Annotated in this window: 33 protein-coding genes and 1 riboswitch; of the genes, 30 read left to right on the forward strand and 3 right to left on the reverse strand. The window is 36.2% G+C overall.

All coding sequences use genetic code 11. From position 1 onward, the window contains the following. Window positions 1-240 precede the first annotated feature (240 nt). The 13 genes from ACH0B5_RS09410 (at window position 241) to ACH0B5_RS09470 (ending at window position 19,380) form a co-directional block, all read left to right on the forward strand. Window positions 241-1,446: an acyl-CoA dehydrogenase family protein gene (locus ACH0B5_RS09410; RefSeq protein ID WP_341361767.1), complete on the forward strand. Its 1,206-nt coding sequence runs from the start codon at window positions 241-243 to the stop codon at window positions 1,444-1,446. 79 nt (window positions 1,447-1,525) lie between these two features. After that, window positions 1,526-1,715, forward strand: a riboswitch (cobalamin riboswitch). A gap of 181 nt (window positions 1,716-1,896) precedes the next feature. Then, a complete protein-coding gene (locus tag ACH0B5_RS09415) occupies window positions 1,897-2,880 on the forward strand; it encodes a FecCD family ABC transporter permease (RefSeq protein ID WP_122971486.1) in 984 nt (327 codons plus the stop codon). Window positions 2,881-2,884: 4 nt separating this feature from the next. Continuing rightward, window positions 2,885-4,351: an adenosylcobinamide amidohydrolase gene (locus tag ACH0B5_RS09420; protein ID WP_122971421.1), complete on the forward strand. Its 1,467-nt coding sequence runs from the start codon at window positions 2,885-2,887 to the stop codon at window positions 4,349-4,351. Then, the gene (locus ACH0B5_RS09425) at window positions 4,348-4,908 is read left to right on the forward strand and encodes a cob(I)yrinic acid a,c-diamide adenosyltransferase (protein WP_122971422.1); all 561 of its coding nucleotides are present in this window, start codon (window positions 4,348-4,350) and stop codon (window positions 4,906-4,908) included. Before ACH0B5_RS09420 ends, ACH0B5_RS09425 begins: the two co-directional genes overlap by 4 nt. A gap of 262 nt (window positions 4,909-5,170) precedes the next feature. Next, window positions 5,171-7,330: a (Fe-S)-binding protein gene (locus tag ACH0B5_RS09430; RefSeq protein WP_341361770.1), complete on the forward strand. Its 2,160-nt coding sequence runs from the start codon at window positions 5,171-5,173 to the stop codon at window positions 7,328-7,330. A gap of 333 nt (window positions 7,331-7,663) precedes the next feature. Then, window positions 7,664-8,857, forward strand: coding sequence for an acetyl-CoA C-acetyltransferase (locus tag ACH0B5_RS09435; RefSeq protein ID WP_341361771.1), 1,194 nt, complete (start codon window positions 7,664-7,666; stop codon window positions 8,855-8,857). Window positions 8,858-8,910: 53 nt separating this feature from the next. Beyond that, the gene (locus tag ACH0B5_RS09440) at window positions 8,911-9,765 is read left to right on the forward strand and encodes a 3-hydroxybutyryl-CoA dehydrogenase (RefSeq protein WP_122971425.1); all 855 of its coding nucleotides are present in this window, start codon (window positions 8,911-8,913) and stop codon (window positions 9,763-9,765) included. 10 nt (window positions 9,766-9,775) lie between these two features. Beyond that, the gene (locus ACH0B5_RS09445) at window positions 9,776-10,906 is read left to right on the forward strand and encodes an acyl-CoA dehydrogenase (protein WP_122971426.1); all 1,131 of its coding nucleotides are present in this window, start codon (window positions 9,776-9,778) and stop codon (window positions 10,904-10,906) included. A 65-nt stretch (window positions 10,907-10,971) separates the two neighbouring features. Further along, window positions 10,972-12,111 carry an acyl-CoA dehydrogenase gene (locus ACH0B5_RS09450; protein ID WP_122971427.1) on the forward strand — a complete coding sequence of 380 codons (1,140 nt, stop codon included), beginning with the start codon at window positions 10,972-10,974 and terminating at the stop codon, window positions 12,109-12,111. Between the two features lie 3 nt (window positions 12,112-12,114). Further along, entirely contained in the window at window positions 12,115-12,759 is a 645-nt protein-coding gene (locus ACH0B5_RS09455) for a TetR/AcrR family transcriptional regulator (RefSeq protein ID WP_122971428.1), read from the forward strand. Window positions 12,760-12,890: 131 nt separating this feature from the next. After that, window positions 12,891-16,166, forward strand: coding sequence for a fused isobutyryl-CoA mutase/GTPase IcmF (icmF, locus tag ACH0B5_RS09460; RefSeq protein ID WP_341361772.1), 3,276 nt, complete (start codon window positions 12,891-12,893; stop codon window positions 16,164-16,166). 684 nt (window positions 16,167-16,850) lie between these two features. Then, window positions 16,851-17,420, forward strand: coding sequence for a DNA-directed RNA polymerase subunit delta (gene rpoE / locus ACH0B5_RS09465; protein ID WP_174232659.1), 570 nt, complete (start codon window positions 16,851-16,853; stop codon window positions 17,418-17,420). 361 nt (window positions 17,421-17,781) lie between these two features. After that, a complete protein-coding gene (locus tag ACH0B5_RS09470; protein ID WP_122971430.1) occupies window positions 17,782-19,380 on the forward strand; it encodes a CTP synthase in 1,599 nt (532 codons plus the stop codon). 163 nt (window positions 19,381-19,543) lie between these two features. Here ACH0B5_RS09470 and ACH0B5_RS09475 read toward each other — a convergent pair whose 3' ends face one another. Next, a complete protein-coding gene (locus ACH0B5_RS09475) occupies window positions 19,544-20,320 on the reverse strand; it encodes an alpha/beta hydrolase (protein ID WP_122971431.1) in 777 nt (258 codons plus the stop codon). A gap of 317 nt (window positions 20,321-20,637) precedes the next feature. Between ACH0B5_RS09475 and ACH0B5_RS09480 the strand changes: the two genes are divergently transcribed. The 16 genes from ACH0B5_RS09480 to ACH0B5_RS09555 all read left to right on the forward strand — a co-directional run bounded on the left by ACH0B5_RS09480 (window position 20,638) and on the right by ACH0B5_RS09555 (window position 42,049). Further along, complete coding sequence (locus ACH0B5_RS09480) at window positions 20,638-21,948, forward strand: Gfo/Idh/MocA family protein (RefSeq protein WP_341361773.1); 1,311 nt, start codon at window positions 20,638-20,640, stop codon at window positions 21,946-21,948. A 189-nt stretch (window positions 21,949-22,137) separates the two neighbouring features. Then, complete coding sequence (locus ACH0B5_RS09485) at window positions 22,138-23,079, forward strand: carbohydrate ABC transporter permease (RefSeq protein WP_406927765.1); 942 nt, start codon at window positions 22,138-22,140, stop codon at window positions 23,077-23,079. Window positions 23,080-23,087: 8 nt separating this feature from the next. Then, the gene (locus ACH0B5_RS09490; protein WP_341361774.1) at window positions 23,088-23,924 is read left to right on the forward strand and encodes a carbohydrate ABC transporter permease; all 837 of its coding nucleotides are present in this window, start codon (window positions 23,088-23,090) and stop codon (window positions 23,922-23,924) included. Window positions 23,925-23,969: 45 nt separating this feature from the next. After that, on the forward strand, window positions 23,970-25,316 hold the full coding sequence (locus ACH0B5_RS09495; protein ID WP_241559285.1) for an ABC transporter substrate-binding protein: 1,347 nt from the start codon (window positions 23,970-23,972) through the stop codon (window positions 25,314-25,316). Between the two features lie 178 nt (window positions 25,317-25,494). After that, entirely contained in the window at window positions 25,495-26,604 is a 1,110-nt protein-coding gene (locus ACH0B5_RS09500; RefSeq protein WP_122971435.1) for a glycoside hydrolase family 88/105 protein, read from the forward strand. Window positions 26,605-27,079: 475 nt separating this feature from the next. Further along, window positions 27,080-28,879 (forward strand): sensor histidine kinase, encoded by a 1,800-nt coding sequence (locus tag ACH0B5_RS09505; RefSeq protein WP_122971436.1) that lies wholly within the window; start codon window positions 27,080-27,082, stop codon window positions 28,877-28,879. Continuing rightward, the gene (locus tag ACH0B5_RS09510) at window positions 28,872-30,419 is read left to right on the forward strand and encodes a response regulator (RefSeq protein WP_341361777.1); all 1,548 of its coding nucleotides are present in this window, start codon (window positions 28,872-28,874) and stop codon (window positions 30,417-30,419) included. The genes ACH0B5_RS09505 and ACH0B5_RS09510 overlap by 8 nt, the downstream gene beginning before the upstream one ends. Before the next feature lie 638 nt (window positions 30,420-31,057). Continuing rightward, entirely contained in the window at window positions 31,058-32,071 is a 1,014-nt protein-coding gene (locus tag ACH0B5_RS09515) for a sugar kinase (protein ID WP_122971439.1), read from the forward strand. Between the two features lie 315 nt (window positions 32,072-32,386). Further along, window positions 32,387-33,232 (forward strand): sugar phosphate isomerase/epimerase family protein, encoded by an 846-nt coding sequence (locus tag ACH0B5_RS09520; protein WP_122971440.1) that lies wholly within the window; start codon window positions 32,387-32,389, stop codon window positions 33,230-33,232. A 48-nt stretch (window positions 33,233-33,280) separates the two neighbouring features. Continuing rightward, window positions 33,281-34,684, forward strand: a complete 1,404-nt coding sequence (gene uxaC / locus ACH0B5_RS09525; RefSeq protein WP_341361778.1) for a glucuronate isomerase — start codon at window positions 33,281-33,283, stop codon at window positions 34,682-34,684. Window positions 34,685-34,843: 159 nt separating this feature from the next. After that, window positions 34,844-36,313 carry a tagaturonate reductase gene (locus ACH0B5_RS09530; RefSeq protein ID WP_341361779.1) on the forward strand — a complete coding sequence of 490 codons (1,470 nt, stop codon included), beginning with the start codon at window positions 34,844-34,846 and terminating at the stop codon, window positions 36,311-36,313. Between the two features lie 15 nt (window positions 36,314-36,328). Continuing rightward, on the forward strand, window positions 36,329-37,816 hold the full coding sequence (locus ACH0B5_RS09535; RefSeq protein WP_341361780.1) for a UxaA family hydrolase: 1,488 nt from the start codon (window positions 36,329-36,331) through the stop codon (window positions 37,814-37,816). A 76-nt stretch (window positions 37,817-37,892) separates the two neighbouring features. Beyond that, window positions 37,893-39,056 carry an oligogalacturonate lyase family protein gene (locus ACH0B5_RS09540; RefSeq protein WP_341361781.1) on the forward strand — a complete coding sequence of 388 codons (1,164 nt, stop codon included), beginning with the start codon at window positions 37,893-37,895 and terminating at the stop codon, window positions 39,054-39,056. A gap of 14 nt (window positions 39,057-39,070) precedes the next feature. Continuing rightward, the gene (locus ACH0B5_RS09545; protein ID WP_122971445.1) at window positions 39,071-39,400 is read left to right on the forward strand and encodes a cupin domain-containing protein; all 330 of its coding nucleotides are present in this window, start codon (window positions 39,071-39,073) and stop codon (window positions 39,398-39,400) included. Window positions 39,401-39,422: 22 nt separating this feature from the next. After that, window positions 39,423-40,751: a pectate lyase family protein gene (locus tag ACH0B5_RS09550; RefSeq protein ID WP_341361782.1), complete on the forward strand. Its 1,329-nt coding sequence runs from the start codon at window positions 39,423-39,425 to the stop codon at window positions 40,749-40,751. Window positions 40,752-40,951: 200 nt separating this feature from the next. After that, a complete protein-coding gene (locus ACH0B5_RS09555; RefSeq protein WP_406927766.1) occupies window positions 40,952-42,049 on the forward strand; it encodes an ABC transporter ATP-binding protein in 1,098 nt (365 codons plus the stop codon). 363 nt (window positions 42,050-42,412) lie between these two features. Here the strand turns inward: ACH0B5_RS09555 and ACH0B5_RS09560 are convergent, their stop codons facing one another. Continuing rightward, entirely contained in the window at window positions 42,413-42,943 is a 531-nt protein-coding gene (locus ACH0B5_RS09560) for a DUF2529 family protein (RefSeq protein ID WP_341361783.1), read from the reverse strand. A 191-nt stretch (window positions 42,944-43,134) separates the two neighbouring features. On the opposite strand from ACH0B5_RS09560, the gene ACH0B5_RS09565 reads away from it, so the two are divergent. Then, on the forward strand, window positions 43,135-43,494 hold the full coding sequence (locus ACH0B5_RS09565; RefSeq protein ID WP_406927767.1) for a response regulator: 360 nt from the start codon (window positions 43,135-43,137) through the stop codon (window positions 43,492-43,494). Window positions 43,495-43,669: 175 nt separating this feature from the next. On the opposite strand, the gene ACH0B5_RS09570 is transcribed toward ACH0B5_RS09565, so the two are convergent. Further along, window positions 43,670-43,910 (reverse strand): hypothetical protein (locus ACH0B5_RS09570; protein WP_406927768.1); only part of this gene is annotated, 241 nt, incomplete at its 5' end.

Below are 43,910 nucleotides of genomic sequence, written 5' to 3' on the forward strand. Positions count from 1 at the left end.
TAAGCCCGGTAGAATACCGAACAAAGGTCTTGGAAGCCGCCTAACAAAATATGTCTAACTTTTTTGGGTCAGTTCAAAAGGGACTGGTTTTTTATTTGCATTGGTAGAAATAAATCGAAAAGGTGAAATATTGATTTAATTCATATCGGAGCACTATGAATTGACGTAGGGAAAACTTAAAAAGTAAAATGATTTTATTGAAAGGTACGGATAACATAAATTTTTTAGGAGATGGGTCATTTGAAACAATTGTTTGTAAAAACAGAACCGCAACGTTTTTGGATAGAAAAGTTGGCAACGTTAGAGGAACCATTTAAAAAGGCTGCTCAACAAATCGACGAACAATCGCAATTTCCCCTTGAACATATTCATCAATTACGTCAAATCGGCTATACAAAATTAACTTTACCGAAACAGTTAGGGGGAGAAGGTTTTAATGTTTATGATTCGATTCTCCTCCAAGAAACATTAGGGAGTTATGATGGTAGTACCGCTTTAGCTATAGGCTGGACTCTATTAACTGTAGGAGAGTTATATGAAAATCAATATTGGGAGCCATCAAAATTATCAGCTTTTGCAAAAGAAGTAGAAAAAGGAGCTATTATTAATCGGGCAGTAAGCGAAATTGCAACAGGTAGTCCTATTCGAGGGGGAAGACCGGGCACATCGGCTAAAAGGGAAGGGAATCATTGGGTAATTAACGGGCGCAAAAGCTATACAACGGGATCCTTTGCCCTTGATTATTTCTTAACTTCCGCATGGATTGAAGAAAAAGAACAAATTGGCTTCTTTTTAATTCATAAAGATAACTCCGGTGTTTCGATTGAAGAAACGTGGGATGTGATGGCGATGCGAGGTACAGCTAGTCACGATTTAGTCCTTGAAAATGTCCATGTTGATCAATCAGACTTAGTTGAGTTACCGAATAATAGTGCTAGTTTTAAGTTGAACGGTTGGTTACTTCTTATTCCTGCAACCTATTTAGGAATAGCTCAAGCGGCGCAGGATTATGCCCTTCAGTTTGCCAATACCCATTCTCCAAACAGTATAAAAGGAACGATTGCTTCTTTACCTAACGTTCAATCCTTACTAGGTGAAATCGAATTAGAATTAGCGAAGGCACGTTTTACATTATATGGAGCTGCCCAAAGTTATGTAGAATTCAAAGGGAAAGAAAAAGAAGGTAAAAGAGTAACGGAAGAGGAAAAAATAACGATCATGAATGCTGTAAACGTCGCAAAACATGTCGTAACGAATGGGGCAATCCAAGTAGTAGATAAGGCTATGCGAGTAGTTGGGGCAAAAAGTTTGCAACGGACAAATCCTCTTCAACGGTTTTATCGAGATGTTCGTGCAGGTCTACATAATCCGCCTATGGATGATATAACGATTAAAAAGTTAGCCGAATCAGCTTTGCAAGAGACGGCAAAAAATAATTCTTTATAGGAGAGTTATTTAATTACCTTTTTCTATTAAAATCTTTCTATACAATTGTTTTTTATAAGTTATAATGTGGAAGAACAACTTCATAATGACACATAAAGGTTCTTATAGCGATTTTGTTATAAGAGTAAAAGGGAAGTCGGTGAAATTCCGACGCTGTCCCGCAACTGTAAATGGGAGCGTGCCTTACAGTCCACTGTTACAAAAGTAATGGGAAGGGAAGGTTTGCGATGAACATGAGCCAGGAGACCTGCCTTTATGGTTAGGAATAGCACCTTACGAGGATAAGGGAGGCAGTAAAGATGGAGTGTTTATTTTTCGATTTTTCAAAGTCTCTCGTAAACTGAGAGACTTTTTATTTTGCCTTTTGGGAGGTATTGAAACAATGACAATATTATTTATGATAAATAGATTACTAGAAAATAGGAATGAGGGAACAGTGTGAAAAGAAAAATGTTCTTCGCCTATAGTTCCTCTATCGGAATATTATTAATTAGCATTTGGTTAGGTGTCTCCATAGGAACAGCAGAAGTACCCTTTTCAACATTGTGGGATAAAGAAACGAATGAAAGTGCCTACAACATTTTATGGAGTATACGTATGCCCCGGGTTGTTTTAGCTGGTTTAGTAGGCGCCGCATTAGCGATTGCGGGAGCTGCGTTTCAAGGCTTATTGAAAAATCCACTGGCGGACCCTTATACATTAGGTATTTCTTCGGGGGCATCTGTTGGAGCGGTAGCAACAATTTTCTTTGGACTTTCCCTTCCTATAATAGGTTCATATTCGTTACCTTTTGTAGGGATGATATGTGCCTTTTTGACAATGGTTCTTGTTTTAACCTTTGCTCGACTCGTGGATCGAACGATGAAAATGGAAACGCTCATTTTAACCGGGGTCATTTTTAGTTCCTTTTTAGGTTCTTGTATTTCTTTAATGATTGCCCTAACAGGAGAACAATTACGTGAAATTATGGGTTGGCTTTTAGGTAGTGTTTCCATGCGCGGATGGCCGTACGTTCAAATGATTGTACCCTTTATTATTATTGGAACAATTATTATATGGCTCAACCGAAGAGAGTTGAATGCCATGATGTATGGAGACGAACGGGCCCAATCGTTAGGGGTAAATGTAAAGAAAAGTAAGTATGCAATACTAGCTGGAGGTTCCATGTTAACAGGGGCAGCCGTTGCTGTTTCGGGTACAATCGGATTTGTTGGTTTAGTTGTGCCTCATATGACAAGAATGCTATGGGGAGCAGACCACCGTCATCTATTGGTTTTGTCCTTTTTTAACGGAGCTAGTCTATTAATTATTTGTGATTTAGTTTCCCGAACGATTATTTCCCCTTCAGAACTACCGATAGGTGTAATTACAGCCTTTATAGGGGCACCTGTTTTTTCATTTATATTTTATAAACAAAGAAAAAGTAGGGGGTGAGGTTATGTTAAAGGTCCAAAATATTTCTGGAGGTTATGGTTCAACTCCAATACTTTCGAACATTTCCTTTGAAGTGGAAAAAGGGAAAATGTTAGGTATTCTTGGTCCAAATGGTTGTGGGAAATCCACTTTATTAAAAGTGATTAGCGGCATTATGAAACCATCAACGGGAACTGTTTATGTTGATGGTAAAGAAATTAAAGATTACTCTCCGAAACAATTAGCAAAAAAAATGACGGTTTTACCACAGCTACATGCAACAGCTTTTTCGAATACGGTTCGAGATACCGTTTCCCTAGGACGTTATCCTCACCAGTCTGGATTTTTTTCCAGTTGGAAAACAGAAGATGAAAAAGCAGTTGTTAATGCAATGGAACAAACAGGCGTAAGGAAATTTGAAAAAGCTCAATTGGAATATTTATCGGGAGGAGAGCAACAGCGGGTTTTTATAGCTCAAGCTTTAGCCCAATGTTCTAGTTTACTTTTACTTGATGAACCGACAAACCATTTAGATATTGCCCATCAAAAGCAAATATTAGATATGATTCGCAAGGAAGTAACGAATCACGACTTAACGGTTGTTTCTGTTTTTCATGATATTAATTTAGCTTCACTATATTGTGATGAAATTTTATTAATGGAGGATGGAAAAGTAAGGGCAAAGGGTGTTCCCCATGAAGTATTAATCGATGATCAAATAATGGATGTATATAAAGCAAGAATTTCAATGCAAGCCCATCCGGAGCAACCAAAACCTCAAATGACAATATTACCTGATTTAAACGAGCTTGCAAAGGAAAAGGTAATTACAGTAGAGAATATAAAAATAACAGATGAATACGTTGAATGTAAATCTGCTTTTCCTTTACGGGTTTTATCTTCAGCAGTTCATAATGCTGGATTAGGTTGGTATTCAAATTTTATTAATCGAACTGTTCAACAAGATTATAATATTTATCAAGTGAAAGAAGAGTTTTTACAATATTTAATCGAAGAAGGGTTTTCCCCTACGAATACGGTCGGCATGATGACGGCAGTTCATACGAAAAACGCTATTGTAAAACAATATGAAGCTCCTTTTGGAAGCGTTATCGTTATGGTCACAGCAGGAATTGGAAACGCAATAGATGTATCCCGTTCATATGATAGGGATAATAAGAATCATGTTGGAACGATTAATACGTGGGTAATTGTTAACGGAAAATTATCTGATGAAGCATTTGTTCAAGGCATGATGACTGCAACAGAAGCGAAAACGAAAGCATTACATCATGAAAAGGTGTATGATACCATTTCTAATACGATGGCAACAGGTACACCGACCGATAGCTTACTTATTGCGGCGACTCAGCAGGGAGAATATATGCAATATGGTGGGCCTATTACAGAAGTTGGTAAAGTAATAGGGAGGGGCGTTTTTGAAGCGACAGTGGAAGCAATTCAAATTTATCGAAGAGGGGCGTTACAATGAAACTGTACACGAAAACAGGGGATAAAGGAAAAACGAGCTTAATGGGCGGACGTGTCAATAAGGACGATTTACGTGTAGAAGCTTATGGCACTATTGATGAATTAAATTCTTTTATTGGTAAAGCGATAACGGAATTAGACTCAACGATTTTTCAAGATTTAATTGAAGACTTACAAACGATTCAGCATGAATTATTTGACTGTGGCGGAGATTTGGCCAATGTAATGAAGGAACGACAATATACTCTACAAGAATCATCCATTGAGGTGCTAGAAAAACGTATTGATACTTTATCTGATGAAGCACCTCCATTAAAAAGATTTATTTTGCCAGGCGGAACATCGGCAGCTGCAACTCTTCACATTGCTCGTACTGTTACACGTCGTGCAGAGCGGAGAGTAGTGACGTTAATGAACGAAAAAGAAGATGTTCCTACCGTTGTACAAAAGTATTTAAATCGATTATCGGATTATTTCTTTGCAGCGGCCCGTGTTGTCAATTTCCGTTTACAAGTAAGTGATGTGGAATATATTCGAGGCGGAGATGTATTTAAATAATGTAATTAAAACAATCCTACATAAATAGGATTGTTTTTTATTTTGAAAAGAAGGTATAAATAGAAAAAAGACGAATAAAGAAAGAAAATTTTAATATAATTAGAAATTTCCGAACAATACATTGACTGAATGCTCATTCATATTTTACAATAAAAACAGAATAATAAGAGATTTCTAATCAATGCTAATCATAATTATAGGTTGATAGGAATAATCAATAGAAACAGAAACAAAGGGGAAAAAGAGATAAGGGGGAGAAGAAATGAATGCATTATTAATTGCAAACTGGGTGTTGTTTATTGCGGTCGTGCTATACGCAGTAGGATTGTTTGTTTATCTGTTAAAAACACGATATGAGTTTGTAAAGCTTGGGAAGAAAGAAGAATTTAATGACAATGTTATGATGCGACTCGAAAAAATTTGGGTCAATGTTTTTGGACAATCTAAATTATTAAAAGATAAAAAAAGCGGATTTATCCATGTTTTATTTTTCTATGGATTTCTTCTCGTTCAATTAGGGGCTATAGATTTTATCTGGAAAGGATTAGCTCCAGGATCACACCTTCCATTAGGACAACTATATCAAGTATTTACGTTATTTGAGGAAATTGTAGCTGCGGTCATTTTAGTTGCCGTTTTTGGAGCTTTTTATCGTCGGTATATTGAAAAGCTCGTTCGTCTAAAACGAGGTTGGAAAAATGGACTAGTATTAATTTTTATTGGTGGATTAATGGTTTCCACATTAGTTGGAAACGGCATGGGAATTATTTGGCATAATCATGGCTTAACTGGTAGTGAGCCGATTGCCTCAGGAATTGCTGCTATATTTAGTTTCTTACCAGCTGAAGCTGCTGCAGTAGGATTTTATATTATGTGGTGGGTACACTTACTGATTTTATTAACATTCTTAGTGTATGTTCCGCAATCAAAGCATTTCCATCTTATCTCTGGCCCTGTAAACGTTTACTTCCACAGATTAGACCGTGCTGGTACGCTTCGCCCAATTAATTTCGATGCGATGGAAGAGGCGGAAGATGAAGAAGAAATGCCTTCCTTTGGTGTTGGTAAAATTACAGACTTTACTCAAAAACAATTAATCGATTTATACGCATGTGTAGAATGCGGCCGTTGTACGAATATGTGCCCTGCAACGGGAACAGGTAAAATGCTGTCCCCGATGGATTTAATCGTTAAGTTACGTGATCATTTAACTTTTACAGGTGCTGTTACAACGAAACAAAAGCCTTGGGTTCCTGCTTTTGCCTTTAACAATTCAAAGGGCAATCAACTTGCAATGGCTGCAGGGGCAGAAGGGGCAATCGTTGAGGATATTTATAGTCCATCATTAATCGGAGACGTTATTACAGAAGAGGAAATTTGGGCTTGTACAACATGCCGAAACTGTGAAGACCAATGTCCTGTTATGAATGAACATGTAGATAAAATCATTGATCTTCGCCGTTATTTAACGATGACAGAAGGAAAAGTAAATTCCGATGCTCAACGGGCTATGAACAATATCGAACGTCAAGGAAATCCTTGGGGTCTTAACCGTAAAGAAAAGGAGAACTGGCGAGACCTTGATTCATCTATTCATATTCCGACTGTAAAAGAAGCGAAAAAATCAGGAGAAGGTTTTGACTATTTATTCTGGGTCGGCTCGATGGGATCCTTTGATAGTCGTTCACAAAAAATCGCTCTGTCCTTTGCTCGATTAATGAATGAAGCAGGCGTGAAATTTGCTATTTTAGGGAATAAAGAGAAAAACTCCGGTGATACACCTCGCCGATTAGGAAATGAATTTTTATTCCAAGAGCTTGCAACAGCTAATATTGAAGAGTTTGAGAAAAATGAAGTGAAGAAAATTGTAACGATTGATCCTCATGCCTATAACATTTTCAAAAATGAATATAAAGATTTCGGATGGGAAGGGGAAGTCTATCACCATACGGAACTATTATATGAGCTAGTAGAGCAAGGGAAATTAACATTAAACCATCGAGTTGATGAAACAATTGTATTCCATGATTCATGTTATTTAGGTCGTTACAATGACGTATATGATGCACCACGGGAAATTTTAAAAGCGATTCCTGGTGTAAACCTAGTTGAAATGGAACGAAATCGTGAAACGGCTATGTGTTGTGGAGCAGGTGGAGGTTTAATGTGGATGGAGGAACATGTTGGTAACCGAATTAATGTTGCTCGAACAGAACAAGCATTAGCTACAAGTGCTTCCATTATTTCATCAGGCTGTCCATATTGCTTAACAATGCTGTCGGATGGTACAAAGGCGAAGGAAGTGGAAGAAACAGTCGGTACTTATGATATCGCCGAACTTTTAGAACGCTCTGTATTTGGTGATAAAAGTTTTGAAATCTCCGTAGAAAATCAGGAGGAACTAGAGACAGTTAGCAAGTAATTGCAAGTGACTAAGAAATAAATAGATAGAAACTAATTGGGAATCGACTTCTTTTGATAAGATGGAACAAAATTATTGTTTTTTTCAACATTTTTATGCAGAAATTAAGCGAAAATGTAAAATTTAGAAAAGTTGAAATTGAATAATTTATCAGTATTCTGTAAAATGAAGTTAAAGATGAAAAGGGGAGTTCTAAATGACTCCCTTTTTTATTAAAAATAAATTGAGCGAGCGTTCAGTCGATTGGATAATCTTAATCTATCAAATTGATTAAAGGAAAATGAAGCTCAGAAGCATAACAATTTTTATTCAAAAACAAAGGGGATGGGGATTTTGAGTAAATCAGTTATTTTAGAAGGGGCTAGAACACCATTTGGTAAATTTGGAGGTTCTCTTGCATCTCTTTCAGCGAGTGATCTTGGAGGAAATGCCATTCAATCCGCCTTACAAAAAGCAAATATTCAACCAGAGGAAGTACAAGAAGTGATTATAGGAACAGTTTTACAAGGGGGCCAAGGGCAAATTCCTTCTAGGCAAGCAGCAACAAAAGCTGGCATTCCTTACACAGTTAAAACAGAAACGATCAATAAAGTATGTGCTTCTGGGATGCGGAGTGTCACACTAGCAGATCAACTCATTCGGTTGGGAGAGGAAGAGGTGATTGTTGCCGGTGGTATGGAGTCTATGTCCAACGCACCTTACTATTTACCAAAAGGACGCTGGGGTCTTCGGATGGGAGATGCGAAGTTAGTAGATGGAATGGTATATGATGGACTATCTTGTGCCTTTCATCCAAATAATGTTCATATGGGCACTTACGGAAATGAAACAGCGAGTAGTTTTGATATTTCACGGGATGTGCAAGACGAATGGGCAGTTCGCAGTCATCAATTAGCTATCAAAGCAATAGAAGAAGGAAAATTTGCTGAAGAGATTGTTCCAATTGAAATAAAGGGTCGTAAAGGTGATGTTACGACAATTCAAGAAGATGAAGCACCTCGAAAAGACACAACAATGGAAGCGTTATCAAAATTGAAACCAGCCTTCGACAAGGATGGAACAATTACAGCAGGTAATGCACCAGGGGTAAATGATGGGGCATGCGCCCTTGTGTTAATGAGCGAAGAACGGGCGGAGCGTGAAGGACGTAAGCCACTTGCTTATGTATTAGGACATGCGGAAGTTGGAGTGGAACCAAAGGATTTCCCTCAAACACCGGGTATTGTCATTAAAGAATTATTAAAGAAAACACAAAAATCTGTGGATGATATAGATTTAATTGAAATAAACGAGGCGTTTGCTGCTGTAGCATTAGTGAGCAATCAAATTGCAGGATTGGATCCAGAAAAAGTTAATGTGAATGGGGGAGCAGTAGCTTTAGGACATCCAATTGGAGCATCAGGCGCGAGAATTATTTTAACTTTAGCTTATGAATTAAGACGCCGGGGTGGAGGTATTGGTATTGCAGCCATCTGTTCAGGTGGTGGTCAAGGAGATGCCATCATGATTGAAGTACCAAAACAATAACAAAATTGTTTCAACTAGGTAAAAAACGTTCGAACATAATGGGGGATTGAAATATGACGATTCAAAAGGTGATGGTTGTTGGAGCAGGACAAATGGGATCAGGAATAGCCCAAGTGATTGCTCAAGCAGGGTTTGAAGTGAAACTTAATGATATGAAACAAGAGTTTTTTGAACGGGGACTTCATGTTATTACGAAAAATTTATCGAGGGATGTTGAAAAGGGAAGAAAAACAGAAGCAGAAAAGGAAGCAATTTTAAATCGAATTACTATGTCATTAGATTTAAAGGATGCCTTTGATGCTGATTTGATAATCGAAGCAGCAACAGAAAATATGGATATTAAACAAACTATTTTTAAGGAACTTGATGCAATAGCACCTAAGCATGCTATTTTAGCGACAAATACATCTTCTTTACCAATTACAGAAATTGCTGCTGTAACTGAAAGACCGGAAAAAGTAATCGGCATGCATTTTATGAATCCTGTTCCTGTAATGAAACTTGTAGAAATAATCCGTGGTCTTGCAACAGCAGACGAAGTATATAAAACCGTTGAGGAAATGACTCATCAACTTGGAAAAACACCGGTAGAAGTAAATGATTTCCCAGGTTTCATTTCTAACCGTATATTGCTACCGATGATAAATGAGGCGATTTTTGCCCTTTATGAAGGGGTTGCCACAAAAGAGGCAATCGATGATGTGATGAAGCTAGGAATGAATCATCCAATGGGTCCACTCACGTTAGCGGATTTCATTGGCTTAGATACATGTCTATATATTATGGAAATTTTACACGAAGGATTGGGAGATAGTAAATATCGCCCTTGTCCACTGCTTCGTAAATATGTAGCAGCAGGTTGGTTAGGGAGAAAGACGGGCCGCGGCTTCTATGTTTATGAAGATTAAGGAGGACATCATGAATCTTAACTTTAATGAAGAACAAATTATGTTGCGCGATATGGTTCGTCAATTTGCGGAAACTGAAATTGCACCATTCGTAGAACAAATGGAGCAGGGAGAATTTCCGAGGGAGATTCTAAAAAAAATGGGGGAGTTAGGTTTAATGGGGATAACTGTACCAAATAAATATGGTGGTGCAGGGATGGACTTTACTTCCTACATTCTAGCAATCAACGAAATTTCGAAAATTAGTGCTGTTGTAGGGGTAATTCTTTCGGTACACACATCAGTAGGAACGAACCCGATTCTCTACTTTGGAACGGAAGAGCAAAAGAATAAATATGTTTCAAAATTAGCAACGGGAGAATATTTAGGTGCTTTTTGTTTAACCGAACCGGAAGCTGGTTCAGATGCAGGTGCCTTAAAAACAAAGGCTGTAAAACAGGGTGATCATTATGTTTTAAATGGATCCAAAGTTTTTATTACAAATGGTGGAGAAGCGGACGTCTATATTGTATTCGCATCGACGAATCCAGAAAAAGGCTCTCGAGGTATTTCAGCTTTTATTGTTGAAAAGGATACACCTGGTTTTATTGTAGGAAAAAATGAGAAGAAGATGGGGCTTCATGGTTCAAAAACAGTCCCATTAACCTTTGAAAATATGAAAGTACCTGTAGAAAACCTATTAGGGATGGAAAACGAAGGGTTTAAAATTGCCATCGCAAATTTAAATGCAGGAAGGATCGGTATTGCTGCTCAAAGTTTAGGGATTGCAGAAGCCGCATTAGATGCTGCCACAAATTATGCAAAAGAACGCATACAATTTGGGAAGCCAATTGTTTCAAATCAAGGGGTTAGTTTTAAATTAGCGGATATGGCAACTGCGGTAGAAGCGGCGAAATTATTAATCTTCAAAGCAGCAAACCTTCATTCGTTAAGTTTACCTTGTGGTAAAGAAGCTTCTATGGCGAAATTGTTTGCATCTAGAACTGCTGTTCAAGTTGCAACCGAAGCTGTGCAAATATTTGGAGGTTATGGTTTTACGAAAGATTACCCAGTTGAAAGATATTTTAGAGATGCGAAAGTAACTGAAATTTATGAAGGTACAAGTGAAATACAAAAAATCGTCATTAGTAAACAGTTATAAAATACAAAGGGATATATATTGATTTTTTTTTTAACCAATGAAAAGTTGATGGGGGATATGACAAGATGAACTTTCAATTATCAGAAGAACATGAACAATTGAGACAAATGATACGGGAATTTGCTATAAACGAAGTTGCACCATCTGCTGCAGAACGGGATGAGGAAGAACGTTTTGATCGGGAAATTTGGGATAAGATGGCTGAACTCGGTTTAACGGGTATTCCATGGCCAGAACAATACGGTGGAGCCGGCTTCGATTATTTAGCTTATTGTATTGCTGTTGAGGAATTATCCAGAGTTTGTGCATCGACGGGTGTCACGTTATCAGCCCATACGTCATTAGCTGGATGGCCTATTTTTAAATTCGGTAATGAAGAACAAAAACAAAAATATCTTCGACCAATGGCGGAAGGAAAAAAGATTGGAGCTTATTGTTTAACTGAACCAGGCTCTGGTAGTGATGCAGGTGGTATGAAAACAACTGCAAAACGAGAAGGCGACGAGTACGTATTAAACGGTTCCAAAATATTTATTACAAATGGTGGAATCGCTGATACTTATGTTGTGTTTGCGGTAACCGATCCTGAATCTAAGCATAAAGGAACAAGTGCATTTATTGTAGAATCGAGTTTCCCTGGATTTACTGTTGGGAAAAAAGAAAAGAAATTGGGAATTCGTTCATCACCTACAACGGAAATTGTTTTTGATCAATGTCGAGTACCAAAGGAAAACTTGCTCGGTCAAGAAGGAGAAGGCTTTATCATCGCAATGAAAACGTTAGATGGTGGACGGAATGGAATTGCAGCACAAGCTGTCGGAATTGCACAAGGGGCATTAGATGCGGCGACAGAATATGCGAAAGAACGTGTCCAATTCGGAAAGCCAATTGCAGCCAATCAAGGCGTCTCGTTTAAATTAGCAGATATGGCAACAGCAGTAGAAGCATCAAGGTTATTAACGTACCAGGCGGCATGGTTAGAATCGAACAATCTTCCTTATGGTAAAGCATCGGCAATGGCAAAATTAATGGCAGGCGATACTGCGATGTCTGTCACAACTGATGCCGTACAAATTTTTGGAGGCTATGGTTATACAAAAGAATATCCGGTAGAGCGATATATGCGCGATGCGAAAATTACGCAAATTTATGAAGGGACACAAGAGATTCAACGATTAGTAATCTCTCGTATGCTTACGAAATAATCGATGACAGAAAAGAGTGAGAAAATTTTAGTCAAGTCATCAGTTAAAGATGAAAGTTTAATTGAAATGCGTCGAAGGCAAATTGTAAATGCTGCCCTCAAATTATTTAAAGAAAAAGGCTTTCATCGGGCGACCACAAGGGAAATTGCTAAAGCTGCCGGATTTAGCATAGGGACATTGTACGAATATATACGTACAAAAGAGGACGTTCTCTATTTAGTATGTGATGATATTTATAATCAAGTGACGAAAAGACTATCACAAATTTCTACAAGCTCTGGAACGATTGAAGAACTGAAAGAGGCAATCAAACAGTATTTTTTACTAATTGATAGTATGGTAGATGAATTTACCATAATGTATCAAGAGACAAAGACATTACCGAAAAATGCACAAGTTTACGTACTCAATAAAGAATTCGAAATGGTGGCGCTGTTTGAGAGAATTTTAAAAAAATGTGTGCAATCTGGAAAGATGGCATTAACCGATAATGATATCTATTTAGCAGCAAATCATATTGTAGTTCAAGGGCAGGCATGGGCCTTTCGTAAATGGGCTTTACAGAAACATTTTACTATTAATGACTATACGATTGCCCAAACGAAAATGTGTTTATCGGGAATTTTACATGATGAAAACGCTAATTAAACACCGCTAATTGCATACGTGTACACGTTGCCGATAAGCGGTGTTGTTTTCATTCGGCTATGTTAGCAAAGGGAAACATTTTTCACAAAGGAACAGATCTTTATATACACGTTTTGAAAGGGGAAAAACGTATGGTAAATGTTGAAGAAATTCATCCAACAGAAAAACCGGGAGTATATCGACCGAAACATCCTATTCGATTTGTGACAGCTTCTAGTTTGTTTGATGGTCACGATGTATCGGTAAATATAATGAGAAGAATATTACAAGCAAGCGGTGCTGAAGTAATCCATCTCGGACATAATCGCTCTGTGGAAGAGGTTGTCAATGCAGCGATTCAGGAAGATGCTCAAGCGATAGCCGTTTCATCTTATCAAGGCGGACATATGGAATACTTTAAATATATGTATGATTTATTAAGGGAGAAGGGTGCTCCGCATATTAAAATTTATGGAGGTGGAGGAGGGGTTATTTTACCTCGTGAAATTAAAGAACTCCATGAATATGGTATTGCGGGTATCTTTTCACCTGAAGATGGGATGCAGCTAGGTTTACAAGGTATGATTAATAAACAATTAGAAGGTGCCGATTTTTCTACTTTGAAAGAAAACCCTATTGAATTACTTCAAAAACTTTCAACGAATACGCCAGAAATATTAGCAAATTTAATTACAGCTGCTGAAATTGGAGGAGATGGGCAAACTGTTCAATTAATCAATGAAGCGCGGAAAAAATCGAAAAAGACACCTGTTTTAGGGATTACTGGAACTGGTGGGGCAGGGAAATCATCCTTGACAGATGAATTAATACGTCGATTTTTACGTGAATTTCCAGAGAAAAAGGTTGCCATTATCTCAGTAGACCCAACGAAGCAAAAAACTGGTGGGGCACTACTTGGTGACCGTATTCGAATGAATGCGATTTTCGATAATCGTGTTTATATGAGAAGTTTGGCAACTCGTGGTTCAAAAACAGAGCTTTCAAACGCTATTGGGGATGTTTTAGATATAGTAAAAGCAGCTGGATATGACCTGATCATTGTCGAAACGAGTGGTATTGGTCAAGGGGATGCTGAAATTACAAAATATACAGATCTATCCATGTATGTAATGACAAGCGAATTTGGTGCTCCATCCCAATTAGAGAAAATCGATATGATCGATTATGCAGACTTAATTGTTATTAATAAGTTTGAGCGGAAAGGTTCGGAAGACGCATTACGCCAAGTGCAAAAACAATACCAACGATCCCATGAACTATGGTCATTAGAGTTAGATAAAATGCCGGTATATGGAACGATTGCAAGTCAATTTAATGATAAAGGAACAAATTCGTTATTTGCCGCCCTTGTATCGAAAATAAATGAAAAATGCGGATACAATTGGAAAACATCCTATGAACAATTTATTAAAACACAAAAACAAGATGTGATTATTCCAAACGACCGACGATACTACTTAAGGGAAATAGTTGATACAGTACGTAACTATCATAAACAGGCTGCCCACCAAGTAGAATTAGGAAGAAAACTATATCAACTAGAAGGGGCAATTGCCCAAGTGTTAGAAAATTCACCAGAAGACGCCCTTGTCTCATCCCTTCAATCATTAGCAGAAGGGGTTAGAAATGTATTGTCTGCCGAGTCGAAGCAAATTCTTTCAAACTGGGAAAAACTAAAAGAAGACTATTCAGGTGATGAATTAGTTACAAAAATACGTGATAAAGAAATTCGGACTTTACTTAAAACGACATCCTTATCTGGAACAAAAATTCCAAAGGTGGCATTACCTAAATTCAAAGATTATGGTGAAATTTTACATTGGGTTTATGCTGAAAATGTACCCGGAGAATTTCCTTACACGGCTGGTGTATTTCCTTTTAAACGACAAGGGGAAGATCCAAAACGTCAGTTTGCTGGTGAAGGTACACCAGCACGTACAAATAAACGATTCCATTATTTATCTAAAGATGATGATGCAAAACGGCTATCTACAGCATTTGACTCCGTTACGTTATACGGAGAAGATCCCGATTACCGTCCGGATATTTACGGAAAAGTGGGAGAATCGGGTGTAAGTGTTTGTACATTAGATGATATGAAAAAGTTATATGATGGATTTGATTTATGTGCGCCATCTACTTCTGTTTCTATGACGATAAACGGTCCTGCACCAATCATTTTAGCAATGTTTATGAATACTGCAATTGATCAACAAGTTCAAAAGAAAGAAAAGGAATTAGGTCGTCCTTTAACGGTAGAAGAATTTATAGAGGTAAGAGAAAAAACATTGCAAGTAGTACGCGGAACAGTACAGGCGGACATATTAAAAGAGGATCAAGGACAAAATACATGTATTTTTTCTACGGAGTTCGCTTTACGTATGATGGGAGACATTCAACAATACTTTATCGATCACAAAGTGCGTAATTATTATTCCGTTTCAATATCCGGTTATCACATTGCTGAAGCAGGAGCCAACCCGATTTCTCAGCTAGCTTTTACGTTAGCTAATGGCTTTACGTATGTAGAATATTATTTAAGTCGAGGAATGAACATTGACGACTTTGCACCTAATCTATCATTCTTCTTCTCCAATGGATTAGATCCTGAATATACTGTAATCGGTCGAGTAGCTCGCCGAATTTGGGCGATTGTAATGCGAGACAAATATGGTGCAAATGAACGATCTCAAAAATTGAAATATCATGTTCAAACGTCTGGGCGGTCTTTGCATGCTCAGGAAATCGATTTTAATGATATTCGAACAACATTACAAGCATTAATGGCCCTTCAAGATAATTGTAATTCTCTTCATACAAATGCTTATGACGAAGCGATTACAACACCTACCGAAGAATCCGTACGAAGAGCGATGGCCATACAAATGATCATTACAAAAGAACACGGTCTATCTAAAAATGAAAATCCTCTACAAGGGGCATTTATAATAGAAGAGTTAACGGATTTAGTAGAGCAAGCCGTTTTGGAAGAATTTGAACGGATCAATGATCGGGGTGGGGTTCTCGGTGCGATGGAGACCCAATACCAACGGGGCAAAATACAAGAGGAATCAATGTATTATGAACATCTTAAACATTCTGGTGAGTTACCAATTATCGGTGTAAATACTTACTTAAATCCTAATCCTCCTTCTGCTGAGGATATTGATAGTATGGACATTGCTCGAGCTTCGAAGGAAGAAAAAGAATTACAAATCACCAATTTACAAAGTTTCCAAGAAAGACATAAAGAAGAGTGTGAAGCATCACTTAATAAATTAAAAGAAACAGCTCTTTCAGGAGGAAATATTTTTGAACAGCTGATGGAAACGGTTCGAGTAGCTAGCCTTGGGCAAATAACGAAAGCTCTATACGAGGTTGGCGGGCAATATAGAAGAAATATGTAGGAATAATGAATCGGGCGCTTGCGAGGAAAGGTTTATAATGCAAGCGCTTTTTTTAGGTAAGTCGGATTATTTTTTTATCTTATTTAAGCTTATTTTCAGTAAGAATAGACTACTTTTATCATGAATTTTCTTAAAATGGTATCTATAAGGAATTTTTACATAAAAAATGGTAGTAATAACTGCACAAAATTTTTAAATTTAGCTATAATGAATGGGACAGAAAGGAAGGGTTGCAATTGATAAAACAATATTTACATTACATATTGATATTAGGATGTCTCATTGCAACTTTCTTTTTGTACAATAAGCAGTTAGGGTCTATTCCGCTACTAATTTTATCAGGTGTAATGTTTTATATAGGCATTCGAGAAATTTATAAAATAAAAAACAGTAAATGAAACTAGCATAGTGTATAACACTTTGTATATAATGGATATTATGCTTAAGATATGTAAAATCTTTGTTCAGTAAAATACTCTTGGATATGATATATTTACTTATGTTTACAATGAAAAGAATGAACAAAGATAAAGCCTCAAATTGTGTTGCAGATTTCCCCATTGGAAGTTATGCTTTATAAGCACTTAATAAATAAAAAGTACTTTCCATAAAAAATCGGAAATTTTAAGGCAACGAAGATGAGGCAAAATTGATTGCATTATGAAAAGAAAGGACGTGCACGGGTTGGATATTCGTGAAATGACAAAAGAACAATTAGCAGAAGAATCGTTAATTGACTTAGCTTATGCAATTTTAGAAGAGAGTAAAACACCGATTGTATTTGCAGATTTACTTAAAGAAATCCAAAATTTAAATGGTTTATCGGATGAAGAAATACAAAATAGACTTGTACAATTTTATACAGATATGAATATCGATGGCCGTTTCCTTTTAAACCATGAAAATGCATGGGGTTTACGTGAATGGTATAAAATTGAAACAATTGAAGAGGAAACAGCACCAACTGTTAAAGCTCGTAAACGTAAATCAAAAGCTGCGATTGATGAAGAAGAAGACTTAATCGTTGATGAAGATGATTTAGTATTTGAAGAAGACTTCGAAGAATTCGTAGATGATGAAGTTGACGAAGATGAGGAAGAAGATTTAGATTTCGTTGAAGAAGAAATCGATGGTATTGACGAAGTAGATGTTGATGCAGATATCGATGACGAAATCATTGATGAGGAAGATGGTTTTATCATTGATGACGATGAAGTTGAAGAAGACATCGAGGACGAAGAAGAAGAAAAATAAATTTTCTAATTTTTCTCTTTTAGTTTAAAGGTCTTGACTTATTTTATCGTTCCATATAATCTTTTACTTGGGCTCCATTAAAAATGGAGATTGACCGTGATAAATGACACGCTCCCCCTGCAAACCATTGCAGGTGGAGCGTTTTTTTGTTTTTTCCATTAGAAGTACGGGATACTCTCCAAATATCGGCTTAATGAACTTTTACCAATTTGGTTCAGTAAACAGGTATGCAAATCAAAGGGTGACTAAATAATTTTGGTTTAAATTTTTTATTTAGGAATGGATGATTATGTATACACTGAATACGAGTTCTCAAGCCTTATTTATAAACTGCATTGAAGTAATGAGGAGGATTTTGCAAATGACGAAGTATATTTTTGTAACAGGTGGGGTTGTCTCTTCCCTTGGTAAAGGGATTGTCGCATCATCGTTAGGACGATTATTAAAAAACCGTGGATTACAAGTAACAATCCAAAAATTTGACCCATATTTAAATATTGATCCTGGTACGATGAGTCCTTATCAACACGGTGAAGTATTTGTAACAGATGATGGCGCAGAAGCTGATTTAGACTTAGGTCACTATGAGCGCTTTATCGATATTAATTTAGGAAAACATTCAACAGTAACTTCTGGTCGTGTGTACCAATCTGTTCTTGCGAAAGAACGCCGTGGTGATTATAACGGTAAAACGGTTCAAGTTATTCCTCATGTAACGAATGAAATTAAAGACCGCATCCAACGTGCAGGGAGAGAAACAAGTGCTGATATCGTCATTACTGAAGTTGGTGGAACAGTAGGGGATATCGAATCTCTTCCTTTCCTTGAAGCAATTCGCCAAATGAAATCAGACCTTGGTCATAACAATGTCATGTATATTCATTGTACGTTAATTCCATATATTGCGGCTGCTGGTGAATTGAAAACTAAACCAACCCAACATTCCGTAAAAGAATTACGTTCTTTAGGTATTCAACCAAATATTCTAGTTGTACGTACAGAGCATCCGGTATCAGATGAAATGAAAGATAAATTAGCTCTATTCTGTGATGTTACATCTCGTGATATTATTGAATCCCGTGACGCTGAAACTTTATATGATATTCCATTGAATTTACATGCTCAAGATTTTGATGATATCGTTCTTGAACATTTCGGTATTGAAGCACCTGAAGCTAATATGGATGATTGGAAACAACTTGTAAACAAAGTGAAAAGTCTTTCAAATAAAACACGTATTGCCCTTGTAGGGAAGTATGTAGAACTGCAAGATGCATATATTTCCGTTGTAGAGGCATTAAAACATGCAGGTTATGTTTATGACTCTGAAATTGAAGTAGATTGGATTAACGCTGAACATGTGAACGCTGATAATGTTCATGAATTATTAAAAGATGCTGATGGCATTTTAGTACCAGGTGGATTTGGTGATCGTGGTATTGAAGGGAAAATTTCTGCCATTCAATATGCTCGTGAAAACGATGTACCATTCTTAGGAATTTGTTTAGGTATGCAATTGGCAACAATCGAATTTGCTCGTAACGTACTTGGATTAGAAGGTGCACATTCCACTGAGCTTAATAAGGAGACACCATATCCAATTATCGACTTCCTACCAGATCAAAGTGACGACATTGATTTAGGTGGTACATTACGTTTAGGATTATATCCTTGTAAATTAAAAGAAGGTTCTCGAGCTATGGCAGCTTATGATGATGAACTTGTTTATGAACGTCACCGTCACCGTTATGAATTTAATAATGAATTCCGTGAAGCGATGGAGGCGGAAGGTCTTGTATTCTCAGGGACAAGTCCTGATAATAAATTAGTTGAAATTATCGAATTACCAGAGAAAAGATTCTTCTTAGCATGTCAATTCCACCCAGAATTTATTTCTCGTCCGCAACGTCCACAGCCATTGTTCCGTGAGTTTGTTGGCGCTGCATTTAATAATCGCTAAAAAATGAATTAGAAAGTGCTCTGCACAAATGAAGGAACTTCAACATTTGAGCATAGTCATTTACTTGATCCAATAAAGGGGCTAACCAAAAAGTGATTTTTCACTTTAGGTTAGCCCTTATTTTTGTCATCAAAATTAATAAGATGGCACGGCAGGGAAATTTTTAAAACCCTTGTCTAAAAAGCCAATTTTCACATAAATTTTTCCATTGTCCAACGATTTCATCCTTTTCTGCAAGGCCAAGTCCGTGGCGGCCATTTGGGAAAATATGCATTTCGTAAGGAATATTCCATTTCGATAAAGCTGCAGCATATAAAAGACTATTTTCAACAGGAACTGTGCCATCGTCCGCCGTATGCCATAAAAACGTTGGAGGCGTGTGGGGAGAGACGTTTAACTCATGGGATAATTGAGCACGTAGTTCATCAGTGGGATTTTCTCCTAATAAGTTATGGAGGGATCCTTCATGAAAATGCTTTAAAAAGGAAATAACGGGATAACAAAGTATTGCAAAGTTCGGTCGGCTGCTCTCCTGATCTATTTTATCAATCGGAGGATAAGCATGAAAACTGGATAGGGTAGAAGCAGAAGCAACTAAATGACCTCCGGCAGAAAAACCAAGAATGGCAATCTTTTGTTTATCGAGGTTCCACTCCTTAGAATAAAATCGCACAAAACGAATCGCACGTTGGATATCTGCCAATGGAACAGGGTGTTTATATGGAGCTACTCGATAATTTAATACAAAGGCAGAGATTCCTAGCTTGTTTAACCATTTTGCAACGGGTTCCCCTTCATGATTTGCACGACGCTGATAGCTTCCACCGGGACAAATGATGATAGCACCACGACTAACGGAGTGTTCAACTAGATAGGGAATCAATGTAGGAACATCTTCAATGTTTTCTAAATTTGTATTTGGCCATAGTAGATGAGTCATATAATAACCTCTCTTTTATACATGATTTTTAATTTTGGAAGGTCCAAAAAATCACAAAGTATAAATTGCTATTCCTCCGTTTGAATGATTAATGTTTGGAACCTTAATTGCCTTCCTCTGTTTTGTGGTCATTTTAAATTTTAGGTGAAATCATCTTTGAAAATAATTAAAGATTTTAAGATGAATGAGTAAAATTTTAAGGTAAATAGAAACTTTGATTGAGAGTCGGGAAGGATTGAATTACACTATCTTTAACTTTTGTTATATTTAGGTAATTGAAATGATAGCGCTAACATGAATATAGGGGGATAGTTGTTATGAAAAAAAAGTATGTCATTTGCGGTGTTAGTAACCGGGCATTACAAATGTTTATCGGTCCAATGATTAACGAGTTTTCAAAGGAAAGTGAGATTGTGGGTCTCCTAGACTCCGACCTTTATCGTTTTACGATATGTAAACAAAAATATCCACTTCTTAAACATGTTCCAACGTTTTCTGCGAATCAATTTGAAACAATGATTGAACAAACAAAGCCAGATTATGTCATAGTTGCGGGCAGGGATGATACCCATGTTGAATACATTTTAAAAGCGTTACGAATACAAGTTAATGTGATTACAGAAAAGCCAATGGTGACAAACGCCAAAGATGCTTATAAAGTTATGCAGGCTGAAGCAGAAAGTAATGCAAGTGTCATTGTCACGTTTAACTATCGATATAGCCCATTCCATCGGAAAATCAAAGAAATGATTCTTGAAGGCAAGGTTGGCAGAATTACGTCTGTTGATTTAAATTGGTATATTGATACTTTCCATGGCTCTAGTTATTTTAGAAGGTGGAATCGAGATCGAAAGCTTTCAGGAGGATTGTCCGTTCACAAATCAACCCATCATTTTGATCTAGTGAATTGGTGGTTAGATCAAAAACCGGAAGAAGTGTTTGCCTATGGGGACTTGTATTATTTTGGTCCGGAAGGGGAATTAAACCCTCGGAAGAAAGCAAGTCGCTTTTGTGGAAACTGTGATGATCAAAGGAACTGTGCTTATCATAAACGTTGGAATCCACGTAGTGGTTCTAATTCTGTGAGGGATGATCATCTTCTGGCGGGGGTTTATGAGGAAATTCCTTATACGAATTACAGACCTGATGCTTGTATTTACGATGAAGAGATTAGTATTGAAGATACTTATGTGGCCGTGGTGAAATATGATGGAGGAAGTTTACTAAGCTATTCGATTAATTTTTCCGCTCCATATGAAGGATATCGTCTTGCTATCAATGGAACAAAAGGGCGAATTGAGACAACTGAATTCCATGAACCCTCAAGAATCCACTTTAACTATCCTGAGCAAACAATCGATTATTTTCCGTTGTTCGGAGCAAAAGAAACAATTGAACTCGTCAAAAATCCAGGAGGCCACGGAGGTGGTGATCCAATCTTGCTAGAAGATCTTTTCCTAGGTCCTGACCCATCCCGGAACTATCCAATTTTAGCTGGCTCAGAAGCAGGGGCATATTCGATTGCCATTGGAGAAGGGGTATGGAGGTCTGTCAAAGAAGGAAAGCCTATTAAAATAAAAGAATTATTATTCCAACAAGAGAAAGTGACGAATCATTGTACTAAATGATAAGGAAATCTCGCAACTAGAAACAGAAAAAATTCTCCACTCCTATATTACTAGAATAGTAGCAACAAACTTTTAGTTGCGAAAAGAATTTTCTAAAAAATCTTAAAATTTTTACCAATCATCTTAAAATCTTTAATTATTAAAGAAACCGTTTTCATTTACAATTGTCATTAGGAAGGAGGAAACTAAATGAGTTATTCACAAGGATTTCCTGAAACTGCTGTAAACAGTAAAAAAGTGGAACATAAAAAGAAAATAAAAAAAGATAAATGGGTACCTTATCTTTTTATTTTGCCATCATTTCTCATTATTTTAGGTTTTCTGTTTTACCCAATAGCAACTGTATTCTACTATAGCCTTCAAAACTATGATGTTTCTGCACCTTATTATAATAGTTTTGCAGGACTTGATAATTTTATAAAAATCTTTACACAAGACGAAATGTTTATTCCGAGTTTAATTAACAGTTTGAAATGGGTTGTTTCAGAAGTCGGTCTTCAATTAATTTTTGGTATGATTTTAGCTTTATTGCTGAACCAAACCTTCAAATTTAGAGGGCTAGCACGGGCGGTTGCCTTTATTCCATGGGCGATTTCAGGCGTACTTGCTTCCGTTATGTGGTCAATGATGTTCAATGAACATATGGGGGTTATCAATGATTTGCTTATGAAATTGGGACTCATTGACGAACCGATGGCATTTTTAGCAAGTACATCAACCGCTTTTGGATCTGTTGTAATCGCTGAGTTATGGAGGGGAATTCCTTTCTTCGCGATTACTCTATTAGCTTCCTTACAAAGTATTCAGAACGAATTATATGAAGCTGCAAGAGTGGATGGTGCAAGTAGATGGAAAACGTTTATTTATGTCACTTTGCCACAACTCAAAAATACAATTATTTTAACAACATTATTAAGGGTTGTTTGGGAATTTAATAACGTCGATCTACTATTCAATTTAACAGGCGGTGGTCCTGCCCATTCTACAACAACACTAACAATGTATATTGCTGATTTAGCTGTACACGGAAGTAATTTCGGTTATGGTTCAGCATTAACGGTTGTTTCCTTTGGTATTCTATTAATCTTTGCCATCCTTTACTTGAGGCTATCCCGTTATGAAAAGGAGTGATTTGAAGGATGTTTTCAACTAATAAAAAACTAGATAAAATCTTAACTTTATATCTTCCGCTAACGTTAATGCTTAGCTTTACCTTATTTCCAATTTATTGGACAATCAATACAGCATTGAAACCAGAGGGAGATATTCTTAAGCGTCCACTCGAATACTTACCAGCCAATCCGACAGTTGAAAATTTTGTATATGCCTGGACGAACATTGGATTTGCCACTTTTTTTAAAAATAGCTTAATCGTCGGGATATGTACGGTTATCGTTGTTCTGATTTGTTCTACTTTATCTGGTTATGCTCTAGCTAGATATAATTTTAAAGGGAAAAAGGGTTTCATGCTGATGCTATTATGTACTCAGTTTATCCCGCGGGCAATGATGATTATTCCATTATTTATTATCTTTAAAAATTTAGGGTTAATTAGTCATCCGCTTTCTCTAATCATTACGTATACAGCCGTTGAGATTCCATTTACAACGATACTTATGTCAGGATTTATCTCAAATGTTCCAAAGGAATTGGAAGAAGCGGCCATGATTGATGGATGTTCTAAACTGCAAGCATTACGCCATGTCGTCTTTCCATTGCTAATGCCGGGGATTGTAGCAACAGGGGTATTTACATTTATTTATACTTGGAATGAATTTTTATTAGCCTTGATGCTAACGAATCAACAATCCAAATTCACGCTTCCTGTTGGTTTAAGTTCGATGATGGGCGAGTTTAACGTTAATTATGGGGCATTGGCAGCTGGAAGTGTTATTGCTTTAATTCCTGCGGTTATATTATTTGCCTACGCACAAAAGCACCTTGTCAATGGGATAGGTGGAGCTGTCAAAGGTTAATTTTGTAATAAATAAAATGATGAAAAGGAATAGGGGGAAAACATCATGTTTATGAAAAGGGGAAAATACAAAAGTTCTATTTTAGCGTTATCAATTGTTTCAGGTTTACTGCTTGCGGGGTGCAACGGTGATGATGAAGCACCTTCAGCATCAAATGACTCAAACAATAATTCAGATGAGCCTGTAACAATAACTTTCTGGGATGAAAATGCAAGTCCAGAGCGAACACCGTTATGGGAAGAAATTATTAAACAGTTCGAAGATGCAAACCCAAATATTGACGTTGAGTATGTAGGGATTCCAAATAAATCCGCTAAATCCAAATATGATGCGGCAATCGCTGCAAATGATACGCCGGACGTTGGATCAGTTCAAACAACTTGGCTTCCAGAATTCTCTATCCGTGAAGCATTATTACCTCTTGATGAGTATTTTGAAGGATCTGAATTAAAGGATAAAATTAATGCAAGTGCAATTGAATTTAATAAGAAGATTACACAAGATGGTAAATTGTATGGAATTCCTTATGCCCAAAACTTAGATACAATCTGGATTCGTACAGATTGGTTTGAGGAAGCAGGAGTAAAAGAACCAGAAACATTTGATGAATTCTTTACTGCAATTGAAAAAATGACGGATAAAGAAAATGGTCGTTATGGCTACACAATCCGCGGTGGGGCAGGGGGATCCTTCCAGCTACAGCGTTTAATGTTTGCTTACAGTGGTTTAGATTATTTTGATGAAGACGGAAAAGTAAATATCAATGACCCTAAACATGTTGAATTTGTAGAAAAATATTTATCTTACTACGAAAAGTTCACTCCTAAGAGTGATATTACAAATGGTTATAAAGAAATGATTGCAGGTTTTGATACTGGTGTTGTTGCTATGGTACACCATAATGTTGGTTCTTACGGAGAGCATAAAAAATCATTAGAAGAAGGGACATTTAAGACGATTCCACTTCCTAAGACAGAGGAAGGCAAATATGTTGCTGAAGGTGGAAACGCTGTCAATATAGCAGTATTCAATAGTACAAAACATCCTGATGCTGCTTGGAAATTTGCTGAGTTTGTTAACTCTCCAGAAGCACAAAGTTTATGGAATGAATCCACTGGGCAAATCCCAACAAACACGGATGTATTGGATGACGAGTGGGTACAAAATGCTCAACATATTAAAGTAGCATTTGAAGTGTATGAAAACCCTGAAACAAAGCTATATGAACCACCATTCTATTTACCAGATTATCGCTCGATTCTTGATAATTTAGTAGACCCTGGTATCCAGCAAGTGATGAGTGGACAAAAGTCGGCAAAAGATTTCTTAGATGAATGGGCTAAAGCAATTGAAGAGTCAAAAGAGAAATACGACCAGACGTTTAATAAATAAATATGATGTAAAGTTCATTCAGTAGAAAATATCTCTACTGGATGAATTTTTTGAAAGATTTAAGTAATACATTTATATCCATTTGTTTTTCACTATTGATAATGGAAGAAGCCTGTAACAATCAGCCTAATTCAAATCAATTTAGGTGAAATCACTTTCAAGAAAAGGAGAATGAACAATGGGAGAGACAACGAATACAATCGCTACAAAAACGCCATTGGTGATGGCGGAAAAGGCATGCCAAGCTTTAATGAAAACATTTCATCCTGAAGAACTGCCTCCCGCTAAATCCTTTCACTATCATCAAGGTGTTTTTCTATATGGAATGTACAGAGTTTATCAAGAAACGGGTAAAAGGGAATATTTCGACTATATTAAAGGCTATTTTGATTGTTTAATTGATGAGTATGGAAATTTATGCTTCGCAAGAGATGAGCTTGACTCAACGATGGCGGGAATTTTGTTGTTTCCATTATATGAAGAAACAAAAGATCCAAGGTATATGATTGCCGCTAAGCGATTAAGGAGTGCGTTAGATACGCTAAATAGAACGTCAGAAAATGGCTTCTGGCATAAAGAGAAATATCCATATCAAATGTGGTTAGACGGACTCTTCATGGGCGGACCATTCATGGTACTTTATAGCCAGCATTTCCATGAGGAAGAATTAATTCAAACCGTTCTTTTACAAGAAAAATTAATGAGAAAACATATGACAGACGACAAAACGGGTTTGCTCTACCATGCGTGGGATGAAAAGAAAGTTCAGCCATGGGCGAATGCTGAAACAGGATGTTCACCAGAATTTTGGGGGCGTTCTCTCGGATGGTATGGTACGGCATTGATTGACTTGTTAGAGTTTTTAGGGGATCGAAAACGAGGACAAGAGCAATTAATTTCATCTCTTCAAAACTTCATTCCAGCAATTGCTAACTTCCAAGATGACAAAACGGGTTTATGGTATCAGATTGTCGATAAAGGTAGTTTAGAAGATAATTGGCTAGAATCCTCTTGTTCTGCCTTGTTTCTTTATTTCATATCGAAGGCAATTGAGCATGGTTTAGTCGATGATTCCTATCGTGGAGTAGCGGATAAAGCTTATAAAGGATTGTTAGAGCATATGGTAGAAGAAAAAGATTCAACACTTATATTAAGTGGAATTTGTATCGGTACTTCAGCTGGAGTATATGACTACTATGTGGATCGCCCAACATCTGAAAATGATTTACATGGTATGGGTGCGTTTATTTTAGGAAGTATGGCGTATTATGATCTTATAAAAGAATAACTGAATTGAAGAGATGACAGGTTAGTCAGGTAGTTTTAGACTAACGGAAACCCATAATATTATTCGAGGAAATGCTATTCGTCAAATGGAATCTAATTAGTTATAATAATTTCTCTGTGAAAATAGATAACCCTTGGAGCAATGATTGGATTGTTAATTCAATAACAGCGCAATTTGTTAAAAGGAAGACTTATATAAATGATTTTTGATTTTATTGGGGGATCTTACAAGGATCCAATTACAATAACATGGAATTTGGCCAAAGCATTCGATGTGATATCACAACGAGTGCTTTTTTCTTTCCTTTGTGTACCGTTGGAAAACTGCCAATACCAATAACAGAAGGCATACTAAGAAGAACGCTTAGATTGGCAGATAGGGTTGTTAAGTATAGTGAAAATTTAGTATATTTAGAATAAAGAAATAGATTAACCGCTTACATCATTGTTTAGATAGAAGAGAAGGGGGTGAACTGATGACAAAAATAAAGAACTTATTTCAGAAATATTTCCTATACTCCATTAAATCAACGATTAACACTCTCTATTTACCTATCATTATTATTTTTATATCCATTTCCGGATGGGTGTCTTCGATGCTTGCAACAGCACAAATTGAAGAAAATGCATATAAAAATGTCAATGATACAATTTTTCAAACAAAAAATTATTTAGACTATATGCTTTCAGATGTTTTTCAACAATTAGTATCTGTTTCGAGTAACCCGAGAATATTAAATTTAGTTGGAACTGAGAGAGCAGAAATTAAACCAGAGTATTACGTGGAAATTGATAAGAGTTTGCAACATGTATATTCCCGATATAACGTCATCATTGAATCCGTCCTCATTGATCTAAACCAAGGGGAGTTTTCCCTTTATCACAGTGATTATAATTCGAATCCATCCATTTCGTATGAGGATTATTTTAATCTATATGAAGGAAGCAAAGAAGGATTTTATTGGAGAAATATGCATCAAGATGAAATTTTTAATACAAATGATCAAGTAATTTCTTTATTTAGATTAATCGAGAGGGGCCCCTCGTCTGATAGAGGAATTATCCTATTTAATCTTCGAGATGATTACTTTGAACAAGTGTTGAACAAATCGTTAATTGGAGAAAATGGCTATTTAACACTTATTAGCCCCAATGGAAAATATGAATCGAAAGACGTTAAATCAGAATATCAGTTAGATGACAAAACGCTTCATTCACTTCAACATACTGAAGATGAAAGCGGAGAATTCTCATATGAAAGCGTTGCCGGAGAAGATATGATTGTAATCTATGACACTATCGAGGCAAATAAGTGGAAATTGGCGGCTGTTGTTCCTGAAAGTGAAATATTAAATAAAGTAAATTACATAAAACATGCTACTGTTTTTTTCATATTAGTAATGATTGTTAGTGCGATTTTTTTAACTTCCTTAGTTGGAAAATATATCTCAAAACCATTTGAAAAAATGGCAAAGCAAATGCGTACGATTAAAAGGGAAAGTCTTGCTTTATATGATGAATCGTCTGGTCCAGAAGAAATGAAAATACTTCATAACGGGTTTAAAGAGTTACTTTTACGAACGCAAACATTGATGGAACAAATTCAGTTAGAACAGGAGGAGAAAAGGCAATTAGAATTTGCGATTATGCATGCGCAAATTAATCCTCACTTTCTTTATAATACACTTTATTCGATAAAAGGATTATGTGATATGGGATTAAATAAGGATGCAAGCCGAATGATCAGTGCCCTCTCAAGCTTCTTTCGTATAGGAATTAGCAAGGGAAAGGAGATTATTCCGATTAAAGATGAGATTGAACATATTGAGCATTATTTATTCATCCAGGAAATGCGGTATGGAGATGACTTCTCCTACGAAATTAACATTGAAGAAGATATTTTATCCTATAACATTATTAAACTTTCATTACAGCCATTAATTGAAAACGCCATTTATCATGGAGTAAAGCAGAGAAGAGGTCAAGGGAGGATTACGATAAAAGGCTATCAGACAGGAGATACGATTCACCTAGAGGTGGCTGATAATGGGAATGGCATTGAAGAAGAAAAATTAGTAGAGATTTTAAAAGAAATGGAAGCTTCTTTTCAAGAGAAAAAGAGTTTTATTGGGATTGGGTTAAAAAGTGTAAATGAGCGAATTAAAATTCACTTTGGAAAAGAATATGGTTTGCATATATCAAGTAAATTAGGTCAAGGCACAGTGGTGAGCATTCTGATTCCCAAAACAAAGGGGGAGATTAACGGAAATGTATAAAGTGATTGTTGTCGAAGATGATCGCATTATTCGTCGTGGGATTTGTCAGTCAATTAATTGGGATGAACATGGATTTGTTGTTGCAGGGGAAGCGGGAGATGGTGAGGTGGCACTCGGACTAATTGAAAAAGAACAACCCCAAGTCGTCATCTCAGATATAAATATGCCCTTTATGGACGGGTTAGAAATGGCAAAAAAAATAAGAGAAATTAGTCCGGAAACGAGAATTATTTTTCTAACAGGCTTCGAAGATTTTAAATATGCTCAACAAGCAGTGAAACTAAAAGCATACGATTATTTATTAAAGCCAGTGGACTCAGAGCAATTGCTACATAAAGCAAAAGAGGCAGCAGAAGATTGGGAACAGGAAAATAAAAAGGAAAAAAGAATTATGGAATCTTTGCCGTACCTTCAGCAGAAATTTTTTCAAGAGTTGATGAAGGGAGAAGGGGAGTGGATGGATATCGAAGAGGAATTAGCTGAGCTTGGGGTTGAATTAGAAGGACCCGAATTTGCAGCAGTACTGCTTCATTCTCCTATCGGATTTCATGATGAATGCAAACGAAAGATGACAGAGATAACTTCTTCCTTTTTTTCGCAAAGAAACTTTATTGCCATCCATATCGATCCTAATGAATTCGCCATTCTGTTATCTTTGGAAGACGAAAATGATGTAAGGAAGGGACAGCTTGTACAACAATTATTTGATTGTTGTCATTCCGTCAAACATTCTATAACAATTACACTTGGTAGAACCTATCCAAATTTATTTGAGCTGGGCAAATCATTGCTTGAATCACGTTTAGCAATGGATTTGAGACATATTATGGGAATAGGTAAAGTATTTTCTTTTGAAGATACCGTTTCAAGTAAGGAAGAAACGGAAAGTCGTTTAAAAGAATTGGAATTTGAATTAGAAAATCATATTAAGTTAGGAATACCTGAAAAGGTAAGTGAAACGCTTCATCAATTAAATGAAGCAATTATAGAAAAAAAATCCGTGCCGTTAACTGAATTAAAAATTATCGCATTAAAGTTTAGTACGATGCTCTTTTTTGAAGTTGAAAAGTGGAAAAAAGAGGAGATTAAAAGTTTTAGTTCATCGGATGTTTATCAAAATATTATAAAAATGGAAACCTTATCGGAAATGATGGGAATTTTAAACCGACTTATTCAACAATGGTCTGATGAAATGAATAAAAAAGAAGACAAGAATCATTTTAGCCATGTTGATCAGGCAATTATGTACATGAAAGAACACTTCCAAGATAGCACCTTAACATTAAAAAAAGTAGCTGAATTTATCCATGTTAGTGCTCCGTATTTAAGCAATCTATTTAAACTGGAAAAAGGAATCAATTTTGGAGATTTCCTATTGGAGATACGGATGAAGAAGGCGATGGAAGAATTGCGTAATGGTGATAAGAAAACCTATGAAGTTTGTGAAAAAGTTGGCTATAATAATCCCCAATATTTTAGTATTTGTTTTAAAAAATATACTGGTTATACACCTGCCGAGTACAAAAAGCAGTTTAAATAAAATCAACGGATATAAATTAAAGGGCATGCCCCAACTTAACATTTGTTGAGTTATAAGGGGTCTGTTCTTTTTTCTCTTTTTAGTAGTTTGTAAGGATGATTCGAAGGGTCGCAAAACACTTCATATCCTTTTATGGTCCTCGTTCTATTTTAGAAACTTTTCTACGATTGCATCTCCGCAAAAATTTAAAAATCTTTCCCCATATTCCTTTGTAAGTTTTTCCATACATGTATAAAAATCTTAAGATAATGGTTTAAGATTTTAAGATGTTTGTTAAATCAAATTGTAATCCCTTTCATGGATTTATATACTCAACGTATAAGTTTGTATATTCTAAAAATTCTTAATTAATTGCCGCGTTTGGGGTGACATGATGAAAAAATGACTATACTCCCAGCAGGCGGATTTGGATCCTGATTTTGTGAAGGCAGTAAGGGGACCACTTCCACAAATTAATCCTATGCCTACTGCTGGAATCGACTTAGAAAATGTCGATATTTGGATTCGAAAAATGATTGTGTCACTGTTGGAGTCCGGGGAGTTTAATAGCCTCAGCAAAAAACGGATGATTTTGCTAAGATTACAGAATACACAACAGAATATATAAATAAAGTCAAAACTGCTCGAGAGGTTTCAAAATGAAAAAAATTATAACGCTAGGAGAAATTTTACTTCGATTGTCAACAGAGGTTGGAAAACGACTTTCCCAAGCCGATCAACTAGCTTTGAACTACGGCGGTGCAGAAACGAATGTCAGTGTATCTTTGGCAAATTTCGGGTATGATGTTTATTTTGTTAGTAAAGTACCTGACAATCCTCTTGGATTAGCTGCAGAAAGACACTTGAAAATGAACGGTGTCCGAACAGAATTTTTATTAAAAGGCGGAGAGCGATTAGGTACGTATTATGTTGAATCAGGTGTTGGAGCTAGAAGTGCACAAGTAACCTACGATCGAAAGCATTCTAGCTTTACACAAATAATTTGTGAGGAAATCCAGTTTGATAACATTTTTCAAGATGCTGATCTATTCCACGTTACTGGTATTACACCTGCACTTTCACCTAGTTTAGTAGAGTTAACTTTAATAGCTTTACAAAAGGCAAAGGAAAAGGGTGTAATAACAAGCTTTGATTTTAACTATCGTTCTAAATTATGGAGTCATCAGGAAGCAGCAGAAACAATTAAACGCTTTCTTCCCTATGTGGATATTTGTTTCTGTGGAGAATTAGATGCTACTTACTTGCTTGGTATTGATAAAGCATCGGAATCAATGGAAAATACGGATAGACTTATGTTTTATTACGAAACTATTCGAAAAAAATATCCGAATATTCAATTTTTCGCTTCAACATTTCGAGATGTACTTTCAGCATCAACGAATACATTACAAGGAAATCTTTTCGTGGATGGAGCTTTATACCAGTCGAAAATTTATCAAATTGATCATATTGTCGATCGGGTCGGTGGTGGGGATGCCTTTGTCGCAGGAATGTTATATGGAATCCTTGAACTAACATCATTAAAGGAAGCGGTTACATTTGCAACTGCAGCATCGGTCTTAAAGCACACTGTTCTTGGTGACTGTAACACTTTCTCACCCGAAGAGATTAAGACCTATGCAAATCAAGTGCCAGGGAAAATTGTGCGGTGAACCATTCGAATGGAGGGATATTCAAAATGGAAACTCGTTAGGCAAATCATCCAGAGGAAATGAAAAGATATAACACAGATGAGATTGAATCATTTTGGGCAATGTGTGGGGAAAACATCACCTATACAGACATGGATCACGTAAAAATGGAGGATTTAAGATAAATAAAAACTAGATTACTGAACAAGGGAAACCTTTCTTGAATCTAAACAGCTTTTCTAATAATAAATTACGACTAGTGAGATAAACAATTTTAAAAGGGTTTGGTTCAAGGTTAAGGGACAGATTCTTTTTTAGAATAGGAGGAGAGAGAAGGTGAGCCTAAATATTGGAATCAGAGCTCATGATATTGACAACCTTCCATTAGAAGAATTAGTAAGTGTGATTGCTAGTAAAGGATTAACCGCTGTTCAATTGGCACTAGGGAAATCATTTAGGGAGATGAATACTTCATTAGGTAGTTTGAGTCCTGGTTTTGCCCATCATATTGGAAGCGTTTTTAAACAAAAAGGGATTCAAATTGCCATTTTAGGCTGTTATATTAACATGATTCACCCAGACTGTCATGTAAGAAGAAAGGAACTTGAACGATTCAAGGAGCATATTCGATTTGCGAGAGATTTTGGCTGCAGCATTGTAGGAACGGAGACGGGAAATGTTAATCCAGACATCGTGTATACAGAGGAAAATTTTAAGGAACAACCATTTTATGAAGTAGTCGAAAGTGTTAAAGAACTTGTGGAAGAGGCAGAGAAATTTGGCGTGATTGTAGGAATAGAAGGGGGAATTAATCATCCGATTCATACACCACAGCGAATGAAACGGTTACTTGAAGAAATTCCTTCCAATCATCTACAAGTCATCTATGATCCTGCTAATTTTATTTCAATGGATAATTACGAACATCAAGAAGAGGTTATTCAAGAAGCAATCGAGCTGTTTGGAGACAAGATTGTCGCCCTTCATGCAAAGGATTTTATTATTGAAAATAATTGGGTCAAAATCGTACCAGTAGGGCAAGGTTTGTTAAATTATGAGGTTATTTTTAAAAGTATAAAACAGAAAAAACCCTTTCTAAATGTTTTGATGGAAGGGACAAGAGAACCTTATATCGATGGCAGTATGAAGTATTTAAAGGAAAAATATTCCAACATAAAATGAATAGAACAAATATATTCCCTTTAATAAATCGAAAAGGCTGGTGTTTATATGCGAAATTTCATGGATGAAAATTTTTTACTAAATAATGAAACCTCCGTTACTTTATATAACGACTATGCAAAGAATATGCCTATTATTGACTATCATTGCCATTTAAGTCCTAAAGAAATTTATGAGAATAAAAAATTCAAAAATATTACAGAAATCTGGTTATATGGTGACCATTATAAATGGCGATTAATGCGAGCAAATGGCATTGAGGAAGAGTATATTACGGGCAAAGCTAGTGATTACGATAAGTTTCTGGCATGGGCTAGAACCCTTCCGATGACAATTGGAAATCCAGTATTTAACTGGACTCACTTAGAACTTCAAAGATTTTTTGGAATAAATGAGCTTTTAAACGAAGAAACTGCCCCCGCTATTTGGGAAAAGGTAAATAGGTTATTAAATAGTGATGGTTTCCGCGCCAGGGATTTTATTAAAAAATCAAATGTGCGGGTCGTATGTACGACAGATGATCCTGTTGATAGTTTAGAGTATCATCTGCGTTTGCAAGAAGAAAGTGACTTTGATGTAAAAGTCTTACCTAGTTTCCGCCCGGATAAAGGACTTGAAATTAACCGTGACGGGTATCTAAATTGGGTGAAAACACTGGAAGGAATTTCAGCAATCCAAATTAAAAGTTATGGAGACTTCCTCCAAGCCCTTGAGTCAAGAGTTCGATCTTTCCATTCAGTAGGTGGTAGAGTTTCAGATCATGCAATCGATACGATGATGTATGCAGACACAACGTTAGAGGAAGTGCAACGGATTTTCGAAGAGGCTTTACAAGGTAAAAAAGTTTCCACTGAAGATGAAAAGAAATATAAAAGTTATACTTTAAGATTTTTAGGTAAGTTATATGCTGAATTAGGCTGGGCAATGCAGTTCCACATTAATGCCTTACGAAATAATAACGAAAGAATGTTTACAGTTTTAGGTCCGGACACAGGCTATGATTCCATTAATGATGAAGAAATCGCAAAACCATTGATACAGCTGTTAAATTCAATGGAGAAAGAAAATGCTCTGCCGAAAACAATTATTTATTCTCTAAATCCGAAAGATAATAACGTGATTTCCGCTGTAATTGGAAGCTTTCAAGGGGGAGGCATTCCTGGGAAAATCCAGTTCGGTACAGCTTGGTGGTTTAACGATAATAAGATAGGAATGCTTGAGCAAATGCAATCCTTAGCGAACATGGGTCTCTTTAGCCGTTTTATCGGTATGTTAACTGACTCCCGTAGTTTCTTATCCTATACACGACACGAATATTTTAGAAGATTAATCTGTTATCTAATTGGTGAGTGGGTAGAGCAGGGAGAAGTTCCAAATGATCCTGAATTCTTAGGGAAAATCGTTCAAGGAATTTCTTATTATAATGCAAAAGAATATTTTCAATTTGATTAAAGAGTAACGGAGACTATGAGCTAATAGGGATTGTAGACACGGATTAGTAGGAGAAAATCTAATTTCCCTAAGACAAGATTAATTGTTTAATAATGTGTCCCATTGTCTTAAAGTTCATCTATGCATTGTAAAAAGTGTTGATTTATGAGGAGAATATTCATGGAAAAATTAAACAAACAATTTGTAAAAAATTATCAAAAACGTCCGGAGAAAGTTTTGCAATTCGGGCAAGGTAATTTTTTAAGAGCCTTTATTGATTGGCAAATTGATGTGCTTAACGAGAATACAGACTTTAATGGCAGTGTGGTAGTCGTTCAGCCGCGCGGACAAGGAGCGGTTGAAAAGTTAAATGAACAGGATGGATTATTTACTCTTTATTTACAAGGGATAAAAGAAGGAAAACCTGTCAAAGAACATTCGACGATAAGTTGTATTAGCCGAGGTTTAAATCTTTTTAAACAATACGATGAGTATATGCAACTAGCCCATAATCCCAATCTTAGGTTTATTTTTTCTAATACAACAGAAGCAGGGATTGTCTTTAACGAAAATGATCAATTAACAGATCGACCTCAAACGAGTTTTCCAGCTAAACTAACTTCTTTTTTGTATGAACGTTATCAAGCATTTGAAGGCAAAGAGGATAGAGGTTTGATTATTATACCTTGTGAACTAATAGAGCGTAATGGGGATAAATTAAAGGAATTGGTTTTACGATATGGAGAGTTATGGAAATTAGGACGGGGATTTTTGGATTGGATTGATGGAGCAAATACATTCTGTAATACACTTGTTGACCGAATTGTTCCGGGGTTCCCTACGGAATCAATCGATGAAATCACAGCAGAGCTTGGCTATATAGACGAGTTTGTCGTTGTTGGTGAGCAATTCCACCTATTTGTTATTGAAGGACCACAATGGATTCGTGAAGAATTTCCGGTTCATCTGGCAGGATTGAACACTTTCTTTGTCGATGATATAACTCCGTACAGAACAAGGAAGGTACGAATCTTAAACGGTGCTCATACAGCGATGGCTCCTGTTTCTTATTTATACGGTCTCAACACAGTAGGTGAGGCAATTGAACATGAAATCATTGGTAAATTCGTAAAAGAGATAATTTATGATGAAATCATTCCAACATTGGATTTTCCTATAAATGAAAGTCGATCTTTTGCAGAAGAAGTGATTGAGAGATTTAAGAATCCGTATATGCAGCATTTCTTATTAAGTATTTCATTAAATTCAACATCTAAATTTAAAACTAGAGATTTACCTACCTTGCTGGAATATGTAAATCGTAAAAATTCATTACCGAAGAAACTAGTATTCTCACTAGCTGCGTTGATTTCCTTTTATAAGGGAAAAAGCGGTGATGAAAAGATTGAACTGTCCGACGACCACGAAGTACTTGAATTGTTTAAGACACAATGGAATGAAGTTGATGGCAGTCTAGAGAGTATTAGAGGAATTGTCACAAGTGTGTTAAGTTGCAAAAAAATCTGGGATATGGATTTAAACGTTATACCGGAATTAACAGACGAAGTGACGAAAAATTTATATGAAATTGAAACAAAAGGAATGAAACAGGCCGTTGAAACGTTATTGGAGCAAAAGGCGGCCAATTAATTAGGGGGAATATTCATGTTGGATTTCATCCAATTACATGATCACGATAATGTGATTGTAGCACTTAAAGATTTACCAAAAGGGCAATCATTGATAATGAATGAGCAAACGATCGTACTAAAGGATGAGATTAAAAGAGGACATAAAATAGCAATCAAAGATTTTTCTGTTAATGAACATGTCATTAAGTACGGGTACCCAATTGGCCACGCAATTAAAACAATTTCGGTGGGGGAACATATTCATACCCATAATATTAAAACGAATTTGGACGGAATTCAGGAATATCAATTCCATCAAAAGTTAAACCGTAATCCTTATAAAAATAAAAACCTTACGTTTAATGGTTACAAAAGAAAAAATGGAAATGTAGGGATTCGAAACGAACTTTGGATAGTGCCAACTGTTGGTTGTGTAAATGGGATTGCGGAACGAATGTTGAAACTTTTTGAAAAGGAAGTAGGTGATATTTACCCGTTTGAAAACGTTCTCGTATTAAAACACAATTATGGATGTTCTCAATTAGGAGACGATCATGAAAATACTAGAAAAATATTAAGAGATGCGGTGCTCCATCCAAATGCCGGTGGTGTCCTTGTTTTAGGATTAGGTTGTGAAAACAACAACTTATATGAATTTAAGCAAACTCTTGGAGAATTTGATGAAGAGCGTATAAAGTTTTTAGTTTCTCAAGAAGTGACCGACGAAATTGAAGCAGGTGTGGAATTACTAAAAGAAATTTATGCAGCTGCTAAAAACGATAAACGTGAACCCGTACCATTATCTGAATTAAAGGTTGGGTTGAAGTGTGGGGGATCTGATGGTTTTTCAGGAATCACGGCAAATCCATTGCTGGGTAGATTTTCAGATTTCCTTGTTGCTCAAGGAGGTACGACAGTACTGACAGAGGTTCCAGAAATGTTTGGAGCTGAAACAATCCTAATGGAGCGTGCTGTGAATTCAGAAGTTTTTGAAAAGACGGTTGAGCTAATTAATGAATTTAAAGAGTACTTTATAGAAAATAAACAACCAATCTATGAAAATCCTTCTCCAGGAAATAAGGATGGTGGAATTTCAACATTGGAGGATAAATCTTTAGGTTGTACACAGAAGGCAGGAACATCAATGGTAACAGATGTTCTAAAATATGGAGAAATTCTTAGAGAAAAAGGGTTGAATTTGTTGAGTGCACCTGGGAATGACTTGGTTGCATCTTCTGCTCTAGCTGCAGCTGGATGTCAATTAGTACTATTCACGACAGGGCGGGGAACCCCATTTGGATCCTTTGTGCCAACAATGAAAATTTCAACAAATACCCCATTGTATGAAACAAAGCCCCACTGGATTGATTTTAATGCTGGTGTACTTTTAGAGAAGGAATCCGATGTCGTGTTGAACGATTTTATCGACTATATTATACAAGTTGCTAGTGGAGAACTTGTGAATAATGAGAAAAATGATTTTAGGGAGATTGCGATTTTTAAGACGGGAGTTACTTTATAAATAGATGTTAGTGTATGACGTGTATTTCTCAAAAAAGCCTATTCAACTTTATCCTTAATTGGGAGGAGGAAGATATATGATTGGCAAGGAGTTTCCTTCAGAATTCAAAGAGTATATAGATGAGAAAACGGGTAATGTTGTCAAACAGCTAACATCTAATGGTTCTAATAATTTCCACTTTTACTTTACCGATAATTCTTTTTGTACAGGAGATCAAGATATTTATTTTTTATCGGACCGTTCTTCTAAAAGATCAGAAATTTATAATCTTTTTAAAATGAATTTAGCTACCGGTAGGATTTTACAGCTAACAGATGAGCCCAAGGGAATTACTCCAAGCTTTCATACGAAAACTCCTGACGGTGACATTGTCGTTTATGTAACGGGAAGGTTATTAAAGAAATTAGAAATATCAACATTCCAAACTACTGTACTCTATGAGGAAAAGCCGGGGATAGATTTAGGCCACCCGCATATTTCTGCGGATAAAAAATATATCGGTATGGCTCGGAATGAATTTGTTCCAATCGAAAGAGGAGCCAATTATAGAGGATTTAAAGAAACGATGTATGCGACGAAAAAGGGTTGGATAACGTTAATCAGCATGGATGGAAAAGAGGTTTTTGATGTTTTCGAAGATACCCACTGGCTAGGGCACTTTCAGTTTTCACCGATAAATAGCAGCTTGGCAACCTTTTGCCATGAAGGACCATGGAATCTTGTTCACCAACGAATTTGGCTATTGGATATTCGTTCGCGTTCCCCGCAGCCTTTATTTAGGCAAGGAGAGGACGATTGTATTGGCCACGAGTTTTGGACTAGTGATGGGAAAATCTTTTTTGATAACCGTCGAAAAGGCCATGACGGAACAATAACTGTTCATAGAACACAAGCAACTATTCAAAAATCACATACGTCAGGGCAAATTCCATTTGTAGGATTAGCCGATGAAGAGGGGAACTTAATCCGTCAAATTGATCTACCTTTTTATTGCAATCACTATCATAGCAATTTTAACAATACAGTATTAGTCGGAGATGAAGTAGAGGATTTAGTGTTAATTGATATATCGGGAGAGAAGGCTACGATTCAAACGTTATGTTCTCACAAAACGAGCTGGATTACTCAACAAACCCATTGTCATCCAACCTTTAGCTGGAATAATGATAAGATTTTGTTTACATCCGACCGAGAAGGTCCTTGTAATCTTTATTTAATTGAACTACCAAAGCAAACGTAATGAGGGGGAGAGATATGTTTATTTTTGGTGATAAAATCAAAGCCGTCTCAACAGAAGAAGGGGTGGAACGAAAACTTTTAGGTTACGGAGGCAGTTTAATGATGACGGAAGTAACTTTCGAGAAAGACGCAGTTGGAAGCATCCATTCTCATCCTCATGAACAAGTGAGTTATATCTCACGAGGAAGCTTTGAGTTCAACCTGGACGGAGAAGTTCAAATTGTTAGACAGGGAGATAGTATTTACATTCCGTCGGGTACACGCCACGGAGTTAAAGCGCTAGAAGAAGATTCCACCATTTTAGATGTTTTTACCCCACAGCGGGAAGATTTTTTACAAAAATAAAATGAGAGGAAAAGGTGAATTTATGAAAAAAATGATTAGTACCATTCTAGCAGTATTGTTATTCAGTTTTGGGGTTATTTCCGTCTCGGCTTCATCCAATGACCTAGGAAAAGAAGTTTTACAACCAAAAGATGGATGGGCTTCTTTTGGAAACGGAACAACAGGTGGATCTAAAGCAGACGAAAATCATATTTTCACAGTTACAAATAAAAGCGAATTAATTGAAGCATTGGGTGGTGATAATAAATCAAACGGTAAGAATGATCAACCGAAGATCATCTATGTAGAAGGGACAATTGATTTTAATGTAGATGAAAATAATAATCCGATTGGACCGGAATACTATGCAGAGGGTACAGGGTATGATTTTGAAGAATATTTAAAGGCATACAATCCTGAAACGTGGGGTTATGAAAAGGAAGTAGAAGGTGAGCTTGAAGATGCACGCGCTAAGGCTCAGAAAAAGCAAAAAGAACAAATTGTAATCAATATTGGTTCGAATACGACCATAATAGGAATTGGCAATGATGCTAAAATCATTGGGGGTAGTTTGAATATGAGCGGAGTAGAGAATATCATTATCCGCAACATTGAGTTTGAAGCTCCGCGTGATTTCTTCCCACAATGGGACCCGACGGACGGAGATTATGGTGAGTGGAATTCTGAATACGATAATATTTCCATCACAAATAATACTGAAAATGTTTGGATTGACCATTGCACATTTACTGATGGTGAAAACACAGACTCCTCTTTTGGAAAATACTTTGGCCGTACTTACCAACAGCATGATGGATTATTGGACGTAACAAACGGTGCAAGTTATGTGACGATTTCGTATAACAAATTTGAAGACCATGATAAAGTGATGCTGATTGGGTCAAGTGACAGCAAAACGACTGATAGAGATAGATTAAAAGTAACCATTCACCACAATTATTTTAAGGATTTAACACAACGTTTACCAAGAGTGCGTTATGGTGAAGTTCATATCTACAATAACTATTATGAGTTTACGAATGACTCGGAATACTTATTCGATTATGCATTTGGGGTAGGGGCGGAATCGAAAATTTATGCTGAAAATAACTATTTTAACTTCGATTACAATGTAGATCCTTCTCATATTATTCGTTATTGGAAAGGAACTTCTATATATGAGGACGGTTCATTCGTAAATGGGAAAGGTAAAGGAAGCAAAGTAGATCTTGTTAAAGCACATAACGAAGGAAACGATGTACAACTAGATGAGAATGTTGGATGGAAGCCATCCTTGTACACAAAAATCCATCCAACACAGGCTATTCCTGCAATTGTAAAGGCAAAAGCCGGCGTAGGGAAAATAAACTGATATTTTTAAAAAAGACTTGTTTAATTTACAAGTCTTTTTTTATTCGAGTTGTAAAAATATAAAAATATTTAACAATTATCTAAAAATATTAAATTATAATTGAAAGCGTTTTCCGATAAAATGACAATAAGAATTGAGTAAAAATCAGTATGTGTTGGCAAACGATGAATAAAAAGTTTAGATTGTAGGAGGCTGAAAAAATGGCAGAGCTAAAATTAAATAATATTTATAAAATATACGACAATAAAGTAACAGCAGTAAGTGATTTTAACCTTCATATTGAAGATAAGGAATTCATTGTGTTTGTTGGCCCATCTGGTTGTGGGAAATCAACCACTTTACGAATGGTTGCCGGGCTTGAGGAAATTTCTAAAGGAGATTTCTTCATTGACGAACGCCGAGTAAACGATGTAGCCCCTAAAGATCGTGATATTGCTATGGTTTTCCAAAACTATGCACTATATCCTCATATGACAGTTTACGATAATATTGCCTTTGGGTTAAAACTTCGTAAAGTACCAAAGGATGAAATCGATCGACGTGTAAAAGAAGCAGCTAAAATTTTAGGTCTCGAAGATTACTTAAAACGTAAACCAAAAGCCCTTTCTGGTGGACAACGTCAGCGAGTTGCGTTAGGCCGTGCCATCGTTCGTGATGCAAAAGTGTTCTTAATGGACGAACCGTTATCAAATTTGGATGCAAAACTTCGTGTTCAAATGCGAGCTGAAATCGTTAAGCTTCACCGAAGATTAGGAACTACAACCATTTATGTAACGCATGATCAAACAGAAGCAATGACGATGGCAAGTCGGATTGTTGTGATGAAAGATGGGGTGATTCAACAGGTAGGAGCTCCTAAGTATATTTACGAAAATCCAGAGAATATTTTCGTAGGCGGATTTATAGGATCCCCTTCAATGAATTTCTTTAATGGAAAGATTTTAGACGGTGTTTTTTCTATGGGAAGTACAAACATTACGATTCCCGAAGGAAAAATGATGGTTCTTCGTGAGCAAGGATACGTTGGAAAAGAAGTGATTCTAGGGATTAGACCGGAAGATTTCCATGATGAACCAGTATTTATTGACTATGCTAAAGGGGCAACAGTTAAAATTGATATCGAATTAGCAGAACTTACTGGTGCGGATATGACAATTTATTCTACTATTGAAGGCCAAAATTTAGTAGCGACGATCGACCCACGTACAGAGGTCAAGCCTGGTGACAAGCTTGAAATTGCTTTTGATATGAATAAAGCTCATTTCTTTAATAAAGAGACAGAAATTAGAATTCGTTAGATAAACGAAATAGCTAGTATTATAAGGTAAACTAAAACTACCTAGTACAGTTCGCATTGAACTACAAGGTAGTTTTTTAATTTTCCATTTAATTTTTAATCTCTCAGTTAATAACAAATTTTATTTCATCTATTTACCTATTAATGAGTATATCCTCTTTGATGGAAAAGATGCAGTTTATTTCTACACCTTTTTTATATAAGATATCCCTTTTGTTTAAGTTTTGAACAATAAGTATAATAAATGATAGATAAATTTGTGTAATATTTAACCTATCTTTAATTTTCTATAGTAAGATAAAAATACCTAGAAAAATGATAGTAATCAATGTACTATAAAAACGTCAATGGCGAATGTTTAAACTTAGAGTTCATCATCAAAAATTATTTCATCATAGTTTAACTTAATAGCCTCATAAATAAATAAAGCTGCCATTAGGTGTGGGATTACAATTCGTTCACCAAGTTTGACTGGATGGGGTAATATTCCGCCACGTACTTTCGTTGACACATATGTGTATGCCAAGTTACTTAATTCATTATTATCGCTTTGTTGCTCAGGGGCAACGACAGCGAATGGTATAAATTCTTCGTATAACTCTTTTGCCAAGTTTAAAGCCTCTTGATCTTCACAACTTGCTGTGAAGATACATACACGATCTGCATCCGTAAGTGGTGTATCTGGAGTCCATTTTGATAGATTAGCAAATGGCTCTGTTTTTTCCAACGCTTTTATTTCAATGGGCTGTAATTCACCAAAGCATGCGAAATATACATTGCCTTGACCAACACTAGCTTGAGCAAGTAAACGTGCTGTTTCTTCTATTGCTTCTTCTTCACTTTGAATAATTCTTTGAAATAATCCACTCATTTGAGTAGAAAGTATTTTAGACATAGGTTTCACCTCTTTATGTATTATAAATATTTCGTTGCGAAATTGTAAAATCTTAAAGAATATAGCACGTCTTTTTAAAAGGTTTTTTAAAAAGTAAATCGAAATTTATGTTTAGGTGAAGTATGATAGGGAATGTAATTAAAGTAATGGAAATAATAATAAAATAATATCACGTTAAGGGGAAAGTTATAGTGAAAAAAATATTAATCGTTGATGATCAAAAAGGAATTCGTCTTCTGTTAAATGAAGTTTTCTCCAGGGAAGGATATAAAATATTTCAAGCTGCCAACGGATTGGAAGCGCTTAAAATAATGGCAAATAACAACATAGATTGTGTTTTATTAGATATGAAAATTCCCGGAATGAATGGGATCGAAATATTACGAGAAATAAGAAAGAATAACTTAAATGTTCCTGTATTTATGATGACAGCATTTGATGATAATGAAATTATGGATGAAGCAAATGAATTAGGCGTGATGAAATACTTTACAAAACCATTTAATATTTTTGATATTAAAAATGAAGTAAATGAAGTGTTGAAAAAATAAAGATGGTTATTTTTCTACATAAAACTTGGCGTGTATATTATTAACAATTAATAGTCATATGTGTAAGTTTAACTTAAAATAATTCATTTTTTCGATACTCCTGCTGTAGAAACAAGCCGGTTTCTAGTCTTGAGAGACAGGTAGCAAGAGAGAGGTTTTTTAAAAGGAAATGTTTTTATAAAGTATATTTGCGGCTGTCGCAAGCTTTCGCCGCAGAAAACAAACCCATCTCTAGGATTGAGAGACATGCTAGTAAAAGAGAAATTATCTTCAAGGGGAAATATTCAATTAAAGTGTTTTTGCGGCTGTCGCAAGCTTTCGCCGCAGAAAACAAACCCGTCTCTAGGATTGAGAGACATGCTAGTAAAAGAGAAATTATCTTCAAGGGGAAATATTCAATTAAAGTGTTTTTGCGG

The organism is Ureibacillus sp. 179-F W5.1 NHS (assembly GCF_045369345.1).
Lineage (GTDB): Bacteria > Bacillota > Bacilli > Bacillales_A > Planococcaceae > Ureibacillus > Ureibacillus halotolerans.

Coding starts and splice junctions, on each gene's coding strand:
- ACH0B5_RS09540 (WP_341361781.1), top strand. CDS start 37,893: ATGATTGGCAAGGAGTTTCCTTCAGAATTCAAAGAGTATATAGATGAG.
- uxaC (WP_341361778.1), top strand. CDS start 33,281: ATGCGAAATTTCATGGATGAAAATTTTTTACTAAATAATGAAACCTCC.
- ACH0B5_RS09425 (WP_122971422.1), top strand. CDS start 4,348: ATGAAACTGTACACGAAAACAGGGGATAAAGGAAAAACGAGCTTAATG.
- icmF (WP_341361772.1), top strand. CDS start 12,891: ATGGTAAATGTTGAAGAAATTCATCCAACAGAAAAACCGGGAGTATAT.
- ACH0B5_RS09530 (WP_341361779.1), top strand. CDS start 34,844: ATGGAAAAATTAAACAAACAATTTGTAAAAAATTATCAAAAACGTCCG.
- ACH0B5_RS09470 (WP_122971430.1), top strand. CDS start 17,782: ATGACGAAGTATATTTTTGTAACAGGTGGGGTTGTCTCTTCCCTTGGT.
- ACH0B5_RS09535 (WP_341361780.1), top strand. CDS start 36,329: ATGTTGGATTTCATCCAATTACATGATCACGATAATGTGATTGTAGCA.
- ACH0B5_RS09510 (WP_341361777.1), top strand. CDS start 28,872: ATGTATAAAGTGATTGTTGTCGAAGATGATCGCATTATTCGTCGTGGG.
- ACH0B5_RS09450 (WP_122971427.1), top strand. CDS start 10,972: ATGAACTTTCAATTATCAGAAGAACATGAACAATTGAGACAAATGATA.
- ACH0B5_RS09485 (WP_406927765.1), top strand. CDS start 22,138: ATGAGTTATTCACAAGGATTTCCTGAAACTGCTGTAAACAGTAAAAAA.
- ACH0B5_RS09420 (WP_122971421.1), top strand. CDS start 2,885: ATGTTAAAGGTCCAAAATATTTCTGGAGGTTATGGTTCAACTCCAATA.
- ACH0B5_RS09555 (WP_406927766.1), top strand. CDS start 40,952: ATGGCAGAGCTAAAATTAAATAATATTTATAAAATATACGACAATAAA.
- ACH0B5_RS09445 (WP_122971426.1), top strand. CDS start 9,776: ATGAATCTTAACTTTAATGAAGAACAAATTATGTTGCGCGATATGGTT.
- ACH0B5_RS09455 (WP_122971428.1), top strand. CDS start 12,115: ATGACAGAAAAGAGTGAGAAAATTTTAGTCAAGTCATCAGTTAAAGAT.
- ACH0B5_RS09475 (WP_122971431.1), bottom strand. CDS start 20,320: ATGACTCATCTACTATGGCCAAATACAAATTTAGAAAACATTGAAGAT.
- ACH0B5_RS09440 (WP_122971425.1), top strand. CDS start 8,911: ATGACGATTCAAAAGGTGATGGTTGTTGGAGCAGGACAAATGGGATCA.
- ACH0B5_RS09480 (WP_341361773.1), top strand. CDS start 20,638: ATGAAAAAAAAGTATGTCATTTGCGGTGTTAGTAACCGGGCATTACAA.
- ACH0B5_RS09430 (WP_341361770.1), top strand. CDS start 5,171: ATGAATGCATTATTAATTGCAAACTGGGTGTTGTTTATTGCGGTCGTG.
- ACH0B5_RS09560 (WP_341361783.1), bottom strand. CDS start 42,943: ATGTCTAAAATACTTTCTACTCAAATGAGTGGATTATTTCAAAGAATT.
- ACH0B5_RS09545 (WP_122971445.1), top strand. CDS start 39,071: ATGTTTATTTTTGGTGATAAAATCAAAGCCGTCTCAACAGAAGAAGGG.
- ACH0B5_RS09495 (WP_241559285.1), top strand. CDS start 23,970: ATGTTTATGAAAAGGGGAAAATACAAAAGTTCTATTTTAGCGTTATCA.
- ACH0B5_RS09505 (WP_122971436.1), top strand. CDS start 27,080: ATGACAAAAATAAAGAACTTATTTCAGAAATATTTCCTATACTCCATT.
- ACH0B5_RS09515 (WP_122971439.1), top strand. CDS start 31,058: ATGAAAAAAATTATAACGCTAGGAGAAATTTTACTTCGATTGTCAACA.
- ACH0B5_RS09415 (WP_122971486.1), top strand. CDS start 1,897: ATGTTCTTCGCCTATAGTTCCTCTATCGGAATATTATTAATTAGCATT.
- ACH0B5_RS09490 (WP_341361774.1), top strand. CDS start 23,088: ATGTTTTCAACTAATAAAAAACTAGATAAAATCTTAACTTTATATCTT.
- ACH0B5_RS09550 (WP_341361782.1), top strand. CDS start 39,423: ATGAAAAAAATGATTAGTACCATTCTAGCAGTATTGTTATTCAGTTTT.
- ACH0B5_RS09500 (WP_122971435.1), top strand. CDS start 25,495: ATGGGAGAGACAACGAATACAATCGCTACAAAAACGCCATTGGTGATG.